Annotated in this window: 38 protein-coding genes and 1 pseudogene; 12 read left to right on the top strand and 27 right to left on the bottom strand. The window is 73.0% G+C overall.

Annotated elements, in window-relative coordinates:
* Positions 1-45: 45 nt before the first annotated feature.
* The 7 genes and pseudogenes from AB0M28_RS24055 to AB0M28_RS24025 all read right to left on the bottom strand — a co-directional run bounded on the left by AB0M28_RS24055 (position 46) and on the right by AB0M28_RS24025 (position 9430).
* A complete protein-coding gene (locus AB0M28_RS24055) occupies positions 46-936 on the bottom strand; it encodes a carbohydrate ABC transporter permease (protein ID WP_365408501.1) in 891 nt (296 codons plus the stop codon).
* Complete coding sequence (locus tag AB0M28_RS24050; protein ID WP_365408498.1) at positions 933-1991, bottom strand: sugar ABC transporter permease; 1059 nt, start codon at positions 1989-1991, stop codon at positions 933-935. The genes AB0M28_RS24055 and AB0M28_RS24050 overlap by 4 nt, the downstream gene beginning before the upstream one ends.
* 7 nt (positions 1992-1998) lie before the next feature.
* Positions 1999-3405: an N-acetylglucosamine/diacetylchitobiose ABC transporter substrate-binding protein gene (gene ngcE / locus AB0M28_RS24045; RefSeq protein ID WP_365408495.1), complete on the bottom strand. Its 1407-nt coding sequence runs from the start codon at positions 3403-3405 to the stop codon at positions 1999-2001.
* A 760-nt stretch (positions 3406-4165) separates the two neighbouring features.
* Positions 4166-6880, bottom strand: a complete 2715-nt coding sequence (gene acnA / locus AB0M28_RS24040) for an aconitate hydratase AcnA (RefSeq protein WP_365408492.1) — start codon at positions 6878-6880, stop codon at positions 4166-4168.
* Between the two features lie 499 nt (positions 6881-7379).
* Positions 7380-7634 (bottom strand): annotated as a pseudogene (locus AB0M28_RS24035) (hypothetical protein); the annotation flags it as partial.
* 112 nt (positions 7635-7746) lie between these two features.
* Positions 7747-8895 carry a DUF2332 domain-containing protein gene (locus tag AB0M28_RS24030; protein ID WP_365408489.1) on the bottom strand — a complete coding sequence of 383 codons (1149 nt, stop codon included), beginning with the start codon at positions 8893-8895 and terminating at the stop codon, positions 7747-7749.
* Positions 8896-9001: 106 nt separating this feature from the next.
* A complete protein-coding gene (locus tag AB0M28_RS24025) occupies positions 9002-9430 on the bottom strand; it encodes a RidA family protein (protein WP_365408486.1) in 429 nt (142 codons plus the stop codon).
* Positions 9431-9496: 66 nt separating this feature from the next.
* Between AB0M28_RS24025 and AB0M28_RS24020 the strand changes: the two genes are divergently transcribed.
* On the top strand, positions 9497-10012 hold the full coding sequence (locus AB0M28_RS24020) for a SigE family RNA polymerase sigma factor (protein ID WP_365408483.1): 516 nt from the start codon (positions 9497-9499) through the stop codon (positions 10010-10012).
* An 18-nt stretch (positions 10013-10030) separates the two neighbouring features.
* Here the strand turns inward: AB0M28_RS24020 and AB0M28_RS24015 are convergent, their stop codons facing one another.
* The gene (locus AB0M28_RS24015; protein ID WP_365408480.1) at positions 10031-11242 is read right to left on the bottom strand and encodes an RNA-guided endonuclease TnpB family protein; all 1212 of its coding nucleotides are present in this window, start codon (positions 11240-11242) and stop codon (positions 10031-10033) included.
* Between the two features lie 152 nt (positions 11243-11394).
* Between AB0M28_RS24015 and AB0M28_RS24010 the strand changes: the two genes are divergently transcribed.
* Entirely contained in the window at positions 11395-12342 is a 948-nt protein-coding gene (locus AB0M28_RS24010) for a hypothetical protein (RefSeq protein WP_365408477.1), read from the top strand.
* On the opposite strand, the gene AB0M28_RS24005 is transcribed toward AB0M28_RS24010, so the two are convergent.
* On the bottom strand, positions 12333-13460 hold the full coding sequence (locus AB0M28_RS24005) for an acyl-CoA dehydrogenase family protein (RefSeq protein WP_365408474.1): 1128 nt from the start codon (positions 13458-13460) through the stop codon (positions 12333-12335). The two genes, AB0M28_RS24010 and AB0M28_RS24005, sit on opposite strands and share 10 nt — an antisense overlap.
* A gap of 155 nt (positions 13461-13615) precedes the next feature.
* Here AB0M28_RS24005 and AB0M28_RS24000 point away from each other — a divergent pair, with 155 nt between their 5' ends.
* Complete coding sequence (locus tag AB0M28_RS24000; RefSeq protein WP_365408472.1) at positions 13616-15268, top strand: AMP-binding protein; 1653 nt, start codon at positions 13616-13618, stop codon at positions 15266-15268.
* Positions 15269-15272: 4 nt separating this feature from the next.
* A complete protein-coding gene (locus AB0M28_RS23995; protein ID WP_365408469.1) occupies positions 15273-16103 on the top strand; it encodes a PaaX family transcriptional regulator C-terminal domain-containing protein in 831 nt (276 codons plus the stop codon).
* 69 nt (positions 16104-16172) lie between these two features.
* Here AB0M28_RS23995 and AB0M28_RS23990 read toward each other — a convergent pair whose 3' ends face one another.
* The gene (locus AB0M28_RS23990) at positions 16173-17264 is read right to left on the bottom strand and encodes a pentapeptide repeat-containing protein (protein ID WP_365408466.1); all 1092 of its coding nucleotides are present in this window, start codon (positions 17262-17264) and stop codon (positions 16173-16175) included.
* Between the two features lie 393 nt (positions 17265-17657).
* Here AB0M28_RS23990 and AB0M28_RS23985 point away from each other — a divergent pair, with 393 nt between their 5' ends.
* Complete coding sequence (locus tag AB0M28_RS23985) at positions 17658-21413, top strand: S8 family serine peptidase (protein WP_365408464.1); 3756 nt, start codon at positions 17658-17660, stop codon at positions 21411-21413.
* A gap of 58 nt (positions 21414-21471) precedes the next feature.
* On the opposite strand, the gene AB0M28_RS23980 is transcribed toward AB0M28_RS23985, so the two are convergent.
* The 4 genes from AB0M28_RS23980 to AB0M28_RS23965 all read right to left on the bottom strand — a co-directional run bounded on the left by AB0M28_RS23980 (position 21472) and on the right by AB0M28_RS23965 (position 27650).
* Positions 21472-22278, bottom strand: a complete 807-nt coding sequence (locus AB0M28_RS23980; protein ID WP_365408461.1) for a carbonic anhydrase — start codon at positions 22276-22278, stop codon at positions 21472-21474.
* 114 nt (positions 22279-22392) lie between these two features.
* Entirely contained in the window at positions 22393-24675 is a 2283-nt protein-coding gene (locus tag AB0M28_RS23975; protein ID WP_365408504.1) for a bifunctional salicylyl-CoA 5-hydroxylase/oxidoreductase, read from the bottom strand.
* A gap of 5 nt (positions 24676-24680) precedes the next feature.
* Positions 24681-25508 carry an enoyl-CoA hydratase family protein gene (locus tag AB0M28_RS23970; protein ID WP_365408458.1) on the bottom strand — a complete coding sequence of 276 codons (828 nt, stop codon included), beginning with the start codon at positions 25506-25508 and terminating at the stop codon, positions 24681-24683.
* 78 nt (positions 25509-25586) lie between these two features.
* Complete coding sequence (locus AB0M28_RS23965; protein WP_365408455.1) at positions 25587-27650, bottom strand: HEAT repeat domain-containing protein; 2064 nt, start codon at positions 27648-27650, stop codon at positions 25587-25589.
* A 235-nt stretch (positions 27651-27885) separates the two neighbouring features.
* Between AB0M28_RS23965 and AB0M28_RS23960 the strand changes: the two genes are divergently transcribed.
* The gene (locus tag AB0M28_RS23960) at positions 27886-28362 is read left to right on the top strand and encodes an ATP-binding protein (RefSeq protein ID WP_365408452.1); all 477 of its coding nucleotides are present in this window, start codon (positions 27886-27888) and stop codon (positions 28360-28362) included.
* Positions 28363-28600: 238 nt separating this feature from the next.
* On the opposite strand, the gene argF is transcribed toward AB0M28_RS23960, so the two are convergent.
* From argF to AB0M28_RS23945, 3 genes are all read right to left on the bottom strand, one after another.
* On the bottom strand, positions 28601-29599 hold the full coding sequence (gene argF, locus AB0M28_RS23955; protein ID WP_365408449.1) for an ornithine carbamoyltransferase: 999 nt from the start codon (positions 29597-29599) through the stop codon (positions 28601-28603).
* 46 nt (positions 29600-29645) lie between these two features.
* Positions 29646-30896 (bottom strand): arginine deiminase, encoded by a 1251-nt coding sequence (locus AB0M28_RS23950; RefSeq protein WP_365408446.1) that lies wholly within the window; start codon positions 30894-30896, stop codon positions 29646-29648.
* A gap of 85 nt (positions 30897-30981) precedes the next feature.
* On the bottom strand, positions 30982-31461 hold the full coding sequence (locus AB0M28_RS23945) for a MarR family winged helix-turn-helix transcriptional regulator (protein WP_365408443.1): 480 nt from the start codon (positions 31459-31461) through the stop codon (positions 30982-30984).
* Positions 31462-31520: 59 nt separating this feature from the next.
* Here AB0M28_RS23945 and AB0M28_RS23940 point away from each other — a divergent pair, with 59 nt between their 5' ends.
* The 4 genes from AB0M28_RS23940 to AB0M28_RS23925 all read left to right on the top strand — a co-directional run bounded on the left by AB0M28_RS23940 (position 31521) and on the right by AB0M28_RS23925 (position 34373).
* On the top strand, positions 31521-32162 hold the full coding sequence (locus AB0M28_RS23940) for a hypothetical protein (protein WP_365408440.1): 642 nt from the start codon (positions 31521-31523) through the stop codon (positions 32160-32162).
* Positions 32159-32740, top strand: coding sequence for an NAD(P)H-dependent oxidoreductase (locus tag AB0M28_RS23935; protein WP_365408437.1), 582 nt, complete (start codon positions 32159-32161; stop codon positions 32738-32740). Before AB0M28_RS23940 ends, AB0M28_RS23935 begins: the two co-directional genes overlap by 4 nt.
* Positions 32741-32756: 16 nt before the next feature.
* On the top strand, positions 32757-33380 hold the full coding sequence (locus tag AB0M28_RS23930) for a histidine phosphatase family protein (protein ID WP_365408434.1): 624 nt from the start codon (positions 32757-32759) through the stop codon (positions 33378-33380).
* Between the two features lie 78 nt (positions 33381-33458).
* On the top strand, positions 33459-34373 hold the full coding sequence (locus tag AB0M28_RS23925; protein WP_365408431.1) for a hypothetical protein: 915 nt from the start codon (positions 33459-33461) through the stop codon (positions 34371-34373).
* Between the two features lie 54 nt (positions 34374-34427).
* Here AB0M28_RS23925 and AB0M28_RS23920 read toward each other — a convergent pair whose 3' ends face one another.
* The 4 genes from AB0M28_RS23920 to AB0M28_RS23905 form a co-directional block, all read right to left on the bottom strand.
* Positions 34428-36953 (bottom strand): polynucleotide kinase-phosphatase, encoded by a 2526-nt coding sequence (locus AB0M28_RS23920; protein ID WP_365408428.1) that lies wholly within the window; start codon positions 36951-36953, stop codon positions 34428-34430.
* Positions 36950-38440 (bottom strand): 3' terminal RNA ribose 2'-O-methyltransferase Hen1, encoded by a 1491-nt coding sequence (locus tag AB0M28_RS23915; protein WP_365408425.1) that lies wholly within the window; start codon positions 38438-38440, stop codon positions 36950-36952. The genes AB0M28_RS23920 and AB0M28_RS23915 overlap by 4 nt, the downstream gene beginning before the upstream one ends.
* Positions 38441-38530: 90 nt before the next feature.
* Complete coding sequence (locus AB0M28_RS23910) at positions 38531-39412, bottom strand: hypothetical protein (protein ID WP_365408422.1); 882 nt, start codon at positions 39410-39412, stop codon at positions 38531-38533.
* 70 nt (positions 39413-39482) lie between these two features.
* Positions 39483-40283, bottom strand: coding sequence for a thioesterase family protein (locus AB0M28_RS23905; protein WP_365408419.1), 801 nt, complete (start codon positions 40281-40283; stop codon positions 39483-39485).
* Positions 40284-40395: 112 nt separating this feature from the next.
* Between AB0M28_RS23905 and AB0M28_RS23900 the strand changes: the two genes are divergently transcribed.
* Complete coding sequence (locus AB0M28_RS23900) at positions 40396-41010, top strand: RraA family protein (protein WP_365408416.1); 615 nt, start codon at positions 40396-40398, stop codon at positions 41008-41010.
* A 43-nt stretch (positions 41011-41053) separates the two neighbouring features.
* Here the strand turns inward: AB0M28_RS23900 and mmuM are convergent, their stop codons facing one another.
* The 4 genes from mmuM to AB0M28_RS23880 form a co-directional block, all read right to left on the bottom strand.
* Positions 41054-41971 (bottom strand): homocysteine S-methyltransferase, encoded by a 918-nt coding sequence (gene mmuM, locus AB0M28_RS23895; protein ID WP_365408413.1) that lies wholly within the window; start codon positions 41969-41971, stop codon positions 41054-41056.
* Positions 41968-42291 carry a nucleotide pyrophosphohydrolase gene (locus tag AB0M28_RS23890; RefSeq protein WP_365408410.1) on the bottom strand — a complete coding sequence of 108 codons (324 nt, stop codon included), beginning with the start codon at positions 42289-42291 and terminating at the stop codon, positions 41968-41970. The genes mmuM and AB0M28_RS23890 overlap by 4 nt, the downstream gene beginning before the upstream one ends.
* Positions 42278-43435: an ATP-binding protein gene (locus tag AB0M28_RS23885; protein ID WP_365408407.1), complete on the bottom strand. Its 1158-nt coding sequence runs from the start codon at positions 43433-43435 to the stop codon at positions 42278-42280. Before AB0M28_RS23885 ends, AB0M28_RS23890 begins: the two co-directional genes overlap by 14 nt.
* A 136-nt stretch (positions 43436-43571) precedes the next feature.
* Positions 43572-43943, bottom strand: a complete 372-nt coding sequence (locus AB0M28_RS23880) for a cell division protein SepF (protein WP_365408404.1) — start codon at positions 43941-43943, stop codon at positions 43572-43574.
* 189 nt (positions 43944-44132) lie between these two features.
* Between AB0M28_RS23880 and AB0M28_RS23875 the strand changes: the two genes are divergently transcribed.
* Entirely contained in the window at positions 44133-44669 is a 537-nt protein-coding gene (locus tag AB0M28_RS23875; protein ID WP_365408401.1) for a response regulator, read from the top strand.
* A gap of 9 nt (positions 44670-44678) precedes the next feature.
* Here the strand turns inward: AB0M28_RS23875 and glsA are convergent, their stop codons facing one another.
* Positions 44679-45662: a glutaminase A gene (gene glsA / locus AB0M28_RS23870; RefSeq protein WP_365408398.1), complete on the bottom strand. Its 984-nt coding sequence runs from the start codon at positions 45660-45662 to the stop codon at positions 44679-44681.
* Between the two features lie 68 nt (positions 45663-45730).
* Positions 45731-47155, bottom strand: coding sequence for a sugar porter family MFS transporter (locus AB0M28_RS23865; protein WP_365408395.1), 1425 nt, complete (start codon positions 47153-47155; stop codon positions 45731-45733).
* Between the last annotated feature and the right edge of the window lie 566 nt (positions 47156-47721).

Genomic DNA, 47721 nt, shown 5'->3' with positions numbered 1-47721 from the left:
GGAGCCAACGAACGTTGGCCCCGGCGGGCGGTCAGGCGGCAGCCGTCAGCGGAAGGTGCCCTGCGACACCGAACCGGAGATCCGGCGCTGGAAGATGGCGTACACGACCAGTACAGGCACGACCGTGATCACGATCGCCGCGAACAGCGCACCGTAGTCGATGTCGTAGACCTGCGAGGCCGCGTAGGCAGCCATCCCCTGGGTCAGGACCCAGTTGTCCTGGTTGGTGTTGAGTGCCACCGGCAGCAGGAACTGGTTCCACAGCCCCAGGAAGTTGAAGATCGCCACCGCGGCCATGCCCGGACTGGCCATCGGCAGCATCACCTGGAAGAACGCCCGCCAGTCACCCGCGCCGTCGATCAGTGCGGCCTCGTAGACGTCATGCGGCAGTGACCGGAAGAACGAATAGAGGAAGAACATCGTGAACGGCAGCGCGAACGCGACGTAGGTGAGGATCAGTCCCGGACGCGTGTTGAGCAACCCGAAGTTCTGCAGCTGGAAGAACAGCGGGACGATGGCCAGGAAGACCGGGAAGGTCAGTCCGGCCAGCATCGTGTAGTAGATCAGCCGGCGCCCCGGGAACTGGAACCTGGCCAGGATGTAGGCGCACATGGCGCCCAGCAGCATGACCAGGAACAGCGCGGAGACGACGACGATCGCCGAGTTCAGGAAGTACTTCCCGATGTTCGCGTCGGACCAGGCGTTCGAGTAGTTCTCGAACCTCCAGTGATCCGGGAGCGAGAACGGCGACGAGAGGATCTCACCGGTCGACTTGAACGACGACATCAGCACCCACAGCATGGGCACGATCACGACCACGGCCCAGAGGGTGAGCAGGGTGTGCGAGATCGCCGCGAACCGGCGGTCACTGCTTGCGGAGGTCCGCACCAGCTTCCGGTCGGCTGCCAGGCTCCGGTCGGCGGCTGTGGCGCTCACAGGGCACCTCCCTTGGCTCCAGCACGCCGACCCTTGAAGAACCCACGCGCACTACTCTTTTCCTCGCCACCACCGGTCAGGCGGTTGACGGTGAACACCAGCGCCGCGAACACCAGGGTGACGACGGCGAGGACGACACCCATCGCGGTGGCGTATCCGAACTGCCCCTTGCGGAAGGCAGTCGTGAACAGATGCTGGCTGATCGTGAGCGTCGAGTTGTTCGGCCCGCCGTTCGGCAGCAGCGCCTGTACGAAGACGAACGCGTCCAGCGCGGCGATGCCCAGATAGATGTACGCCGTCTGCACACTGTCCCGGATCGACGGCAGGGTGACCGAGATCGTCATCCGGAACCGGCCGGCTCCGTCGATCCTGGCCGCCTCGTACAGCTCGGCGGGAACACCCTTGATCGCGGCGATGAAGAGCACCGCGTAGAACCCGACGAGTCCCCAGACGAAGACGAACATCAGGGCCGGCATCGCGGTCGACTCCTCGCCCAGCCAGGCGAACGCGTCGAAGCCGTCAAGCCCCAGACTGGTGAGGAAGCCGTTGATCAGGCCGGCGTTCGGGTCGAACATCTGCGCCCAGATCAGACCGACGATGATCGCCGGTACGACGTAGGGGAAGAACGAGATGACCCGGTAGAACGACGCCCCCCCGATCCCCCGGACGGGCCCCTTGCTGGGCCCGCCCAGGGTGATGGCGACAGCCACCCCCAGAGACAGCGACAGCGTGACCAGCGGCACGAAGGCCGCGAGCAGCGCGACGTTGCGCAACGCCTTCAGGAAGACGTCGTCCTCGAACATCTTGGTGAAGTTGTCCAGCCCGACGAAGTTGTAGTCCGAGCTGTAGCCGCTCCAGTCGGTCATCGCCCAGTAGATCGCCTGGACGAACGGGTACAGGACGAAGAGGACGAAGACCGTCAGCGGTATACCGAGGAACGCGAGGAAGAACGTCACCCGGTCGAAGGTGAGCTTGCGGCGTCGGGGACGCCCGCCACGAGCGGCCGGCGTGGACCGGCGGCTCGCGGCTTTCGGGGTGGTGATCGTGTCGCCCATGGTGGTACTAGCTGACCTCGAACTTCTCGATGGAGTCGTCGTCCGCGATCTTGTCGCAGATCTTCTGCAGCGCAGAGGTCAGGCCCTTGGCGTCCATGTCACCGGCGAGGAACGAGTTCCACGGCACCAGCATGTCGGTGTTGATGCCGTAGGCGCCGACGAACTTCCAGTTGAAGATGTTCTCGCCCGCGCCGGCGAGCATCTCCGACTGCGAGACCAGCGCCGAGGATCCGTAACCGTCCGCGGGCACGGTGTCCTTGACGATCGTCGGGGCCAGCTTCGTCTTGGAGAAGTTGGAGGCCGCCTCCAGGGACAGCATCGCCCGCAGGACCTCCTTGCCGCCGGCCGCGTTCTTGGCCTGGCTGGGAACGATGAACGGCTCGCCCGCGGCGGCGTGGATCGACTCCCAGGGAAGCTTCGGGCTGGCGGTGAGCGTCATGCCCGGGAAACCGGTCATCTGGAAGTCCGCCTTGGTGGCGTCCTTCATCTCGTTCTCGATCCAGCCACCGGTCGGGTAGAGCAGGGCCTTCTGGTCGTTGCTCCAGGCCGCCTGCGCCTTCTGGAACTGGGTGCCGGAGCCGCCGGGGACGAACATGCCCTCCTTGACCATCTTCTCGAGGACCGTGAGGACACCCTGGATGGCCGGGTGCGACCAGGCCTTCTTGTCCAGCTTCTCGAGGGCGATGCGAACCTCGTCGCCACCCTCCTTGATCGCGGAGTCGACGAGCAGCGTCTGGTAGTAGGTCGCGGCCTCCTTGCCGTGGACGAAGAGGTACTTGCCCTTCGCCTTGGCCTTCTTGCCGAGCTCGTACGCCTCGTCCCAGGTCTTCGGCGCGGTCCAGCCGTTGGCCTCGAACAGCGTCTTCGAGTACCAGACGCCGTACACGGTCATCACGTAGTTCAGCGCGACGAACTTGCCGTTGTACGTCCCGGGCTCCTTGACGCCCGCGTAGATCGTGTCGGCGATCTTCTTGCCCTCGTAGCTGTTGGCCTCGAGGACGTCGTCCAGGGTCTCGAGCTGGTCGAGAATGCCGAGGAAGCCGATCTGGTCCTCACCGGAGTTGTCGATGAGGTCCGGCGGGTTGCCGCCGACGAACCGGGGCTGCAGCTCCGGGGCGATGTCGACGACCGGCTTGACGTCGACCTTGACACCCTTGATCTGCTTCGGGAGGACCGTGCCGGCGAACGTGACGTAGTCGACGCCGTAGCCGCCGTCGAAGATGGCCGCCTCGACCTTGGAGTTCTCCGCGACACCGAACGGGTTCTTGTCCGAGGTCTTGCCCTTCGGGGTGCTCTTGTCCTTGTCGTCGGAGGACGGAGAGCTGCACGCGGCCGCCATCGATGCCATGGCTGCCGTGGCGATCGCCCCCCGCAGGAACATCCGCCTATCAAGAGAGCCGGTACGAGTGGTCATCTCTGCATCCTCACTGATCGATTGGATCTTCATGGGTTTCGCTGCGTGTCTGGCTGTCAGGCCAGGTAGGCGATGCGCTTGCCGCACTTCTTGTGAGTGCGTCTTTGTGTCTCCGCGTGGGATGTCGGCGGAGACGTACATCGGGGCGTTTCGCCGTCGTTTCGGAGCCGCTGAGCGGCACCGGTGATGATCAGCTGAGCGATGCATGCCGCCGTGACCGGCGATACGGCACCCATCCCGCCGCCGGGGTGGTGCCCCGGGCGACAGTCGTGCTCCTGATCAGATCGCGAAGGCCTACGTCGAGGGTGGATCCCATGCTCAAGTCCTCACTCTCCACAGGCCTCACCGCGATCAGCTTGGTGCTGAACCGTGCTGGTGACTCACCGGGGGATCGCGTCGGCCGCTCGGCCAGTTCTTCCCCCCGGGTCGTCCGGCGCTCCGTGCGCCGTCGGACGCGATAGGTATAGTCCACTCGCCGCCAAGGGGGCAAGATCGAATGCAAGTTTGGTCGTCAGTCTTTCCCGAGTTGAGACCTGGCGGAAACCCGGCGGGATCCCTGGGAGCGGTTCCGCGCCTCCCGGAGCCCCGGTCAACTCCGGGCCTGAACCGACATGTGCCGCTATCGCCGACGCGGTCTCTCCCGGGCCGGAACGGGGCAATCTCCCCCGAAACGCAGCGAGGGCCGCCCCCCGAAGGGGACGGCCCAGGGCCTGCCGGACTGCGGTCCGGCGGGGTGCCGCTCTCGTGCGGCCGCGGCTGCCTACTTGCGGATCAGCGACCGCAGCACGTACTGCATGATGCCGCCGTTGCGGTAGTAGTCCGCCTCGCCGGGGGTGTCGATCCGGACCACCGCGTCGAAGGAGACACCGGTGTCGGTCGTGACCTTCACCGTCCGCGGCGTCGTGCCGTCGTTCAGCTCCTCGACGCCGGTGAAGGAGAAGGTCTCCTCGCCGGTGAGGCCCAGCGACTCCGCCGTGGCACCCTCCGGGTACTGCAGCGGCAGGACGCCCATGCCGATCAGGTTCGAGCGGTGGATGCGCTCGTACGACTCGGCGATGACGGCCTTGACGCCCAGCAGCGCCGTGCCCTTGGCCGCCCAGTCGCGGGACGAGCCGGAGCCGTACTCCTTGCCGGCCAGGACGACCAGCGGGATGCCCGCGTCGATGTAGTTCCGCGAGGCGTCGTAGATGTACGAGACCGGCGCGCCGTCGACTGTGAAGTCGCGGGTGAAGCCGCCCTCCGTGCCCGGAGCGATCTGGTTGCGGAGGCGGATGTTCGCGAAGGTGCCGCGGATCATGACCTCGTGGTTGCCGCGGCGCGAGCCGTAGCTGTTGAAGTCGCGGCGCTCGACGCCGTGCTCCGTGAGGTACTTGCCGGCCGGGGTGTCGGCCTTGATCGCACCGGCCGGGGAGATGTGGTCGGTGGTGACCGAGTCGCCCAGCTTCGCCAGCACGCGGGCGCCGGAGATGTCCGACACCGGCGACGGCTCCATCGCCATGCCCTCGAAGTACGGGGGCTTGCGCACGTAGGTGGAGGTCGGGTCCCAGTCGAAGGTGTTGCCCGTCGGCACCTGCAGCGCCTGCCACTGGGCGTCACCGGCGAAGACGTCCTCGTACGACTTGGCGAACATCTCCTCGCCGATCGCCGAGGCGACGACCTGCTCGACCTCCTGCTCGGACGGCCAGATGTCGGCCAGGTGGACCGGGTTGCCCTCCTTGTCGATGCCGAGCGCGTCGCGGGTGATGTCCACCTTCATGGAGCCCGCGATGGCGTACGCGACGACCAGCGGCGGGGAGGCCAGGTAGTTCATCTTGACGTCGGGGTTGATCCGGCCCTCGAAGTTGCGGTTGCCGGACAGCACCGAGGTGACCGCCAGGTCGTGCTCGTTGACGGCCTTGGAGACCTCCTCCGGCAGCGGGCCGGAGTTGCCGATGCAGGTGGTGCAGCCGTAGCCGACCAGGTTGAAGCCCATCTTGTCCAGGTACGGCGTGAGGCCGGCCCGGTCGTAGTAGTCCATGACGACCTTGGACCCGGGGGCCAGGGTGGTCTTGACCCAGGGCTTGCGGGTCAGGCCCTTCTCGACGGCCTTCTTCGCCACGAGCGCCGCGGCGACCATGACGTAGGGGTTCGAGGTGTTGGTGCAGGAGGTGATCGCGGCGACCGTGACGGCGCCGTGGTCGATCTCGTACGTCGAGCCGTCGGGGGCCGTGACGAGCGTCGGACGGGTCGGCACGCCGTTGGTGGCGGCCGGGGCGTCGGAGGCCGGGAAGGACTCCTTGCCGGCCTCGTCGTCGTCGTCGACGTAGTTGCGCACGTCGCTCTTGAACTGCTCGGCGGCGTTCGCCAGCACGATGCGGTCCTGCGGGCGCTTGGGGCCGGCGATGGACGGGACGACCGTGGCCAGGTCCAGCTCGAGCTTCTCGGAGAAGTCCGGCTCGGCGGCCGGGTCCAGCCACAGGCCCTGCTCCTTGGCGTACGCCTCGACCAGGGCGATCTGCTGGTCGTCGCGGCCGGTCAGGCGCAGGTACTTCAGCGTCTCGTCGTCGATCGGGAAGATCGCGGCGGTGGAGCCGAACTCCGGCGACATGTTGCCGATGGTGGCGCGGTTCGCCAGGGAGGTGGCGGCGACGCCCTCGCCGTAGAACTCGACGAACTTGCCGACGACGCCGTGCTTGCGCAGCATCTCGGTGATCGTCAGCACCAGGTCGGTGGCGGTGGTGCCGGTGGGCAGCTCGCCGGTGAGCTTGAAGCCGACGACGCGCGGGATCAGCATGGAGACCGGCTGGCCGAGCATCGCGGCCTCGGCCTCGATGCCGCCGACGCCCCAGCCGAGGACGCCGAGGCCGTTGACCATGGTGGTGTGCGAGTCGGTGCCGACGAGGGTGTCGGGGTACGCCTGGCCGTTCCGGACCATGACCGTGCGGGCCAGGTGCTCGATGTTCACCTGGTGGACGATGCCGGTGCCCGGGGGGACGACCTTGAACTCGTCGAAGGCGGTCTGGCCCCAGCGCAGGAACTGGTAGCGCTCCTTGTTGCGGCCGTACTCCAGCTCCACGTTCTGCTGGAAGGCGTCCGGGGTGCCGAACCGGTCGGCGATCACGGAGTGGTCGATGACCATCTCGGCGGGGGCGAGCGGGTTGATCTTCGCCGGGTCGCCGCCGAGCTCCTTCACGGCCTCGCGCATCGTGGCGAGGTCGACGACACAGGGCACGCCCGTGAAGTCCTGCATGATCACGCGGGCGGGCGTGAACTGGATCTCCTGGCTGGGCTGCGCCTGGGAGTCCCAGCCGCCCAGGGCCCGGATGTGGTCGGCGGTGATGTTCGCGCCGTCCTCCGTCCGGAGCAGGTTCTCCAGCAGCACCTTCAGGCTGTACGGGAGGCGGGCGGAGCCCTCCACCTTGTCCAGCCGGAAGATCTCGTACGACTCGTCACCCACCTGCAGCGTGCTGCGGGCGTCGAAGCTGTTCGCCGACACGACAGTCTCCTTCAGATCCTCTTCTTTGCGCGTACCACCGCAATCCTGCCGTCATGCCCACTGTCCTCGAAAAGGAGGGCCGGGGCGACCGCGGAGCGCGCTCTTCGGCAGATATCTCGATGTCGAGATAAACACTACTGCATGGCCGGGGCGGGGTCTCGTCCACCCTCCGGTCGGATGCAGCAGGCGTCGGGCTGCGGTGGGCGGGACGCGATCCCGCACCGAGCACACGCGGGCGGCAGGCGGTGGCGGGCCGGTCACCGGATGCGGCCCGCAGGGCGGTGGCAGGAGCCGTCGGCCGGCCTGCCGGCCGCCCGCGGCGTCCGTACGCCGCAGCCCGCCCGATCGGGGGCCGTTGCCCATGTCGGAGACGTCGACTCCGGTGGCGGCCAGGAACACCAGCTGGGCGACCAGGCGTTCCACCTCTGCCACCACATGGGCCGGCAGCCCGCCCGCGACGCCGGCGTGGTCCGGGTCGTACTCCCAGCGCCGGCCTCGGTCACCGGAGCGGAAGACCCGGCGTGGCGTGTGCCTCGTCCAGCATTCTGCCGATCTCAGCGGCGGCCTGCCGCGCCTGCTCGACGTCACCGGCCTCGGCGGCGTCCTCCCAGTGGCGCAGGCGCCTGGCGGGGTCGGGCTGCCGCTGGATGTGCACAGAGACCGCCCACTGGGCGACGAAGCGTCTCAGAGGTGCCGGATCGGATGCCTGACGGGCGTGGTCTGCAGCCTGGTCGAGTTCGCGCGTGAAGGCCGGTCCGGCGAAAGCCCTGGGGCACCGCTCGAACGGGTGTGGGAGAAGCGATTCAGCCTCCGCGCGGAAGGGCCGGCCCGTCAGGCGCCGCGCGGTCCCGGGCAGAACCCCTCGGTCACGTCCGCCACTCCTCTGCCGGCAGGCCGTGCGGGGCCGCCTTCGCCAGGAAGCGTTCGGGAGCGGTGCCGAGGCGGGCCGCCACCACGAACGGGCGGCCGGTACCCACGCGGCGGGGTTCGAGGGAGACGTACGCGAAGGGCGCGTCCGGGGTCGACGCCGTTGCGAGGCGCTCCAGCTCGCGTTCCACGGCGGCCCATTCGTCCTTCGGTACGTACTGGCGCATCACGGAGTGCCAGACGACGGTCAGCGTGCCGGGCTGCGGGGCCACCTCCGCCAGGAAGTCCGCCGCCCCGCGGCGCTGCACCTGCGCCGGTATCCGCCCGGCCAGGGCGAGGGCGCCGCGCAGGCGCTCGTGGCGGGCGGTCTGGTCCGGCCAGACGTAGGCGCGCAGGGCGAGGGCGCCGGCGTCGGAGCGGGGGTCGATCGGCGTCACGTCGCAGCCGCGGCGTTCCACCACGCGCAGGGACGGGTGCGCGGTCGCGGCGTCCGCCAGCCAGCGCGGGGGCGGGCCCTGCCAGGCGTCCGCCAGCACCACCGGGGAGTTCTCCGGACCCCAGGCGAAGCCCGCCGACGTGTAGCGGAACGCGTCCGCGCGGAGGTTGAGGCCGGCGCTGGAGCCCAGCTCCAGCAGGCGGATGGGGAGGGGGTGGGCGGCGGTGGCGTACAGCAGGCCGGTGAGGAGGGCGTTCGAGCGGCCGACCTCGTTGGTCTGCGGGGGCCGGGTCATCCAGTCGCGGATCCAGGGCAGTTCGGCGGCGACCGCGGACCGGAAGGCCTCCCAGCACGCGACCGCGTCCGCCGGCGTCCAGCTGCCGCCCGCGCTCGGGTAGTACGCCGCGAGGGCCGGGGCCCGCCCCGTGAGCACCAGCGCGTGCACGCCGCCGGCCAGCCGCAGCGCGATGGCGTCGGGGCCGGGTGCGTCCTCGTACCCCTCGACGGCCGTGGCACACGGGCCGCCCTCGCGGATGTCGTCGGCGGCGCGGTGCAGCACGTCGCCGTACATGGGCGAACCGAGCTGCGCGCAGGCGTCGGCCTGCCAGTCGAACATGGTGGCGGCGCGCTCCAGACGGGCGGGGGCGGCGGCGCGCGGGTCGGGATATCCGGTTTCGGGCTTCGGACCTGCGGTTTCAGACGTCGGGCTCATGACGGGATCATGGCCTGCCGGGGGTCTGCCTGGCCAGCGGGGGTGGGGCTCGCGCGGAAGAGCGCCAGGTACGGCGCCCGGCGGAGAACCACCCCGTACGAACCGGCTACGGCAGCACCGCGATCCCGTCCAGCTCCACCAGTGCCTCCTCGTCCCACAGCCGGGTGACACCGATCAGGGCCATCGCCGGGTACGTGTCGCCCGCGCGGCGGCGCCAGATGCGGCCCAGTTCGGCGGCGTTGGCGCGGTAGTCCTCCGGGTCCTTGGCGTAGATCGTGACGCGGGTGAGCTGCGAGGGGTCGCCGTCCGCCGCGGCGAGCGCGGTGAGGAGGTTGCGCAGGGCCTGTTCGAACTGGGCGGGGAGGGTGTCGCCGACGATCGCGCCGTGGGCGTCCAGCGCCGTCTGGCCGGCGAGGAAGACCAGCGTGCCGCCGGTGGCGGTGACGGCGTGGCTGAACCCGGAGGGTCTGGCGAGCGACAGCGGGTTGATGCGGTGCACGGTCACGGGTGGGGCGCTCCTTCGGTGCGATGACATAAACCTAGGGCCGGAGCGTCCTAGGGGTGAGCAGGACAGGACGGCGACGGCAGGGGAGATGGGCGCGTGGGCGGACGGCACGAGGACTTCGAGGAGTACGCGACGCTGCGCGGCCCGCGGCTGTTCCGCACCGCGCTGCTGCTGACCGGCGGCGACTGGCACCAGGCGGAGGACCTGGTGCAGACGTCGCTGGCGAAGGTGTACGCCTCGTGGGTGCGGGTGCGCGGGGCGGACAACCGGGACGCGTACGTGCGCACGGTGCTCGTACGCACGCACATCTCCGCCCGGCGCCGCCGGCAGAGCGGCGAGCAGCCCGTGGCGGCGGTGCCCGACGCGGCGGCCGCCACCGGCGACCCCGCGCTGCGGGTGGCGCTGCTGCAGGCGCTGGCGGGGCTGCCGCCGAAGGACCGGGCGGTGCTGGTGCTGCGGTTCTGGGAGGACCGCAGCGTGGAGCAGACCGCCGCGGACCTGGGGCTGCGCCCGGGAACGGTCCGCAACCGGACCGGCACCGCGCTCGCGAAGCTGCGCGAACTGCTCGGCAACGACCGCGAATCCCTCTCATCAACGACGACGGGAAGCTGAGACGTGACACTCCCCCGCCTAGAGGCGAGGGCTTCTCGGCTCGCGCCGGGAAGCTTCCTGCTTCGTTGCCGACTGCCCGCCCGGCGTGCGCCGTTGGGGTCTTACACCAGCTCCACAGGCTGTCACCGCCAGTCCGGCGGCCAGCAGGTTCTGCGCCGCGTTCACGTCCCGGTCGTGGGTCGTCCCGCAGTCACACGTCCAGGTACGGACGTTCAGCGGCATCCTGTCCTGCAGGGTGCCGCAGGCGGAGCACAGTTTGGACGAGGGGAACCACCGGTCCACGGCGATCACTTCGCGCCCGTACCAGGCGGCCTTGTATTCCAGCATGCTCCGGAACTCCGACCACGCCGCATCCGAGATGGCGCGGGCCAGTCTCCGGTTCTTGACCATGTTGCGGACGGTCAGGTCCTCGATCACGAGCGTTTGGTTCTCACGCACGAGACGAGTGGTCAGCTTGTGCAGGTGGTCACGGCGACGGTCGGCGATCCGGGCGTGGATCCTGGCGGCCTTCCGACGGGCCTTGGACCTGTTGGCGCCGTCGCCCTTGGCCTTCTTCGCCAGACGGCGCTGAGCCAGGGCGAGCCGGGCGCGGTCGCGGCGTTCGGGCCGGGGATTGGCGATCTTCTCCCCGGTCGAGAGGGTCAGCAGATGGTCCAGGCCCAGGTCGATGCCCACGGCCGTGTCCGCGGCCGGGAGTGGCGTGATGCTCGGGTCGTCGCACAGCAGCGATACGAACCAGCGTCCGGCCGCGTCCTGGGAAACGGTCACCGTCGACGGTGTCGCGCCCGTCGGGAGCGGACGGGACCACACGATGTCCAGCGGCTGAGCCATCTTCGCCAAGGTCAGCTTCCCGTCCCGGAAACGGAACGCCGAGGTGGTGTACTCGGCGGACCTGCGGGACTTCTTCTTCGACTTGAAGCGCGGGTACTTGGCCCGCTTGCCGAAGAAGTGGGTGAACGCCAGCTGGAGATGCCTCAGGCATTGCTGGAGGGGGACCGAGGACACGTCGTTCAGGAACGCCAGTTCCTCGGTCTTCTTCCACGCCGTCAGCATCGCCGAGGTCTGGTTGTAGTTCACCCGTTCCTGACGGGTGAACGCCTCGGTGCGGGCGGCGAGCGCCAGGTTGTAGACCTTGCGGACGCAGCCGAACGTGCGCGCCAGCTCGGCTGCCTGCGCATCGGTCGGATAGAAGCGGTACTTGAACGCCCGCTTCACCTGGTTCACGGTCACGCTCACAAACTAGTGCGACAACAAGTGAGTATCAAGCCTGCGGGTCAGAGCACGGCTTTTCGCCCAGAGGGCGAAATCCCGCATCCTGTCCTGCTCCGCAGGGATCCGATTCCTCCCCGGCCTGGAGGCCGGGGTCTCCTGGGAGGTATCCGATGAACGTGGATGAGCAGGACCTGGCGCAGGTCTTCGACGACGCGGTGGGCGGCGTACGGCCCGACACCCGGGCGCTGGTGGCCGGTGCGGAGCGCCGCGGGCGCCTGCTGTGCCGGCGCCGCTGGGCCCTGGCGGGCGGCGCCGTGGTGACCCCGGTGGCCGCCGTGGCGGCGCTGTCCGTGTTCGGCGCGGCGCTGCCGACGATCGTCCCGGGCGGCACCGACACGTACACCCTGCCGGGCGCGTCCCCGGGCGGCGGCCTCGTCACCGTGCCGGACTTCGCGGGCCGGGACACCCCCGCGCCGCAGGCGGAGAAGGTCGCCCTGACGGGCCGCGCCACGGTGGGGCTGCTGACGGACCTGCTGCCGGACGGCAAGGACGTCTCCGGTCAGGAGGGGCAGAACACCGTGGACCAGCCGGACGTGCCGGTGATGACCTTCGGCAGCGTCAAGGTCGAGTCGGGCTTCGCCGGTTCCGAGGTGCAGGTCAACGTGCAGGAGGGCTTCGGGCAGGACTGGCCGGACCCCGGGAGCGAGGGCGCGAAGAACTCCGACCCGAGCACGCTGGAGGAGTTCTACAGCTGCGCGTACCGGGGCAGCCAGGACAAACTGACCAAGTGCGGCACCGACAACCTGCCCGACGGCTCCGTCCTGATCGCCTACGAGGAGCGGCACGGACTCCTCCTGGAGCGGCATGTGGACGTCCTGCGCGCCGACGGCACCCGGATCGCGCTCGGCACCTCCAACGGACGCGACGTCGAGGACGGCCCGGTCGTGTCCCTGAAGCCGCCGCTGGGTCTGGCCCAGCTGTACGAGATCGCCGTCAGCCCCCGCTGGCAGCCCTGGCTCACCCGGGCGGAGCTGGCGGCGGCCGAGAAGCTGACGGACTGGGAGGGGCCGGTCACCCCCAACGGGACGGAGGCCACGCCGGAGGACGCTCACCGGTAGAGCTCCCGGGCGATGATCCCCCGCTGCACCTCCGTCGCCCCCTCGTAGATCCGCGGCGCCCGCACCTCGCGGTACAGGTGCTCCAGCGGATGGCCCTGCTGGAGCGCCCGCGCCCCGTGCAGCTGTACGGCGGCGTCCACGACCCACTGGGCGGTCTCCGTGGCGAACAGCTTCGCCATCGCGGACCGTTTGGCGACGTCGGGGGCGCCGCGGTCGTACGCGCAGGCCGCGGCGTACACCAGCAGCCGCGACGCCTCCAGCCGCGTCGCCATCTCGGCCAGGGTGTGCCCGACGGACTGCAGGTCGCGCAGCCGGCCGCCGAACGCCTCGCGCTCCTGCGCCCATGTCAGCGACGCGTCCAGCGCCGCCTGCGCCATGCCGACGGCGAAGGCGCCGACGGACGGCCGGAAGAGGTTCAGCGTGCTCATCGCGACGGCGAAGCCGCGGTCGGTCTCGCCCAGCACGTCGTCCGGGCCCACGGGGACGCCCTCGAAGCGCAGGGTGCCGATGGGGTGCGGGGAGAGCATGGCGAGCGGCTCCCCCGTGAGCCCGGGGCGGTCCGCGGGGACGAGGAACGCGGTGACGCCGCGCGAGCCGGCGCCTTCGGTCGTACGGGCGAAGACGGTGTAGAAGTCGGCGGCCGGGGCGTTGGAGATCCAGGTCTTGGTGCCGGTGAGGCGCCAGCCGTCGGGCGCCTCGGCGGCCGTGAGGGCCAGGGCGGCGGCGTCCGACCCCGCGTCCGGCTCGCTCAGCGCGAACGCGGCGACCGCGCGCCCGGCGCGCACCTCCGGCAGCCAGCGCGCCTGCTGTTCCTTCGTACCGGCCTGGGCGACGGGGCACGCGCCCAGGCCCTGCAGGGCCAGCGCCGTCTCCGCCTCGGTGGACACGCGTGCCAGCGACTCCCGCAGCAGGCACAGGTCGAAGGCGCGGACGGCGGGGCCGTCGACGGGGAACACCCGCTCCAGCAGGCCCTGTTCGCCGAGTTCCGCGACGAGGGGCCGGTTCGCCTCGCCCGGGGTGCCCGCCTCCGCCAGGGGGCGCAGCCGGCCGGCGGCCAGCGCGCGGACGTCCGCACACCACCGCTCTTCCTCGGGGCTCAGCTCGTACGCATCGGGCATCCCGGGCCTCCTTCGCTCGCTGCGGGTGACGCGCTCACCGCTCACCGCTCCCCCGCCGTCGACAATCGAACGCTATCGCGCCCTGTTGACTACCGTCACGTGAACGCTACGCTCGCATCACCTCTGCAGGCGCACTCCCAGGAGGCGAAACCGCCATGCAGCTGAAGCCGTCGGCGCATGCCGACTCGTTCGCCCGCGACCACCTCCCGCCGCGCGAGCAGTGGCCGGAGCTGCTGTTCGCCCTGCCCGAGCTGCGCTACCCCGACCGGCTCAACTGCGGTGCGGAGCTGCTGGACCGCACCGTGGAGCGCTTCGGCGCCGGCCGGCCCGCGCTGCGCGACGGCAGCGGCGAGGTCTGGTCGTACGGGCGGCTCCAGGAGCACGTCGACCGCATCGCCCACACCCTCACCACGGACCTCGGCGTCGTCCCCGGCAACCGGGTGCTGCTGCGCGGCCCGACCACCCTGTGGCTGGCGGCGTGCTGGCTGGCGGTGATGAAGGCGGGCGCCGTCGCCGTCACCGTGCTGGCCCAGCAGCGGGCCCACGAGCTGCGCACGATCTGCGAGATCGCCCGGGTGACGCACGCGCTGTGCGACGTGCGCTCGGTGGACGAGCTGGCGAAGGCGGAGATCGAGGGGCTGGCGGTGACGGCGTTCGGGGGCGAGGCGCCGGACGATCTGCTGCGGCTCGCCGCCGGGAAGCCGGAGTACTTCACGGCCGTGGACACCTCCGCCGACGACGTGGCGCTGATCGCCTTCACCTCGGGCACCACGGGCCGCCCCAAGGGCTGCATGCACTTCCACCGGGACGTCCTCGCCATCGCCGACACCTTCTCGGCGCACGTCCTGCGGCCCACCCCCGACGACGTCTTCGCGGGCAGCCCGCCGCTCGGCTTCACCTTCGGCCTCGGCGGCGTGCTGGTCTTCCCGCTGCGGGTGGGCGCCTCGGCGCTGCTGCTGGAGCAGGGCGGGCCGGACCGGATGCTCCCGGCGATCGCCGAGCACGGGGTGACGGTGCTGTTCACGGCGCCCACGGCGTACCGGGCGATGCTCGGCAAGCTCGACGGGTACGACGTGGGCTCCCTGCGCCGCTGCGTGTCGGCCGGCGAGAACCTCCCCGAGGCGACCTGGCGGGCCTGGCACGAGGCGACGGGGCTGCGGATCATCAACGGCATCGGGGCGACGGAGATGCTGCACATCTTCATCTCCGCCGCCGACGACGCGATCCGCCCCGGTACGACGGGCCTCCCCATCCCGGGTTACGAGGCGTGCGTCCTGGGCCCCGACCTGGTCCCCCTGCCCGACGGCGAACCGGGGCTGCTGGCCGTACGCGGGCCGACCGGGTGCCGCTACCTCTCCGACGAGCGGCAGCTCGAGTACGTCCGGGGCGGCTGGAACGTCACCGGGGACACCTATGTCCGCGAGCCCGACGGCTACTTCCGCTATGTCGCCCGCGCCGACGACATGATCATCTCGGCCGGCTACAACATCGCCGGCCCCGAGGTCGAGGACGCCCTCCTGCGCCACCCCGGGGTCGCCGAGGCGGCCGTGGTGGGCCGGCCGGACGAGGAGCGGGGGCAGGTGGCCGTCGCGTACGTGGTGACGACGGCCGCGGAGGGCGAGCTGTGCGCCGCGGACCTCTTCGCGTTCGTACGGGCCGAGATCACGCCGTACAAGTGCCCCCGGGAGATCGTCTTCACGGACGCCCTGCCGCGCACGCCGACCGGCAAGCTGCAGCGGTTCGTACTGCGCGAGCAGGAACAACGGCGTGCGGAAACCGCGCCGGGCGGGGCCGGATCGATAGAGTGATCGAGTGGCAGAACAGCGCACCCCCCGGTCCCTCATCGTCACCTTCTACGGGGCGTACGGGCGCGGCCTCGACGGCGACGGACAGCTCCCGGTCTCGGCGCTCATCCGGCTGCTCGGCGCCGTCGGCGTCGACGCGCCCGCGGTCCGCTCGGCGGTGTCGCGGCTGAAACGGCGCGGCTTCCTGATCGCGGACCGGACGGGCAGCGGGGCGCGTTACTCCCTGTCGGACTCGGCCCGCATCACCCTGGAGGACGGCGACCGGCGGATCTACGAGCGGCCGCTGCTCAAGGACGACGGGGAGTGGCTGCTGGCGGTGTTCTCCGTGCCCGAGCAGGAGCGCGGCAAGCGCCATCTGCTGCGCTCGCGCCTCGCCCGCCTCGGCTTCGGCCAGGCGTCGCCCGGCGTGTGGATCGCCCCCTCGCACGTGTACGACGAGACCCGGCACACGCTGGTGCGGCTGGGCCTCACGTCGTACGTCGAACTCTTCCGCGGTACGCACGAGGGCTTCACGGCGACGTCCGCCGCGGTGGCGCGGTGGTGGGACCTGGCGGCGATCGCGGCGATGCACCGGCGGTTCCTGGCGGGCCAGGAACCGGTGCTGAGGCGGTGGGCGTCCGCGACCTCGGCGGCTTCGGCGCCCTCGCCCGAGGAGGCGTACCGCGACTATCTGCTGGCGGTGGACGCCTGGCGCCAGCTGCCGTACGCGGACCCGGGCCTGCCGGAGGCGCTGCTGCCGGAGGACTGGCCGGGCGTGCGGGCCGCGGAGGTCTTCGGCGACCTCCACGGGCGGCTGCGGGAGGCCGGGGAGCGGTTCGTGGCGGACCAGGTGGGGTGAGACCCGCTGCGTCTCAGGCCCCGTGGGAGCCGGGCGGCGCGGATCGGCACCGGGCTACGGCGACGGCGCTCAGCGAGCGCCGAGGCCGCCGGGGGGACGGGTGGCGGCGTCGGTCCGCGCCTGGGCCACCTGGACGGATGTGAGGCCGGTCGCCTCCTGGAGGTCGGCGCCGGAGAGGTCGGCGCCGGAAAGGCTGGCGCCGGTGAAGTCGGCGCCCGAAAGGCTGGCGCCAGTGAGGTCGGCGCCGGTGAGGTCGGCGCCGGTGAGGGCGGCGTCGCGCAGGTCCGCTTCGGCGAGGTCCGCGCCGGTGAGCACCGCTCCCGTGAGGTCCGCGCCCCGCAGGACCGCGCCCATCAGGTGGGCGTCGCGCAGGTCCGCCCGCGCGAGCAGCGCGTCCGTGAAGTCGGTCCCGGCCAGCAGCGCGTGGCGCAGATCGGCGCCCGTCAGGATCGCGTCCGTCAGATCGGCCCCCCGCAGGTCCGCGCGGCGGAGGTCGGACCAGGTCAGGAAGGTGCCGGCCAGGCGGGGCGGGTGGTGGAAGTCGGCCTTGCGCAGCATCAGGCCGGCCAGCTCCGTACGGCGCAGGTCGAGGCGCCGGGCCTCCTCGCGGGCGGGGCGCCGGGCGAGGACCTCCACCGCGGCGCGGACGTCGGCGGGCGGCTCCGTGCCCCACGGCGGGAGCGGCGAGTCCGGCCACGGCTCCCCCGGTCCCGGCGGGTCGCCGGGGCGGCGGGCGTTCTCGCGTACGAAGGCCGAGAGCACGCCCACCACCGTGGCGTGGTCCTGGGGTGACTCCGCCAGCACGTGCTCCAGTCCGTAGACCGCGCCGAGGCGCTCCTCGCGTTTGTCGGAGGCCAGTTGGCCGATCGCCGTGCTGTAGCGGTCGGTGACCTGGCCGCGCCGGGACAGCCGGTACGTACGGGCGGTGTACGCCGCGCCGAGCAGCACCGACGTACCGCCGACCGCGGCCAGTACGGTCTGCCGCACGGCGTTGAGCGCGTCCGCCTGCTCCTTGCCGCGCAGTCCGCGCACGGTGTCGCCCGCCAGCAGCCAGGAGACGGGGCCGAGGAGCAGCAGCACGGCGCCGAGGACGGCGGCCCCGGCCGCCGCCGCACCGGCAACTGCCCGGATCCGGGCCGGACTCCAACGGCGTACTCCCATGCGGCCATCCCATCGCATGGCGGGCGCGGGCCGGCAGGCGGGGTGATGTCCGGCGGGGGAGGCGGCGGGCCACGGTCCGGCGCGGGAGGCGGGGAGGATTCCCGCCGGCGAGCCGCGCACGGCCCCACCGGCAGCTCAGGCACGCCCCGTGCCGCGCCAGGCGGACCCCCCACAGGCGGCGCTCCCGACCGACTTGGCATGTCCGTGCGCCCTGGCGGGTTTACGAAGCGTCGTCATTGCGCCACCCGTGGCCCGTACAACCACCCCTACACTCCCCGCGTTTGATGTTCTCCCCCGCCGACGGCCACCCGGGCCGCCGGTCACCCTGCCCTGCTCGCGGCCCCTCGACGTGAACGGACCCGCGCACGGCGCGAGTAGAAGGAGCACACCTCCGTGCGACCCCCGCACCCACCTCACCGGCGCGGACGCGCCGCCGCCGCGCTGGCGGCGGTCATGGCCGTCGCGGCGGGCGGCCTCGCCGTACCGACGGTCGCCGCCGCGGACGACCCCGCGGCCGCACCGGCCGCGACCGCGCCCGCCTCCGCCGAGACCGAGACGCACACCGTCACCCTCATCACCGGCGACACCGTCACCACCACGACGGACGCCTCCGGGCGTGAAGCGACAGCCGTCGACGCGCTCGACGCGCGTACCGTCTTCAGCACGCGCACCGACGCGGACGGCCACCTGAACGTCGTACCGCGCGACGCGGAACCCCTCATCGCCGACGGCACGTTGGACCCGGAGCTGTTCGACGTCACGCAGCTCGTCGCGGACGGCTACGACGACGCCCGCACCTCGTCGCTGCCGGTCATCGTCGACTACCGCGACGCCCCCGGCCGCACCCGCATCGCCGGCCGTACCGACGCGCTGCCCGGCACGCGGCGCGGCGCCGTGCTGGACGCCATCGGGGCGGGCGCGGCGCGCGTCGACAAGGGCGAGGGCCGCGCCTTCACGCAGGCCGTCGCCGCCTCGCACGAGGTGCGGAAGGTCTGGCTGGACGCCAAGGTCACCGCGAGCCTCGACGTCAGCGTGCCGCACATCGGCGCGCCCGAGGCGTGGGACGAGGGCTACGACGGCAAGGGCGTCAAGGTCGCCGTGCTCGACACGGGCATCGACCTGACCCACCCCGACGTCGCGGCCCGCGTGGTCGCCACCCGCTCCTTCGTTCCCGGCGTCGAGAGCGCGAAGGACGGCCACGGGCACGGCACCCACGTCGCGTCGACGATCGCGGGCTCCGGCGCCGCGTCCGGCGGGCGCTACAAGGGAGTTGCCCCGCAGGCCGACCTGATGGTCGGCAAGGTGCTCAACGACGCCGGCCAGGGCAGCGCCTCCTCGGTGATCGGCGGCATGCAGTGGGCCGTCGAGAACGGGGCGAAGGTCGTCAGCCTCAGCCTGGGCTCGCCCGGCGGCGACGGCCTCGACCCGATGAGCCAGGCCGTGAACGAGCTGAGCGCCGAGACCGGCGCCCTGTTCGTCATCGCCGCCGGCAACAGCGGCCCCGCCACCTCCACCATCGGTTCGCCGGGCGCCGCCGACGCCGCGCTGGCCGTGGCGGCGTACAGCAAGACCGACGAGCTGGCCTACTTCTCCAGCCGCGGCCCGCGCGCGGGCGACTTCGCCCTGAAGCCGGAGATCGCCGCCCCCGGCGTGGACATCGTCGCGGCCCGTGCGGCCGGTACGGCGATGGGCACGCCCGTCAGCGCCTCGTACACCTCCGCCAGCGGCACCTCCATGGCCACCCCGCACGTCGCGGGCGCGGCGGCGATCCTGGCGCAGCGGCACCCGGGGTGGACGGGGCAGCGGCTGAAGGACGCCCTGATGAGCACGTCGGTGTGGGTCGACGGGGACACGCCGTACCAGCAGGGTGCCGGCCGCGTCGACGTGGCCGCCTCGGTGGACCGTGTGATCACCGCGTCCGGCAAGGCCGACTTCGGTGAGATCCGCTGGCAGGAGGGAACCCGTCCGTCCGTCACCCGGACGGTGACCTACCGCAACGACGGCGGCGCGGACGCCACGCTGGCGCTGACGGCGCAGGGCCCGGCGAGCGGCGGTGTGACCGTCTCCCCCGCCACCGTAACCGTCCCGGCGGGCGGCAGCGCGCAGGCCACCCTGACGTACGACCCGAACGCCCTCGGCTCCGGCGAGCAGGGCGGGACGCTGACGGCCACCGCGGCGGACGGCACCGCCGTGCACACGGTGTTCGCGGCGTACAACGAACCGCCCCGGCACGAGGTCGCGCTCACGCTGAAGGACCGGCACGGCAACGCCCCGGAATCGGTGCGGATGACGCTGCAGAGCGAGGACGGCACGATCGTGCAGGGGCTCACCCTCCTGGGCCGCGGCACCGCCCGCTACCGGCTGCCCGTCGGCCGGTACAGCATCGTCGGCGAGGTCGTCACCGGCGGCACGCCGGACGAGGCCACGGACCTGTTCGCGCTGCCCTCGATCGACCTGCGCAAGGAGGACCGTGAACTGACCGTGGACGCGCGGCAGGCGAAGGACTTCGAGATCGAGGTCCCGGACGAGACCCGCCCGCTGGAGCGCTCCTCCATGTTCATCTCGCTGCGTCGGCGGATGCCGGGCGTCGAGGAGCCGGCAGTGATCGGCCTCGCGGGGCTGCTCAACACCTCGGACCAGCGCTTCGGCGCGATCCCCAGCGGCGACGTGCCGTTCGGGTCGCTGAATCTGACGTACTGGGAGACCGACCGGGAGCCGCTGGTCCAGGCGGCGGTGAACCGCCCGGAGGACGCCGCGGAGCCGCTGCGCGTGCTGGTGCCGCAGCAGTCCGCGCGGTTCGCGGGCCGGCGGGACCTGCAGCCGGTGGACGCAGGCCGTGGCAGCGAGGAGGAGCTGACGGCGGCGGACGTCGCCGGGAAGCTCGCGTTGATCGAGGTCGACTCCCCCACGTTCGCGCCCACCGAGATCCGCGCGGCCATGGCGCACGGCGCCGCGGCGGTGATGCTGGTGCCGGCCACGGCGGGCACGCTGGCGGTGTCGGCGCCGTCGGACACGAAGCTGCCGGTGATGGCCGTGGACCATGCCCAGGGGCAGCGGCTGCGGGAGCTGGCGCGCACCTCCACCGAGCCGGTGCGGGTGCGACTGACGGGCACGCTGGAGAGCACGTACACCTATCAGGGCCACAAGGGCACGGTGGGGATCCCGGCCGATCCGGCCCTGCGGGCGGGGCGCGCGGAGTTCGCCGTGGAGAAGGCGGCGTTCCACTCGGAGGTGGCCAGGCCCGGCACCGAGACCCGGTACAGCTGGGACACGCTGGACGACAACCGGTCGGTGCGCAGCCAGCAGACCCTGGGCGCGCCGGTGGAGCGCACCGACTACGTGTGGGCCGCGCCCGGCGTGCGCTACCAGCAGTGGGTGCAGCAGGTGTCGGGCGTCGCCGACTACATGAACGGGCCGACGCGGGCGGTGAAGGCCGACTCGGTGCACCGCACCAGCTGGTACGCGGCGCCCAGCCATCCGTCCGTCGCTCAGACGACGGCGTGCGCGTACTGCCGCACGACGACGGGCCTGCGCTTCACCGCGCCGCTGCAGGGCGACTCGGATCCGGAGCACTACGGCACCGTCGGCCCGCAGCCGACCTGGTCGTACTACCGCGACGGGCAGCGGGTCACGGGCCTCAGCTCGCTGCTGGTGGACGCGCCCGCCGCGTACCGGGTGGTGCTGGACACCAAGCGCCGCCCGCAGTACCCGGCGGACGGGCTGGCGCCGACGGTCCACACGGAGTGGTCCTTCGCGTCGGCCAGGCCGACGGGTGCGGCCGTACCGGGCTGCGGCACGGGGGCGTGCGAGGTGCTGCCGGTGCTGCTGCTCGGTTACGACCTGCCGGTTGACCTGGCCAACCGGGCCCCGGCGGGCGGCACGTTCACCTTCGAGGTGAGCGCCGTGCGTCCCGCCGAGTACACGGCGGACGCTCCGGTGGCCTCGCTGGCCGTGGAGCTGTCGTACGACAACGGGGCGACCTGGCAGAACGCCAAGGTCGGCGGCGGTCAGGCCGGCTCGTACAAGGTGTCGGCGGAACATCCCGAGCTGGCGCGGACGGACGGCTACGTCTCGCTGCGGGTGCGGGCGACGGACGCGGACGGCAACAGCACGCTGCAGGTCATCGACCATGCGTACCGGCTGAGCTGACGCCCGCGCGGGTAACGGACGTAAGGGCCGCCGGAGCCTCGCTCCAGCGGCCCTTACGTCATCCCGGGGCCGTGCTCCCCGGTGGCGGTGACAGCAGCCGCACCTGACCCGTGTCCAGGTCGAAGCGCGCCGCCACCACCGTGACCCTGCCCGCCGCGGCCAGCGGGGCGATGCCCGGGTCGGAGCGGACGAGGCGGCGGACGTACAGGGTGTTGGCGGTGACCGTGTTGTCCACCCAGTCGCCGGGGCGGTCACGGACCGCGCGGGCGGGTCCCGTGATGCGGGCCGTGAGTTCGCCGAGGTGGCCCCGCGGGCGGCGGCCGGTGCGCAGGCTGTCGACGGCGGCCCGGACCGCGCCGCAGCGTTCGTGGCCGAGCACCACGACGAGCGGGATGCCCAGCTCCGCCACGCCGTACTCGATGCTGGCCAGCACCGCGTCGTCGGGGACGGCGCCCGCCGTGCGGACGGTGAACAGATCGCCCAGGCCCTGGTCGAAGACCAGCTCCGGCGGCACCCGGGAGTCGACGCAGCCCAGCAGGCACACCGAGGGGTGCTGGTGGCCGGCGACGGCCGCGCGGCGGCCGGCGCTCTCGTGCGGATGGCGGGGACTGCCGGCCACGAAGCGGCGGTTGCCCTCCAGCAGGGCGTCGAGGGCGGCCGCGGCGCGCAGCCGGGCGGAGTCGGCGAGCGGAGGGCGGCGCGGTGCGACGGCGTGGGCGGGGCGGGGGTCCGGCCGCGGGTTCGGGGGTGCGGGGTCCGGGGCGACCGGTCCCGTGGAGCCGGTCGCGGCGCGCGGGATGGCGGGGAGGGCGGAGAGACCGGTCAACGTCAGCGCGGTACCGAGGATGTGTCGACGAGTCGCCATTTCCTCAGCGTAGGGAGCCGGACCGTTCATCAGACCGGAGCCGACCCCATCGGGTGACGGCGCGCGAGGGCCCGGCGGGGGCGCCACCCGGCGCGCGCGGGCCCTTCGCGGACGCTACAGCGTCAGCCGCGGCTTCGGTGCGTCCGTACGCCCCGTCGGCGGCCGGCGCGAGCCCGCCCGGTACTGCGCGGGCCAGGGGGCGCCGGGCCCGGCGTAGCCCTGCTCCGCGGCGGCGTGCAGCGTCCAGTGCGGGTCGTACAGGTGCGGGCGGGCCAGGGCACACAGGTCGGCGCGGCCCGCCAGGACCAGGGAGTTGACGTCGTCCCAGGAGGAGATGGCGCCCACGGCGATCACCGGGACGCCCACCTCGGCGCGGATGCGGTCGGCGTACGGCGTCTGGTAGGAGCGGCCGAAGGCGGGGCGTTCGTACGGGACGACCTGGCCGGTCGACACGTCGATCGCGTCGGCGCCGTGGTCGGCGAAGGCGCGCGCGATCTCCACCGCGTCGTCGGCGGTCGTTCCGCCCTCGGCCCAGTCGGTGGCCGAGACGCGGACCGTCACGGGCCGGTCGGCCGGCCACTCCCGGCGTACGGCGTCGAGGACCTCCAGCGGGAAGCGCAGCCGGGCGGCGAGGTCGCCGCCGTAGGCATCGGTGCGGCGGTTGGTGAGCGGGGAGAGGAAGGAGGAGAGCAGATAGCCGTGGGCGCAGTGCAGTTCGAGCAGGTCGAAGCCGGCGCGGGCGGCGCGCCGGGCTGACGCGGCGAACTCCTCGCGGATCGCGGCGAGTCCGGCGGGCGTCAGTTCGTGCGGGGTCTGGTTGACGCCCGGCTGGTACGGCAGCGGGGACGGGGCGACCACCGGCCAGTTGCCGGCGGGCAGCGGCTGGTCGATGCCCTCCCACATGAGCCGGGTGGACCCCTTGCGCCCGGAGTGGCCGAGCTGGACGCCCAGCGCGGTGCCGGGCGCGGACGCGTGCACGAAGTCCGCGACGCGGCGCCAGCCGGCCTCCTGCTCGTCGTTCCACAGGCCCGTGCAGCCGGGCGTGATCCGGCCCTCGGGACTGACGCAGACCATCTCCGTCATCACCAGCCCCGCCCCGCCGAGCGCCCGTGCGCCGAGGTGGACGAGGTGGAAGTCGCCGGGCAGGCCGTCGACGGCCGAGTACATGTCCATCGGCGAGCACACCACGCGGTTGCGCAGGGTCAGTCCGCCGAGCCGGAACGGGGTGAACATCGGGGGCGTGCCGTCCTCGACGCCGGCCTCCGCCTCGACGGCGCGGACGAACGCGGCGTCGCGCACGCGCAGGTTGTCGTGGGTGATGCGGCGGCTGCGGGTGAGGAGGTTGAACGCGAACTGGTGCGGGGGCTGGTCGACGTAGCGGTGCAGCTCCTCGAACCACTCGCGGCTGGCCTGGGCCGCGCGCTGCGTGGAGGCGACGACGGGCCGCCGCTCCGCCTCGTACGCCTGGAGGGCCTCGGGTACGGACGGCTGCTCCGTGAGGCACGCGGCGAGGGCGAGGGCGTCCTCGACGGCCAGTTTGGTGCCGGAGCCGACGGAGAAGTGCGCGGTGTGCGCGGCGTCGCCGAGCAGCACGATGTTGCCCGCGGACCAGCGCTCGCAGACGACCGTGCGGAAGACCGTCCACAGCGAGCGGTTGCCGGTGAGCGGGCGTCCGCCGAGGGCGTCGGCGAAGTACTTGCCGCACCGCTCGATGGACTGCTGCTCGTCGCACCGGTCGAGCCCGGCTCGCCGCCACACGTCCTCGTGCATCTCGACGATGACCGTCGAGGCGGCTGCGGCACCGGCGTCGCCGGCGGAGTACGGATAGCCGTGCAGCTGCATCACGCCGTGCTCGGTCTCGGCGATCTCGAAGCGGAAGGCGTCGAAGGCGAAGGGCGCGGAGAGCCAGATGTAGCGGCAGCGGTGCTCGTCGACGCGGGGCCGGAAGGCGTCGGCGTGCGCGGCGCGGGTCACGCTGTTGACGCCGTCGGCCGCGATCACCAGGTCGTAGGCGGCGGAGAGTTCGGTGGCGTGCGGTGCCTCGGTCCGGAAGCGGAGGTCGACGCCCAGGCCGCGGCAGCGCTCGTGCAGGACGGCGAGGAGGCGGCGCCGGCTCAGGGCGGAGAAGCCGTGGCCGCCGGAGCGCAGTTCGAGACCCCGGTGGACGATGTCGATGTCGTCCCAGCGGACGAACTCCTCGCCCAGCGCGGCGTAGACGGCGGGGTCCGCGTGCTCGATGCCGCCGAGGGTCTCGTCGGACAGCACGACGCCGAAGCCGAAGGTGTCGTCGGGGGCGTTGCGCTCCCAGACGGTGACCTCCCGGGCGGGGTCGAGGCGTTTGAGCAGCGCGGCCGCGTACAGCCCGCCGGGTCCGCCGCCGATCACCGCCACCCGCAACCCGGTCACCGCCCCTGCCACTTGGGGGTGCGCTTCTCGGTGAAGGCCGCGTGGAACTCCTCGTAGTCGGCGCTGTTCATCAGCAGGGCCTGGGTGGCGGCGTCCATCTCCACGGAGGCGGCCAGCGGCATGTCCAGCTCGGCGGTGAGCAGGGCCTTGGTCTGGGCGTGGGCGAGCGCGGGTCCGTCGGCGAGGCGGCGGGCCAGCTCCTGGGCGACGGCGTCGGCGCGTCCCTCGTCGGCCAGCTGACTGATCAGGCCGATGCGCTCGGCCTCGGGCGCGCGGACGGTGTCGCCGAGCATCAGCAGCCGGGTGGCGTGCCCGAGGCCCACGACCCGCGGCAGGAGGTAGGCGGCGCCCATGTCGCCGCCGCTGAGGCCGACCCGGGTGAACAGGAACGCGAAGCGGGCGGAGGGGTCGGCGACCCGGAAGTCGGCGGCGAGCGCGAGCACGGCCCCGGCCCCGGCGGCGACGCCGTGCAGGGCGGCGACGACGGGGAAGGGCGCCTCGCGGATCGCGCGGACGACCTGCCCGGTCATCCGGTTGAAGTCGAGCAGCGAGCCGGTCTCCATGCCCAGCGTCGCCCCGATGATCTCGTCGACGTCCCCGCCCGAGCAGAACCCGCGCCCCTCCCCCGCCAGCACCAGCGCCCGCGTCTCCCCGGTGCGGGCGAGCTCGGCGAGGAGGTCGCGCAGGTCGGCGTACGCGCCGAAGGTCAGCGCGTTGAGCTTCTCCGGCCGCGCGAGCGTGACGGTGACGACACCGTCGACTGCGTCGACCCGGATGTGCTGCCAGTCCTCGGTGGTCGCTGCGGATCCGGTGAAGGGACTCATACGCCGAAGCTATCACCGGTCCGTGACTGTCGTCACGAGGGCGCGATAACTCTGCAGGTGGGCGTCCCGGGGCGGGTTTCAGGAGAGCCGTCCGATGAGGGTGCGGCAGAGGCGCTGCCGTTTCTCGTCCTCCCCGATCACGTCGCCCCAGACGCCGGGGCGCGTCCCGGCGGCCAGGTCCCGTCGTACGAGCGGGAGCGCCGGCTCCGCGGCTCGTCCCATCCGGTCCAGGCAGGCCAGCACGCCCCTCGCCGTGTGGGGGTGCTCCTCCCAGGTCCGGAGCAGTGTGTCCAGCACGGCCGGGGCCTCGGCGTCCCCGGCGATCTCCCAGAGCGCGGCGGCGCTGTGGACGCGGACCCACTCGTAGCGGTCGGTCAGCAGCTCGCGCAGGCGAGGGAGGGCGGCCGCGGCGGGCGGGCCGATCTCGGCGAGGAGTCCGGCGGCTGTGGTGGGATCGCTGCCGAGCAGGTCGAGCACGTGCGGCAGGACCTCCTCGTGATCGCGGCCGACGGCCCACAGCGCCGCCACGGCAGCGGGTCGGACGTGCCGGTTCCGGGAGGCCGCCAGGTCCCGGATCACGTCCAGGGCGGACGCCGCGGCGGGGCCGAACGACGCGAGGCCCGCCAGCGCCGCACCCCTGTCGCTCCACTGGCCGTCCGACGTGCTCAGCTCTGCCGCGATCAGGGGTACCGCCACCGGATCGCCCAGTGCGGCAAGGGCCCGGAGCAGCGGGCCCTCGGCGCCGCCGGACCCGTGCCGATCGCGGTGCGCCCGGCGCAGCCCGGCGCACAGCCGCGGCGCGAGCTCACCGGCCGCCTCCCGCACGGTCCCGGCGACCTCCACCGCACGCCATCTGTCCACCCCGCCGTCCAGCGCCGTCAGCAGGCTCGGCACCGCCCGTACGTCCCCGAGCCCGGCCAGCGCCCGCACCGCCTCCTGGTGGGACCGGCGCAACCGCCGGTCGGGGGCGGCCCAGACCTCGCGTCCGTGCTCCGCGCGCTGCGCGGCGACGTGCGCCGCCAGGGCCTCGCGAGCCGGCTCCGCGATGGCACGGCACTCTTGGAGCGCGGTGGCGGCCTCCGCCGCGACCTCGTGGTCGGTGTCGCGCAGACGCCCGGCCAGGAGCCTGACGAGGGCCGTGTGGTCCCCGCGCCGGCCGCGTATCAGGTCCGCGCCCATCCGTATCGCGTCGAGGCGCGACCCCGGGTCGGGGCTGCGCAGCTGTGCCAGCAGGAGCGCCGTGCGCTGGGAGACACGGGGGCCGAGGGTGGTGTGGAAGGCACGCAGCAGCTCCGTGGTGGGCGCGTACACACGGTTGAGCCGGTCCAGGTGCTCGAAGGCGGCGAGGTCCTGCGGCCGTACCTCGGCGTCCGCCGGACGGCTCGGCTCCGCCGTCGGCGGCGAGGCCCACTCCTCGGCCGGTACGGGAGTGTCCGCGACGCCGCGCAGCAGGGCGATCGCGGCGGGGACGGCATCCTCGCCGATCCGCTCCGGGTCGCAGCGCGCCCGGTGCACCACGGCCGCGAGCCTCGTCGCCGGGTCGACGGCCGTGTCGGCGGCCAGCCCGGCCAGCCATGCCGCCGCCTCCGCCGCGCAGGCCGGCAGGCGCAGGGCCAGGTCGGCCATGGACTCGACGACCAGCAGCCGCTCGACGATCCCGGACTCGGCCGGCAGCCGGTCGCGCAGAACCGCCGCGGCCCGGTCCGCGTCGTCGGGGAACAGCCCCACGGCCGGTATCGCGGCCCTGCGCACGGCCACGTCGGCGTCGCGGGCGAAGCCCACGAACGCCTCCGACCACGCGCGCATGCGCGCCGCGGCCTGCGGGTGGCCCAGCGGCGGCTCGTACCGCACGTCGCCCCGGGCGACGGCCTCCCTGCCGATGCTGACCAGCAGCCCGACGACCGCGGCCCGGTCGGGCGTGTGCCCGTCGCCTGCCAGCTCGAACAGGAACGGCACGCTCGCCGCCGTACAGAGATAGACGTCTCCCTGATGGTGGACGGCGCCGTAGAACTCGCCGAACGCCTGCTCCCGCTCCTGCGCGTCCGGTGAGCGCATCGCCCTCAGCATCCCCGGGACGTTCTCCGCCGAGCCGTACGCGTGCTCCATCGACGCCCAGTCGATGTCATCAAGTCCTTGGAACATGCGAGGTACTTTGCCGGGCACCACTGACAACGCGACCGGCGCGCCGAGTGGTGCGGCAGGGGCGCCAAACGCACGGTGGGGTGTGCGCCGCACAGGCTCGCGCCGGGTGAAACCCGCCGAAGGTCCCGAGTGGCGTACGCCACACGGCACCGGTGTGGGCTACCTACGGCCCTGCTCAGCGGTGCCGGGGACCGTTTACGGTGGACGGGCACGCGAGCGCCGCACAGAGGAACGGATGACCGTCATGCAGTACGCCGGCACAGCCCAGCGGACCCTGTGGAGCATCGAGCTGCCGCACTCCGCCGCCGCGGTTCCGATCGCCCGGGCGCTGATCCGGGACGTGCTGGCCGAGGTCGCGCCGGAGGGCGGGGATCCGGACACCGCCGAGCTGCTCACGGCCGAGCTGGTGGCGAACGCCGTGCTGCACACGCCGGCCGGGACGCCGGTGCGGCTGGTCGTGGAGCTGCTGCCCGCCGGATTCCGGATCGAGGTGCAGGACGGCGCCCCGGAGCCCGTGCCCGGGCTGACCGTGCCGCTGCAGGCGGCGGCGTCGCCGTTCGAGATGCTGCGGCAGAGCGCCCCGGAGCCGGTCGAGGAGCTGTGCGAGAACGGCCGCGGGCTGCTCCTCATCCGCACCCTCAGCGCCGCCGCGGGCTGCCGCCCCACCCCGCACGGCAAGGCGGTCTGGTTCCGCCTCCCCACCGCCGTCTGACCCGAACCCCCCTCATTCCACGGGGAACGCCACGTCGCACACCTCGTCGTCCGGGGGCCGGCGCGGCGAGCAGCTCGCGCGCCTCGGCCGGCGGCATGTCGAGCCGGCGGTAGCCGCTGTACGGGTCGGCCTCGGCCGGGACCAGCAGGCCCTGCGGGTCGTACAGGCGCAGCGCCTTGTGCGACAGCCGTGAGCGGCGCGCGAAGACGCCGATCGCCCCAGGGGCAGGGTCAACGGCTCAGGTGAGCGTTGCGACCAGCAGCGCCTTGATCGTGTGCATGCGGTTCTCGGCCTCGTCGAAGACGACGGAGTGCGCGGACTCGAAGACCTCGTCGGAGACCTCCAGGTACGTCAGGCCGTGCCGGGCGTGGATCTCGCGGCCCACGGCCGTGCCGAGGTCGTGGAAGGCGGGGAGGCAGTGCAGGAACTTCACGTCCGGGTTGCCGGTGGCGCGCAGGACGTCCATGGTCACGGCGTACGGGGCCAGGGCCGCGATGCGCTCGTCCCAGACCTCCTTGGGCTCGCCCATGGAGACCCAGACGTCGGTGGCGAGGAAGTCCGCGCCGGCCACGCCCTCCGCGACGTCCTCGGTGAGGGTGATCCGCGCGCCGGTGGACTCGGCGACGCGGCGGGCCTCGGCGACGACCGCGTCGGCGGGCCAGTACGACTTGGGCGCGACCAGCCGCACGTCCATGCCGAGCAGGGCGCCGGTGACCAGGTAGGAGTTGCCCATGTTGAAGCGGGCGTCGCCGAGGTAGGCCAGCGTCTGCTCCGCCAGGGGCTTCGGGCAGTGCTCGGTCATGGTGAGGACGTCGGCGAGCATCTGGGTGGGGTGCCAGTCGTCGGTGAGCCCGTTGTAGACGGGCACGCCGGCGTACGCGGCCAGCTCCTCCACGTCCGCCTGGGACGAGCCCCGGAACTCGATCGCGTCGAACATCCGGCCGAGGACGCGGGCGGTGTCCTTCACGGACTCCTTGTGGCCGAACTGCGAGCCCGCGGGGTCGAGGTAGACCGTGGCGGCGCCCTGGTCCGCGGCGGCGACCTCGAAGGAGCAACGGGTACGGGTGGAGGTCTTCTCGAAGACCAGGGCGATGTTCTTCCCGGCCAGCAACCGGTCCTCGGCGCCCATCGCCTTTGCGGCCTTGAGCTGCGCCGCCAGGCCGACCAGCTGGCGGATCTCGTCGCCGGTGAAGTCCAGTTCCTTCAGGAAGTGGCGGCCGGTGAGGTCTATCGCCATGGCGGGGGCTCCCAGGTGTCCGATGATTATGCGAATGAGCGCATCACTATACAGGATCACGCTCGACCGGACAGCTCATGCACCGCGGACCGCCCCGCCCCCGGCCCAGCTCGCTGCCCCGGATCTCGATCACCTCGATGCCCTCCTTGCGCAGATGGGTGTTGGTCGTGGCGTTGCGCTCGTACGCGATGACGACGCCCGGCTCGACGGCGAGCACATTGCACCCGTCGTCCCACTGCTCGCGCTCGGCGGCGTGGACGTCCTGGGTGGCGGTGAGCACGCGGATGCCGTCCAGCCCCAGGGCGGAGGCGATCGCGCGGTGCATGTGCTCCGGCGGGTGGTCGGTGACCTTCAGCCCGTCGCCGCCCGAGCCGGGCTCGATGGTGTACGAGCGGAGCATGCCGAGGCCCGCGTACTGGGTGAAGGTGTCGGCGGCCACCATCGTCATCACGGTGTCCAGATGCATGAACGCCCGCCGCTTCGGCATGTCCAGGGCCACGATCGTCCGGGCGGAGCCGGCCTGGAACAGTCCGCGGGCGAGCATCTCGACGGCCTGCGGCGTGGTGCGCTCGCTCATCCCGATGAGGACGGCGCCGTTGCCGAGGACCAGGACGTCGCCGCCCTCGATGGTGGAGGGGTAGTCCTCCTGGCCGGTGGACCAGATCCGGAAGCCCGCGTCGCGGAAGAGCGGGTGGTGCTGGTAGATCGCCTCGAAGTGCACGGTCTCGCGCTGGCGCGCCGGCCACTTCATGGCGTTGATCGACACCCCGTCGTACACCCAGCAGGAGGTGTCGCGGGTGAAGATGTGGTTCGGCAGGGGGCCGAGCAGGAAGTCGTCCGGGTCCATCACGTGGAAGCGGACCGAGGTGGGCTCGTCGAAGGCGGCCAGGTACTCGCGCTTGGTGATCCCGCCGACGAGGGCCTCGCACAGCTCCCGGGAGGACAGTCCGTCGAAGGCGGCGCGGAGTTTGTCCGTGGCCAGCGGGCCGAACTCCTTCTCGTCGAAGACCCGGTCGAGCACCAGGGCGCGCGCCTCGGGGACGCCGAGGCTCTCGGTGAGCAGGTCGCCGAACAGGTGCACCTCGACACCGCGGTCGCGCAGCACGTCCGCGAAGCCGTCGTGCTCCTCGCGGGCGCGGCGCACCCACAGCACGTCGTCGAAGAGGAGGGCGTCCTTGTTGCTGGGCGTGAGGCGTTTGAGTTCGAGGTCCGGCCGGTGCAGGATGACGCGGCGCAGGCGCCCCGCCTCGGAGTCGACCCGGAATCGACGTTCTGTGCGTTCGGAGCGCGCAGTCATGCCCTCACGATGCCACGGCTGATCGGTTTTCACTCCGCTTCGTCGCTTCGCCGGTGAGGCCGCACGTCAGACCGTGCGGCCGCCGTCAGTCGGTGAGGCCGCCCACGACCCGCTCGCCGATCCGGGCGAAGGCGTCGACCTCCTCGGGCGTGAGGAGGTCGATGAAGTGCCGGCGTACGGACTCCACGTGCCGCGGGGCCGCGGCCCGCAGGGTGCGCAGCCCCTCGCCGGTCAGCACGACCACGGCGCCGCGGCCGTCGTCCGCGCTGCCCTCCTTGCGGACGAGGCCGCGCCGCTCCATCCGGGCGAGGTGGTGGGAGAGCCGGCTGCGGGACCACAGCATCCGGTCGGCCAGCTCACTGATCCGGCGCCGGTGCCCCTGACTGTCGCCGAGGGTGGACAGCACGTCGTAGTCCGGTTCGGAGAGCCCGCTGTCCCGGCTCAGTTCGCGCGCGAGCTGGGCGTTGAGCAGCAGGAACATCCGCCGGTACGCCTGCCAGGCGCGCTGCTCGGAGTCGGTGAGCCAGTTCGGGCCGGCGGTCACGGGGTCGTCGTCGATGGTCATGGGGTCCAGGGTAGCGGTTTGGTTGACATGTCATCCACCTTGGTCGTACGGTCATATGCGTGACACGTCAACTATCTCCGGCGCCCGGGCGGCCCCTCCGGCGTACGGCCCAACTGGGCGGCGGGCTCGTGCTGTTCGGGCTGAGCATCGCGCTGCTGGTCAGGGCCGGGCTCGGGCTGCCGTCGTGGGACGTGCTGCACCAGGGGCTGGCACGGAGCACCGGGCTGCCCTTCGGCTGGGTGGTGAACGGCGTGGGCGCGCTGGTCCTGCTGGCCTGGATACCGCTGCGCGAGCGGCCGGGTCCCGGGACCGTCGCCAACGTCGTCGTGGTCGGGTTCGTCGCGGACACGGGCCTGCACGTGCTGCCCGTACCACCGGACGGCGCCTGGGCCGCCCGGACGGCCCTGCTGCTCCTCGGCATCGCGGTCAACGCCCTGGCCACCGGCCTCTACATCGGCGCCGGGCTGGGCCCGGGGCCGCGCGACGGGCTGATGACCGGGCTCGCCCGCCGCGGCCACTCCGTCCGCGTGGTCCGTACCGCCCTGGAGCTCGCGGTGACCGCCGCGGGCTGGCTGCTCGGCGGCACGGTCGGCGCGGGCACCGTCCTCTTCGCGCTGGCCATCGGCCCGCTGGCGCAGTGGACGCTGCGCGTGTTCAGCCTCGCCCCCACTCCCCCGACCCTCGAAGGACGTGTCCGATGAGCCGTCTGTACGTCGTCTCCGCCAGCATCAGGTCCGGCTCCAGCGGGCGGCCGCTCGCCCACTGGGTCGCCGACCGGGCCCGGCGGCATCCGGCCGGGCCCGACGTCACCCTGGTCGACCTGCGCGAGGTGGGGCTGCCGCTGCTGGCCGAGCCGGAGCATCCCGCCGACGGGCGGTACGTCCACCGCAGCACCCGGGAGTGGAGCGCCCTGGTCTCCGCGGCCGACGCGTTCGTGTTCGTCATGCCGATGCACAACGGCGCCTTCAGCGCGCCGTTGAAGAACGCGCTCGACCATCTGTACGCCGAGTGGCGGGACAAGCCCGTGGGGCTGGTCAGCTACAGCGTCGGCAGCTCCGGCGGCGCGCCCGCCGTCGCGATGCTGCGGCCCGTGCTGGAGCGGCTCGGGATGCGGGCGGCCGGGGCCTCGCTGTCGGTGCCGGGGATCGAGGACCGGATCGGGACGGACGGGGAGTTCACCGTGACGCCCGAGGTGGCGGACGGGGTCGGGGCGGTGCTGGACGAGGTCGCCGCCCTGCTCGGGGCGGGCGACACAGCGCCGGTGGGCGCCTGCGCGTAACGGGCCGTCGACTACCGTGACAAGCGTGACGACTCTCTTCCTCGCGCGGCACGGCGAGACCGTTTGGCATGAAGGCAACCGCTACGCCGGCGTCAGCGACATCGGGCTGACCGACCTCGGGCTGCGGCAGGCGGAGGCGCTCGGCCAGTGGGCCGGGAAGGCGGAACTGGACGCCGTGTGGTGCTCGCCGCTGTCACGGGCGCGGTCGACGGCGGAGCCCGCGGCCCGGTCGGCGGGCGTGGACCTCCAGGTCGACAAGGGGCTGATCGAGCTCGACTTCGGTACGGCGGAGGGTCGTACGCTCGCCGAGGTGGCCGTCGACGCGCCCGAGGCCGTGGCCGCGTTCGAGGCGGACCCCGTCGCGCATCCGCTGCCCGGCGAGGAGGATCCGCGGGCGGCGATCCGCCGCGGTACGGCCGCGCTGTGGCGGATCGCGTCGGCGCACCCCGGGCAGCGCGTGCTGGTGGTGTGGCACGGGACGCTGATGCGGCTGGTGCTGAGCGAGCTGCTGGGCATGCCGGCCGGCGAGTACCGCCGCCAGCTCCCCGAGATCCGCAACGGGGCGCTGACGGAGCTGCGCCTCACGGCCCCGGAGCAGGTGGCGCTGCTGTCGTTCAACTCGCGGGTGATGCCCTTCTGATACGAACCCGGCGGGGCACTTGGCACACGTGCTCGATAGCATGCGGGGCCACGTAGAGGCGAGTTACGGGGGGACACCGTGAGCAACTCATTCGGCCCGCCGCCCGGCGGCGACTACGGTCCCGGGCCGGGAGGCGGCTTCGGCCCGCCCGAGGTCCCGCCGCCCGGGCCGCCGGGCGGACCGCCGTACGGCCCCACTCCCCCGATACCGCCCGGACCGCCCGGACCTTCCGCCGGCGGGCCCAACAACGGGCTGATAGCCGCCATCAGCGTCACCATCTCCGTGATCATCACGATCATCGTCGCCCTCTCCCTCCCCGGCGGCGGTGACGACGGCGGCGACGACGACTCGGCAGGCGGCTCCCCGAGCCCCAGCTCGAGTTTCGACACCGGCAGCACGGGCGCCACCGACGACAGCAGCGGTAGCAGCAGCGGCGGTGGGTCCGATCCCGGCGGGGACGTCACCACGCCGGCCTCCGACCCGACCGCGGACGCGTTCCGGGCCGTGGCGTCCGGATCCTGCCTCGCCGTCTGGGACACCGGCAACGGCGGCAAGACCGAGTGGCGCTGGAGCCACGACACGCCCCCGGACCCGGTCTCGTGCCGGAGCGAGGACGCCCTGGTCCAGGTCACCGGCACCAGCGGAGGCTGCTCGACCAGCGACAACAACGGCGTGTGGACGTACCAGTCGGTGTCCACGGGCGAGTCGGTCCAGCTGTGCCTGCGGCGGATCTACCACGTGGGCGGCTGCTTCCTGGCGATCCAGGAGAACAACCGCATCGTGGACATGGGCCCGATGACCGCCGTCGACTGCACGGCGAAGAAGGTCCCGGTCCCGTACAACCAGGTCATGCACATCACCGGCGTCTACAACACGTCCAAGGGCACGGACCCCAGCCTCTGCAGACGCGTGCAGAACGACCAGACGCAGTACTGGTCGTGGACGCTCGACGACGGCGAGACGCTGCTGTGCACGATGGTGTACCAGGGCTGAGGCCCGTACCGCGGTCCGGCCGCGCGCCCCTCGCCGGACGAGGGGCCCGCGCCGTCACAGCCGCGGGTCCACCGGCTCCGACTCGAGCGCCAGCACCGCGAACACCGCCTCGTGGACGCGCCACAGCGGTTCGCCGTCCGCGAGCCGGTCCAGGGCCTCCAGGCCCAGGGCGTACTCCCGCAGGGCCAGGGAGCGCTTGTGGCCCAGGAAGCGCTGCCGCAGGCGGGCGAGGTTGTCGGGGCGCGTGTACTCCGGGCCGTAGATGATCCGGAGGTACTCGCGGCCCCGGCACTTGATGCCGGGCTGGACGAGGCGGTCGCCCTCCCCGCCGCGCACCAGCGCCGCGAGCGGTTTGACGACCATGCCCTCACCGCCCGCCTCGGTGAGGTCCAGCCACCACCGGACGCCGGCCGCGACGGACTCCTCGTCGTGGGTGTCGACGACGAGCCGCTCCGTACGGCGCAGCAGACCGCTGCCGTCCGCCGACACGAGCCGGTCCAGCCACGCCAGCTGCCGGTGGTGCGGGACCGCGGCGTGGCTGCGGCCCTGCGACGCCAGCACCTGGAACGGCGCGAGGCGCACCCCGTCGAGGCCCTCCGTGCTCCAGCAGTAGCGGCGGTACGCCTCGGTGAACGCCGCCGCGTCCGCCGACCGCTCCCGCTGCCGGTCCGCAAGACCGCCCAGGTCCACGCCCCGCTCCGCCGCGGCCTCGAGGGCCGAGAGCGCGCCCGGGAAGACCGTGCGGGAGGCCGCGCCGACGGCCGCGTACTGGTGGCGCAGCAGGCCCGACGCCTTCAGCGACCAGGGCAGCAGCTCCGCGTCCAGCAGCAGCCAGTCAGTGCCGAGTTCGTCCCACAGGCCGGCGGTCCCGATCGCCGTCCGCACGCGGCCGAGCACCTCCTCGGTCACGGCCGGGTCGTCGAAGAAGGGCCGGCCCGTACGGGTGTACAGCGCACCGGACACGTCCCCGACGCCGAACCGCGCCGCGTCGTCCCGGCACACCAGCGCGACCGCCCGCGAGCCCATGTGCTTCTCCTCGCACACGACCTCGCGCACACCGTCGGCCCGGTACGCCGCGAACGCCTCCGCCGGGTGCTCCAGATACCCCTCCACCTCGGACGTCGCCGTGGGCGCCATCGTCGGCGGCAGGTACATCAGCAGCCGCGGGTCGACCGCGAAGCGGCTCATGACCTCCAGCGCCGCCGCCGCGTTCTCCTCGCGGACGGCGAGCCGGCCCATGTGCCGGGTCTCCACGATCCGCTTGCCGTGCACGTCCGCCAGGTCCAGCGGCCGGCCGTCGAGCCCGCCGGGGGCCTCCGTCGTGAGCGGCTTGACCGGCTCGTACCAGACCTTCTCCGCGGGTACGTCGACCAGCTCCCGCTCCGGCCAGCGCAGCGCGGTCAGCCTGCCGCCGAAGACGGCACCGGTGTCCAGGCAGATGGTGTTGTTGAGCCAGCTCGCCTGCGGCACCGGGGTGTGGCCGTAGACCACGGCCGCCCGGCCGCGGTAGTCCTCCGCCCACGGGTAGCGCACGGGCAGGCCGAACTCGTCGGTCTCGCCGGTGGTGTCGCCGTACAGCGCGTGGCTGCGGACGCGGCCGGAGGTGCGGCCGTGGTACTTCTCGGGCAGGCCGGCGTGGCAGACGACGAGCCTGCCGCCGTCCAGCACGTAGTGGCTGACGAGGCCGTCGATGAACTCCCGTACCCGCTCGCGGAACTCGTCGTCCTCGCGCTCCAGCTGCTCGACGGTCTCCGGCAGTCCGTGGGTGAGCTGCACCTTGCGGCCCTTCAGCCAGCGGCCCAGCTTGTTCTCGTGGTTGCCGGGCACGCACAGCGCGCTGCCGGACGCCACCATCCCCATCACCCGCCGCAGGACGCCGGGGGTGTCGGGGCCGCGGTCCACCAGGTCGCCGACGAAGACCGCCGTACGGCCGTCGGGGTGGACGCCGTCGACGTAACCCAGCTTCGCCAGCAGCGACTCCAGTTCGCCCGCGCAGCCGTGGATGTCGCCGACGATGTCGAACGGGCCGGTGAGGTGCCGCAGATCGTTGAAGCGGCGCTCCAGCACGACCTCGGCGGCGTCGATCTCCTCGGTGCCCTTCAGCACGTGCACCTTGCGGAAGCCCTCGCGCTCCAGCCCGCGCAGGGAGCGGCGCAGCTCGCGGCGCTGGCGCGGGATGACGTGCTTCGGCATGTCCGCCCGGTCGGGCCGGGCGGCGTTGCGCTCGGCGCAGACGTGCTCGGGGACGTCGAGGACGATCGCGACGGGCAGGACGTCGTGCTCGCGGGCGATCGCGACCAGCTGACGGCGGGACTCCGGCTGGACGTTGGTGGCGTCCACGACGGTGAGGCGGCCGGCGGCGAGGCGCTTGCCGACGATGTAGTGCAGGACGTCGAAGGCGTCGCTGCTCGCCGACTGGTCGTTCTCGTCGTCGGCGACCAGTCCCCGGCAGAAGTCCGAGGAGACGACCTCGGTGGGTTTGAAGTGGCGGCGGCCGAAGGTGGACTTGCCGGAGCCGGTCGTGCCGACGAGCACGACGAGGGAGAGGTCGGGCACGGCGACGGTGCGGTGGGTGGTCATGCGGCGGCCTCCTTCTGGTTCGTGGTGGTGGTGGTGGTCGTCGCGGTGTCGCCGGCCAGGGTGAACACCGCCATCTGCGTGGGCGGTCCGACCTCCGGGTCGTCCGGGCCCACCGGCCGGTACGCCACGGCGTAGCCGTGCCGGGCGGCGACGGCCTGCGCCCAGTCGGCGAACTCCGCCCGGGTCCATTCGAAGCGGTGGTCCGAGTGCCGGCTGTGCCCCGCGGGGAGGGTCTCCCAGCGGACGTTGTACTCGACGTTCGGCGTGGTGACGATCACCGTGTGCGGGCGGGCGGAGCCGAACACCGCGTACTCCAGCGCGGGCAGCCGCGGCAGGTCGAGGTGCTCGATCACCTCGCTGAGCACGGCGGCGTCGTACCCCTTCAGCCGGGCGTCGGTGTACGTCAGCGAGCCCTGGAGCAGCCGCACGCGGCCCGCCTGGCGTTCGCCCATCCGCTCCAGCCGGAGCCTGCGGGCGGCGACGTTCAGCGCGCGCACGGACACGTCCACGCCGACGACCTCGGTGTAGCGGACGTCCTTCAGCAGCTCGCCGACCAGCTGGCCCTGCCCGCAGCCCAGGTCGAGCACGCGGGCCGCGCCGGCCGCCCGCAGCGCGCCGCTGATCGCCTCGCGGCGCTGGGCGGCCAGCGGTACGGGCTTCTCCTCGGTGTCGACGCTCTCGTCGACGGCGTTGTCCAGCTCCTCGGCCTCGGTGTCGTCCGCCTCGGCGAGCCGGGCCAGCTCCAGCCGCTCCATGGCCTCACGCGCCAGGGACCAGCGGCGGGAGCGGTAACGGGCGGTGATCAGCTTCTGCTCGGGGTGGTCCTCCAGCCAGCCCTCGCCCGCACGCAGCAGCTTGTCGACCTCGTCCGGGGCGACCCAGTAGTGCTTGGCGTCGTCGAGGACGGGGAGCAGGACGTACAGGTGGCGCAGGGCGGCGGAGAGCGGCAGTTCGCCCTCCAGGAGGAGGGAGACGTAGCGCGACTCGCCCCACTCCGGGAAGCGGGGGTCGAGCTGCACGGGCTCGGCGGTGACCCGCCAGCCCATGGGCTCGAAGAGCCGGCGTACCAGGTCCGCGCCGCCGCGCGCGGGCACGACGGGCACCTCGACGCGCAGCGGCAGCGGCCGGGCCGCGCGCTCGGGGCGCTGGGCGCAGACGCCGCGCAGCGCGGACTTGAAGACCGTGCTGAGGGCTACGGCGAGCAGGGAGCCGGCCGCGTACGGGCGGTCGTTGACGTACTGCGCGAGCGCGGAGTCCGGGGCGCCGCCCCGGCCCTTGCCCCTGCCCCGCCGCACCAGGGCGACGGGATCGACCTCCAGCAGCAGCGCGGCCGTGCAGCGGTGCTCCGCCGCCTCCGGGTAGAAGACGTGGGCGGTGCCCTGCGCGGTGGAGAAGGACTGGGCCTTCGCCGGATGCTTGTGCAGGAGGAAGCCCAGGTCGGTGGCCGGGTGCGCGGCTGTGCCGGTGGTCGAGATCGTCAGGAACATACCGCCGAGTATTCCTGTGCACCCAGGTTCTGGCCAGGGAATATGGCCGGGCTCGGGCCTCCCGGGGTCCTCCGCCCGGGGCCGGCCCGCTCAGCCCCGCGGCCGGTCCGTGGACAGGGGCAGTCCGGTGACGGCGTCGAGCAGGATCCGGTCGCCGACGGGGGCGGTGAGTTCGACGGTCACGGGTGTGGAGTGGAGGCTTGCCTCGCAGGGGCCCGGATCCCTGGACTCGACGTCTCCGCGCACGACCACGGTCCGCCCGGTCTCGAGGAGGTACGCCCTGGGCCCCTTGTCGCAGGCGCCGTGGAGGACGTCGACCGTCAGCGTGCGGCTGTCCGCGGAGTACGGCCGTACGTTGCGCACCTCCTCCAGACTGTCCCAGCCGTCCAGCGCCTTCACCGGGGCCTCGGGATGGTCGGACGCGTCGACCGCGGACCGCTGGATCGGCGTGGCGTAGCCCTCGACGGTCAGCAGCCAGGCGGGGACACGGGCCGGGCCCCGGCTGGTGGCCATGGGTATCTCGCCGAGTTCGACACGGGTGATGACGAGCGGTTTCGTACCGCCGGAGCCCTCCTCGGCCAGCGGGTAGAGGCTCTCCACCGGGAGCACGGCGGTCTGGAGCGCCTTCCCGTCGTCCCAGCGGATCTCGGCGCGCGCGGGCGGTTTCGGAGGCTGCGGGCCGCGCAGCACGAATCGGCGCTCGAGGTGGGCGATCTTGTCGTCGCCGTTGCGCCAGGCCCCCTCGGGCAGCACCTCCGCCTCCCCGAGGGGGTAGTAGCCGTCACGCCAGTTGCGGGCGACCTCGGTGCCCTCCCAGGCGGCGGCCACCTCGCGCATGCGCGCGTCGGGGTCGACGGCGGCCCCGAACCCCTCGGTGCCGCCGGGATCGGGGAGCTTCCCGCCGCAGCCGGTCACGAGCAGGACGGCGGCGGCCAGTGCGCACAGCGCCGCGGGGGCGCGGAATCTCGGCATGCCGGTGTGACGCGCGGCAGGGGCGAAGGGTTGCAGCGCGACCGGCAACGCGGCCCGCCCCGCCCGCCGTTCAGCGCCGCGGTCCCACGTACAGCGTCTGCGTGCTGCGCCCGAGCGGCCCCTTCTCGTCGTGCAGGCCCGCCTCCGCCAGGCCGATGCCCGCGCCGTCCACGCTCGTCCGGGCGTCGACGCACACCCAGTCGCCCTGGGGGTGGCGGTGGACGTTCACGGTGAGGTCGGCGTTGACGAAGACGTAGCGGGAGAAGTCGACCGCGGCGCTGATGCCGTTGCCGGAGTCCGCGGCCGTCAGGACGCGGCTGAGCGGGCGGATCTCCTCGCCCGCCACGAGCGGGAGCCGCATCCGGAACCAGGCCGTGGCGGGCCCGAGTTCGAGGAAGGCGCCGGAGGTGAAGCGCAGCTCCATGGCGGTGTGGTAGCCCTGGTCCCACGCCAGCGGGAAGAAGCCGGTGTGCGTCGCCTCCTGCGGCCCCGGCACCTCGGGCCCGGGCAGCACCTCGGGGACGGAGTCCGGCGACGCCTTGACCAGCAGCGCGGTCGCCCGCATGACCTCGGGACCGCCGTCGGGGGTCAGCACGGCCTCGACCAGCTCCACGTTGCGCCCCTCGCGTATCACCCGCGTGGCCACGGTCAGCGGGGCGATCGGCACGGGGCGCATGATCTCGTACGACATCCGCGCGACGCGCAGCTCCTCGCGCCGCCCCGGGCGGTCCTCGACCGCCAGGCCCAGCAGCGCCGCGGGCGGCCCCGCGTGCTGCGCCTTCGGGTCCCACGGGCCCGTGGTGTAGGGCGTGGACAGGAACCGGTCCCGGTCCTCGCGGACGTAGAAGGCTTCGGCCTGCGGAGCGGTCATCGGGTTCTCCCTCGGACGGTGGCGTACCCGAGTTTACTAAGCGCTTGCTCATCTGTCAGGAGCCGGTCCGTTCGGCGGGTGTTACCGTGCACGCGCCGAACGGAGGACACACATGAACGCTTTCCGGGAGATCCCCCCGACGACCCTCGCCGACCTGCTGGGCCGCACCCAGGTGATGGACATCGGCATCCGCCCGCTGTGGCCGTCCGCGCCCCGGCTCGCGGGGCCGGCGTTCACCGTGCGCTGCCCGCCCGGCGACAACCTCATGCTGCACGCCGCGATCCACCGCGCGGCGCCGGGATCCGTGATCGTCGTGGAGTCCGGCGACCTCGACCACGCGCTCGCCGGCGGCAACGTCTGCGCCGTCGCCCAGCGCCGGGGCATCGCGGGGTTCGTGCTGGACGGGGTGATCCGGGATCTCGCCGAGGTACGGGAGATGGGCTTCCCCGTCCACGCGCGGGGCGTCATCCCCATCCCGGGCACCAAGGCCGCGGTGACGTCCTTCGACGGGCCCGTGCGCTGCGGCGGCGTGACCGTGCACGCGGGCGACGTCGTCGTGGCGGACGAGGAGGGCGTCGTCGTCGTGCCGTCGGCGCGGCGGGAGCAGGTGCTGGCCGACGCCCGGGCGAAGCTGGCGAAGGAGGCCGCGGAGAGCCTCGACGCGTGGGAGGCCGCGCACCGGGCGCGTATCGACAAGCTGCTCGCCGAGGGCGGGTTCACGGGCTGACGCCTGGCGGGGGTTCAGTGGCTGACGCCTGGCGGCGGCGGGTTCACGGGCTGACCTCCGGCGGGGGCTGCGTCGTCAGCGCCGCCGCGAGGCGGTTGATCTCCGCCGGGCCCACCCGGCAGCAGCCGCCGATCAGGCGTGCGCCCGCCGCGCGCCACGCGCGGGCCGCGGTCAGGGGGTGCGACGCGCTGCCGTGCCAGGAGCGGGCGGTCGCGTCCCAGTCCTCGCCGCTGTTCGGGTAGGCCACCGCCGGTCTGCCCGTCACCGCCACCGCCGTCGCGACGGCCTCCGGTACGTCCCCGGGTGCGCAGCAGTTGACGCCCGTCGCGAGCACCTGGTCGTTGCCCGCCGCCAGCGCGAACCCCTCGTCCAGCGGCTGGCCCGCGCGGGTGCGGCCACCCGCCACGGTGTACGACAGCCACACGGGCACCCCGAGCCCCGAGGCCGCGCGCAGCAGCGCCTCCGCCTCGTCGATGTCGGGCACCGTCTCCAGCGCCAGCACGTCCGGCCCCGCGGCGGCCAGGGTCTCCAGCCGCGGCCGGTGGAAGCGCTCCAGCTCGCGCACGCTCAGCCCGTACCGGCCGCGGTACTCGCTGCCGTCGGCGAGCATCGCCCCGTACGGCCCGGCGGAGGCGGCGACCCAGCCGCCGGGGGACGAGGCCCGGCGCGCCAGCGCCACGCTGAGGGTCAGCAGTTCGGCCGCCCGCTCGCGGCCGATGCCGGCCCGGGCGAAGCCCTCGTACGTCGCCTGGTAGCTGGACGTGATCAGCACCTGTGCCCCGGCGCGCGCGTACGCCGCGTGCGCCGCCTCGATCTGCCCGGGCGCGTCGGCGAGCAGCCGCGCCGACCACAGCGAGTCGGAGAGGTCGCAGCCCTGGGCCTCGAGCTGGTTCGACAGACCGCCGTCGAGGATCACCACCCGGCCGGCGAGCGCGGCGGCCAGGGACTCCGGCGCGCTCATCGCGCCGGGAAGCGCAGCTCGTTGCGCTCGATCTTCGCCGCCAGCGCCTCGAGCGGATCGACGTCCAGGACGGTGCACAGCCGCAGCAGATACGCCAGCACGTCCGCGACCTCGTCCGTCACCCGGAACGCGCTGTCCGGGTCGTCCATCACCCGCGCGGACTCCTCGGGCGTGAGCCACTGGAAGATCTCCACCAGCTCGGACGCCTCCACGCTCAGCGCGGCCACCAGGTTCTTCGGCGTGTGGTACTGCTCCCAGTCCCGCGCGGCCGCGAAGTCCACCAGCCGCTGCTGCAGGGCCGGCACGTCAAGGTTCGTCATGCCCCAGGTCTACCACCGTGATCCCGCGCACCGTACGCGCCTCCCCCGCCGCGGCGACCGCGCCGAGCAGCCGCACCCGCCCGCCGGCAGCCGTCCGGGCGGCGAGCCGCAGCAGCGCCGTGTGCTGGCCGGTGCTGAGGGCGCGGTCGAGGCCGTCGGCCAGCACCGTCAGCGCGGGGCAGGACCCGGGGGTCTCCGCGTCCGGCTCCACGGCCCGCACCTCGGGGCCGGAGAGCAGGACCAGGGCCAGCGCCACGTACCGCAGTTCCCCGTCGCCGAGGTCCTCCAGCGGTGAACACCCGTACGGGTCACCCCGGTCGAGCACGGCGCGCACCGCTCCCCCGGGCAACTCCTCGGCGCACACGTCGTACACCCGGCCGCCGCACCCGTCCCGTACCGCGTCGACGAGCAGCCCGTGCCGCGTGGCGCACGCGTCGCGGACCCGGCGCAGCACCCCGGCGAGGTTGCCGCAGTCCGGCAGCAGCGCCCCGGCGTCGGGGAGCACCGGGGCGCGCATCGCGGCCGGGCGCGGCTCGCAGGGGAACAGGGACCGCAGCGCGACCACCACCTGCTCCGCGGCGGCCAGCACCAGCCGCTCTCCCTCCGTACGCCCCGCCACCCGCAGCGGGAGCAGCGCGGTGCCCAGCCGGTCGTCGGGCAGCGGCGCCCGGGTGACGGGCACCGCCCCGGCCGTACGCCACCCGGCCTGCACCTGGCGCCGGCCCGGGTCGCGCAGCGCGGTGGAGAACAGCTGGTGCCCGGCCCCGGTCAACCGCTCGCCGACGATCCGCAGTTCCGGCTCGGCCTGTACGGCGACGTCGAGCCGCACCTCGCCCAGCGGCCCGCCCGCGCTGACGCCGATCCGGAAGCCGCGCCGCCCGCCCGCGTCGGGCCGCGCCTGCCGCGGGATGCAGCCCCGGGCCCCGCCCGGCACCGCGCCGAAGCACTCGTCGAGCTGGTCGCCGCCGGCCATCCGCGCCAGCGCCTCGCACGCCTGCAGCGCGCTGGTCTTGCCGCTGCCGGCCAGCACGGTGACGGGATCCAGGCGCAGGGTGCGGCGGCGGTGCCCCTTGAAGGCCGACAGCCGCAGCTCGGTGAGGCCGGGGAGTTCGGGCGGTACGGCCGAGGCTGAGGCTGAGGTCATGCGGGCAGACGCTAGTGAGCGCCCCGTACGCCGAACCGTTACGCCAGGTCAGGCGTCGCCCGAACGGGTGCCTTCGGCGGTTCGTCCTTCGGTCCCTGTGCGGGTCCGGCCGCCCCGTCGCCCGGACCCCGTTCCCTCAGCGGCCCGCGACCGGCTCCACCTCGGTGCCGACCGGGGCCAGCAGGAAGACGTTGCGGTCCACGCGGTGCATGGTGCTGCGGATGCCGAACGTGACGCCGCTGGCGAAGTCGAGGATCCGCTTGGCCACGTCGTGCTCCGCGACCGTGAGGTCGAGCAGCACCGGGATCTGCGCGATCAGATACTCCGCGACCTGCCGGGCGTCGGCGAAGCACTGGCAGCGGATGACGACGAACCGCCGTGCGTCCTCGGCGGGTTCCACATCGGGGAGGGTCTCGTGCCCTGTCCAGGAGGGCCATTCGTTGCCACGCAGCGGCACCACCTCGGCGAGGCCCCGCCACTGCTCATCGGTGACGTCCTGTCCGTTCAACGGTCACCTCGCACGTTGCGCGCTCGTATGGAGGACATCGGCCGAGTCTAACGAGGAGCGGTGGCAGAAGCGGGAATTGACACGTTCGCGACGCGGTACGCCGGAAGTACGGGACCATCCCCCCGGCGGCGATGCGGCGGCGCGACGCGCGTAGCCTGGGGCCGAGCCGTTAGAGACCCTGGGGCACAGATGACCGGCCGGCGCAGGATACTCGTCGTCGACGACAACCCGGACAGCGTCCTCGCCCTGACCTACGCCCTGTTGCCGCTCGGCCACGAGATAGTGAGCGTGCCCAGCGGGGAGGACGCCCTCAAGGCGGCGCTGCGGGGGCAGTTCGCGCTCATCCTGATGGACGTGGTGATGCCCGGCGGCCTCAACGGACTGCAGACGGCGGCGCTGCTCAAACGGCTGGAGCAGACCCGGCACATCCCGATCCTCTTCCTGACCGGCATGCCCCACGACGCGGACCGCACGGCCGCGGGCCTCGCCCACGGCGATGCCGACTACCTCGGCAAACCGGTGGATCCGTGGGAGCTGCGCGCCAAGGTCACCTTCCTCATCGAGGTGTACGGCGAGCTGGCACGGCTGCGCGTGGAGCTGACGCGGGTACGGGAGTCGGAGGCGGAACTGCGACGGCGGCTGGCGGAGTTGACGGACGCGGACGAGCCCGGCGGCGGGGAAGAGTCCGGGAGCGGGGAAGAGTCCGGGGGCGGGGAAGGGCCCTGACCCGCGGGATCAGAACACCGACCACCCCGTCAGCGTCGTGAAGTGGTCCAGCGCCGCCACCCCCGCCACGGAGTTGCCCTGCTCGTCGATGCCCGGGCTCCACACGGCGACCGCGCAGCGCCCCGGCACGACGGCGACGATGCCGCCGCCCACACCGCTCTTGCCGGGCAGGCCCACCCGGTAGGCGAACTCCCCCGCCGCGTCGTACGCGCCACAGGTCAGCATCACGGCGTTGACCTGCTTCGCGGCCCGTACGGACAGCAGCCGGCTGCCGTCGCCGCGCAGCCCGTGGCGGGCCAGGAAACCGGCGGCCAGGGCGAGATCGCGGCAGCTCATCTCGATCGAGCACTGGGAGAAGTAGTGGGCGAGGACGTCCGCGACGTCGTTGTCGAGATTGCCGTAGTCGGCCATGAAGTGGGCGAGGGCGGCGTTGCGGTGGCCGTGCTCGGCCTCGGAGTCGGCGACGGCGATGTTGAAGTCGACGGTGCGGTTGCAGGACTCGGTGCGCAGGAACGCGCGCAGCGCGCCGCGGGCGTCGCCGGTGAGGGTGAGCAGCCGGTCGGTGACGACGAGGGAGCCGGCGTTGATGAACGGGTTGCGGGGGATGCCGTCCTCGTACTCCAGCTGCACCAGGGAGTTGAACGGGTTGCCGGAGGGCTCGCGCCCGACGCGGCGCCAGATGTCCTCGCTGCCTCGGTCCTCGGTCCCGGGCTCGCCCTCGGGCTCGGTCTCGCGCTCGGTGTCGGGCTCACGCTCGCCCTTGCGCTCGGCGAGGACCAGGGCGAGCGTGAAGAGCTTGGAGATGCTCTGCACGGAGAAGGGCCGCCGCCAGTCCCCGACGCCGGCCACGCGCCCCTCGACGTCGGCGACGGCCATCCCGAAGTGGTCGATGTCGACGCAGGCGAGGGCGGGGATGTACGAGGCGACGGCGCCGCGCCCGACCTCGGACCGCACCTTCGCGGCGATCTCGTCGAGCAGCGGCTGGTAGTCCACGCGGCCAGCCTAGGGTCTGGTGGCGGAAGGTGCGCTGCGGGTGGGCCTCCCGGGCGGGGCCGCGGGGGTCAGCCCATCTCCTCCAGCGCCCTGCCCTTGGTCTCCGGCACCCACTTGAGGATGAACGGGACCGAGAGCACGGCGAAGACCGTGTAGATCACGTACGCGCCGGAGAGGTTCCAGTCCGACAGCGACGGGAACGTGACGGTGATCAGCCAGTTCGCCACCCACTGCGCGGAGGCGGCGACACCCAGCGCGGCGGCGCGGATCCTGCTCGGGAACATCTCACCGAGCATCACCCACACCACGACGCCCCAGGAGAGCGCGAAGAAGAGCACGAAGCCGTGCGCCGCGAAGAGCGCGACCGTGCCCTGCGCGTCGGGCAGCGTGATGCCGTCGCCGGAGCCGCTCTTGTACGAGAACGCCCAGGCGGCGAGCCCAAGGGTGACCGCCATGCCCGCGGAGCCGATCAGGGCAAGCGGCCGGCGGCCGATCCGGTCGACGAACAGCATCGCGATCACGGTGCCGATGATGTTGATGATCGACGTGGTGAAGGAGTAGAAGAACGAGCTCGACGGGTCGATGCCGACGGACTGCCACAGCGAGGAGCTGTAGTAGAAGATCACGTTGATGCCGACGAGCTGCTGGAAGACGGAGAGCCCGATGCCGATCCACACGATCGGCAGCAGTCCGGCCCGGCCGATCAGGTCGCGGAACGTCGACCTGTGCTCGCTGCGCATCCGGCCGTCGATCTCGGCGAGCTTGGCGTCCAGGTCCGTACCCGGCGCCTCGACCCGGCCGAGGACGGCGCGGGCGTCGGCGGTGCGGCCCTGGGCGATGAGGTAGCGGGGCGACTCGGGGATGCGCAGGGACAGCACGCCGTACACGACGGCCGGGACCGCGGCCACGCCGAGCATGACCTGCCACGCCTCCAGGCCCAGCAGGCTGCCGCGCTGGTCGCCGTCGGCGAGCTTGAGCAGGGCCCAGTTGACGAGCTGGGAGACGGCGATGCCCAGCACGATCGCGGCCTGCTGGAAGGAGGCGAGACGGCCGCGGTACGCGGCGGGCGAGACCTCGGCGATGTACGCGGGGGCGATCACGGAGGCCATGCCGATGGCGACGCCGCCGAGGGTGCGCCAGGCTGCCAGGTCCCAGAGCGCGAACGGGACCATGGACCCGATCGCGCTCACGGCGAACAGCGCGGCGGCGATCTGCATCACCCTGATCCGGCCGATCCGGTCCGCGAGCCGCCCGGCGGCGGTGGCGCCGACGGCGGCGCCGATCAGGGCGACGGCGATGACCTGCGCCAGCAGCCCGGAGCCGACGTCGAACCTGCCGCGGATGCCCTCGACGGCGCCGTTGATCACGGAGCTGTCGTAGCCGAAGAGGAAACCGCCCATCGCGGCGACGGCGGCGAGGAACACGACGTGACGCAGATGCGGGCGGCCGGCGGCCGGGGCCGCCGGGCCGGTCGGCTGGGCGGTGATCGTCATCGATGACTCCCGAAACGAGGATGGAACCTTTCCGACACTATTCCTTCAACTCTTGAAGTCAACATGGACCTATTAGGGCAATGCGCCCACGACTCGGACATTCCTCATTCACTTTTTGAACTCACTTTGCGCTGAGACCGCCGCAGGGCGCAGACCGGGGCCGAGGGGCGGGACGAGGGCCAGGGCCGGAGGCCCGGAGGCCCGGGGGCCGGAGGCCGGGGGCCGGGGGGCCGGGGCCGGAGGCCCGAGGGGCCGGGGCCGGAGGGCCTGGAGCCGGGGCCGGGGCCGGAGGGCCGGGAGCCGGGGCGAGGCCCGGGGCCGGGGGGCCGGCGCCTCCGTGCGCTGCGGGGAAGCGCCGGGCGGCGGGGCCGCACCCCCCTTCCGCTGCGAGCGCCCCGCCTGCGCCGCAGCCCCTTCCGGGAGTTCGGGGGCAGAGCCACCAGAAGGCTTTCAGGCGCACGACCCCCGCCCGAGGCGCGCCGCCCCTCCCGGGGGTCCGGGGGCGGTGCCCCCCGGGGGGGTTTGGGGGGGGGTCCCCCGCCGGGGGGGGTTTGGGGCGGGGGCGT

The sequence above is a fragment of the Streptomyces sp. NPDC051940 genome, from assembly GCF_040680895.1.
Classification (GTDB): Bacteria; Actinomycetota; Actinomycetes; order Streptomycetales; family Streptomycetaceae; genus Streptomyces.
The sequence above is the reverse complement of the archived record's forward strand: the minus strand, read 5'-3'. Positions and strand labels throughout refer to the sequence as shown.

Excerpts from the sequence above, each read along its gene's own strand:
- AB0M28_RS23885 (WP_365408407.1), bottom strand. The coding sequence starts at position 43,435 with ATGACCTCAGCCTCAGCCTCGGCCGTACCGCCCGAACTCCCCGGCCTC.
- AB0M28_RS23950 (WP_365408446.1), bottom strand. The coding sequence starts at position 30,896 with ATGACTGCGCGCTCCGAACGCACAGAACGTCGATTCCGGGTCGACTCC.
- mmuM (WP_365408413.1), bottom strand. The coding sequence starts at position 41,971 with ATGAGCGCGCCGGAGTCCCTGGCCGCCGCGCTCGCCGGCCGGGTGGTG.
- AB0M28_RS23905 (WP_365408419.1), bottom strand. The coding sequence starts at position 40,283 with ATGACCGCTCCGCAGGCCGAAGCCTTCTACGTCCGCGAGGACCGGGAC.
- AB0M28_RS23875 (WP_365408401.1), top strand. The coding sequence starts at position 44,133 with ATGACCGGCCGGCGCAGGATACTCGTCGTCGACGACAACCCGGACAGC.
- AB0M28_RS23900 (WP_365408416.1), top strand. The coding sequence starts at position 40,396 with ATGAACGCTTTCCGGGAGATCCCCCCGACGACCCTCGCCGACCTGCTG.
- AB0M28_RS23910 (WP_365408422.1), bottom strand. The coding sequence starts at position 39,412 with ATGCCGAGATTCCGCGCCCCCGCGGCGCTGTGCGCACTGGCCGCCGCC.
- AB0M28_RS24025 (WP_365408486.1), bottom strand. The coding sequence starts at position 9,430 with ATGTCATCGCACCGAAGGAGCGCCCCACCCGTGACCGTGCACCGCATC.
- AB0M28_RS23970 (WP_365408458.1), bottom strand. The coding sequence starts at position 25,508 with ATGAGTCCCTTCACCGGATCCGCAGCGACCACCGAGGACTGGCAGCAC.
- AB0M28_RS24030 (WP_365408489.1), bottom strand. The coding sequence starts at position 8,895 with ATGAGCCCGACGTCTGAAACCGCAGGTCCGAAGCCCGAAACCGGATAT.
- AB0M28_RS23945 (WP_365408443.1), bottom strand. The coding sequence starts at position 31,461 with ATGACCATCGACGACGACCCCGTGACCGCCGGCCCGAACTGGCTCACC.
- AB0M28_RS23920 (WP_365408428.1), bottom strand. The coding sequence starts at position 36,953 with ATGACCACCCACCGCACCGTCGCCGTGCCCGACCTCTCCCTCGTCGTG.
- AB0M28_RS23915 (WP_365408425.1), bottom strand. The coding sequence starts at position 38,440 with ATGTTCCTGACGATCTCGACCACCGGCACAGCCGCGCACCCGGCCACC.
- AB0M28_RS23865 (WP_365408395.1), bottom strand. The coding sequence starts at position 47,155 with ATGACGATCACCGCCCAGCCGACCGGCCCGGCGGCCCCGGCCGCCGGC.
- AB0M28_RS24000 (WP_365408472.1), top strand. The coding sequence starts at position 13,616 with ATGCAGCTGAAGCCGTCGGCGCATGCCGACTCGTTCGCCCGCGACCAC.
- AB0M28_RS23960 (WP_365408452.1), top strand. The coding sequence starts at position 27,886 with ATGACCGTCATGCAGTACGCCGGCACAGCCCAGCGGACCCTGTGGAGC.
- AB0M28_RS23965 (WP_365408455.1), bottom strand. The coding sequence starts at position 27,650 with ATGTTCCAAGGACTTGATGACATCGACTGGGCGTCGATGGAGCACGCG.
- ngcE (WP_365408495.1), bottom strand. The coding sequence starts at position 3,405 with ATGACCACTCGTACCGGCTCTCTTGATAGGCGGATGTTCCTGCGGGGG.
- AB0M28_RS23890 (WP_365408410.1), bottom strand. The coding sequence starts at position 42,291 with ATGACGAACCTTGACGTGCCGGCCCTGCAGCAGCGGCTGGTGGACTTC.
- AB0M28_RS24050 (WP_365408498.1), bottom strand. The coding sequence starts at position 1,991 with ATGGGCGACACGATCACCACCCCGAAAGCCGCGAGCCGCCGGTCCACG.
- argF (WP_365408449.1), bottom strand. The coding sequence starts at position 29,599 with ATGGCGATAGACCTCACCGGCCGCCACTTCCTGAAGGAACTGGACTTC.
- AB0M28_RS23990 (WP_365408466.1), bottom strand. The coding sequence starts at position 17,264 with ATGGGAGTACGCCGTTGGAGTCCGGCCCGGATCCGGGCAGTTGCCGGT.
- AB0M28_RS24005 (WP_365408474.1), bottom strand. The coding sequence starts at position 13,460 with ATGCCCGATGCGTACGAGCTGAGCCCCGAGGAAGAGCGGTGGTGTGCG.
- AB0M28_RS23935 (WP_365408437.1), top strand. The coding sequence starts at position 32,159 with ATGAGCCGTCTGTACGTCGTCTCCGCCAGCATCAGGTCCGGCTCCAGC.
- AB0M28_RS23980 (WP_365408461.1), bottom strand. The coding sequence starts at position 22,278 with ATGGCGACTCGTCGACACATCCTCGGTACCGCGCTGACGTTGACCGGT.
- AB0M28_RS24010 (WP_365408477.1), top strand. The coding sequence starts at position 11,395 with ATGAACGTGGATGAGCAGGACCTGGCGCAGGTCTTCGACGACGCGGTG.